This is a genomic window from Bifidobacterium panos (genome assembly GCF_012932445.1).
GTDB lineage: Bacteria > Actinomycetota > Actinomycetes > Actinomycetales > Bifidobacteriaceae > Bifidobacterium > Bifidobacterium panos.
This window is the reverse complement of the sequence record NZ_JAAIIJ010000003.1, coordinates 173014-230684: the sequence shown is the minus strand read 5'-3', so window position 1 is coordinate 230684 and position 57671 is coordinate 173014. Positions and strand designations below refer to the sequence as shown.

The 57671-nt window shown below is 59.4% G+C and carries 39 protein-coding genes, 2 pseudogenes and 2 CRISPR repeat arrays (2 of these 43 only partly in view); of the genes and pseudogenes, 25 read left to right on the top strand and 16 right to left on the bottom strand.

The window, feature by feature from the left end:
- Window positions 1-751, top strand: partial view of an endolysin-like domain-containing protein gene (locus G1C94_RS02080; protein WP_172144161.1) — the 3' portion only. Its footprint begins 20 nt before the window's first position; the window shows 751 of its 771 coding nt (coding positions 21-771); its start codon lies off the left edge, out of view; it ends in the stop codon at window positions 749-751.
- Window positions 744-1115: a phage holin gene (locus G1C94_RS07945; RefSeq protein WP_253902271.1), complete on the top strand. Its 372-nt coding sequence runs from the start codon at window positions 744-746 to the stop codon at window positions 1113-1115. Before G1C94_RS02080 ends, G1C94_RS07945 begins: the two co-directional genes overlap by 8 nt.
- Before the next feature lie 179 nt (window positions 1116-1294).
- On the opposite strand, the gene G1C94_RS02070 is transcribed toward G1C94_RS07945, so the two are convergent.
- Window positions 1295-2743, bottom strand: coding sequence for a tyrosine-type recombinase/integrase (locus G1C94_RS02070; protein WP_172144159.1), 1449 nt, complete (start codon window positions 2741-2743; stop codon window positions 1295-1297).
- Between the two features lie 839 nt (window positions 2744-3582).
- On the opposite strand from G1C94_RS02070, the gene G1C94_RS02065 reads away from it, so the two are divergent.
- Window positions 3583-5760 (top strand): glycoside hydrolase family 127 protein, encoded by a 2178-nt coding sequence (locus G1C94_RS02065; protein WP_172144223.1) that lies wholly within the window; start codon window positions 3583-3585, stop codon window positions 5758-5760.
- Between the two features lie 174 nt (window positions 5761-5934).
- Here G1C94_RS02065 and G1C94_RS02060 read toward each other — a convergent pair whose 3' ends face one another.
- Entirely contained in the window at window positions 5935-7836 is a 1902-nt protein-coding gene (locus G1C94_RS02060; RefSeq protein WP_172144157.1) for a 1-deoxy-D-xylulose-5-phosphate synthase, read from the bottom strand.
- Between the two features lie 397 nt (window positions 7837-8233).
- Between G1C94_RS02060 and purE the strand changes: the two genes are divergently transcribed.
- The 6 genes from purE (at window position 8234) to uriT (ending at window position 15312) form a co-directional block, all read left to right on the top strand.
- Window positions 8234-8731 (top strand): 5-(carboxyamino)imidazole ribonucleotide mutase, encoded by a 498-nt coding sequence (gene purE / locus G1C94_RS02055; protein ID WP_172144155.1) that lies wholly within the window; start codon window positions 8234-8236, stop codon window positions 8729-8731.
- Entirely contained in the window at window positions 8715-9896 is a 1182-nt protein-coding gene (gene purK, locus G1C94_RS02050; protein ID WP_172144153.1) for a 5-(carboxyamino)imidazole ribonucleotide synthase, read from the top strand. The genes purE and purK overlap by 17 nt, the downstream gene beginning before the upstream one ends.
- An 11-nt stretch (window positions 9897-9907) precedes the next feature.
- Complete coding sequence (locus G1C94_RS02045; RefSeq protein WP_172144151.1) at window positions 9908-10318, top strand: Fur family transcriptional regulator; 411 nt, start codon at window positions 9908-9910, stop codon at window positions 10316-10318.
- Window positions 10319-10476: 158 nt separating this feature from the next.
- The gene (locus G1C94_RS02040) at window positions 10477-12507 is read left to right on the top strand and encodes an LTA synthase family protein (protein ID WP_253902270.1); all 2031 of its coding nucleotides are present in this window, start codon (window positions 10477-10479) and stop codon (window positions 12505-12507) included.
- A 393-nt stretch (window positions 12508-12900) separates the two neighbouring features.
- Window positions 12901-13842: a uridine-preferring nucleoside hydrolase UriH gene (gene uriH, locus G1C94_RS02035; protein ID WP_172144147.1), complete on the top strand. Its 942-nt coding sequence runs from the start codon at window positions 12901-12903 to the stop codon at window positions 13840-13842.
- A gap of 54 nt (window positions 13843-13896) precedes the next feature.
- On the top strand, window positions 13897-15312 hold the full coding sequence (uriT, locus tag G1C94_RS02030; RefSeq protein WP_172144145.1) for a uridine transporter UriT: 1416 nt from the start codon (window positions 13897-13899) through the stop codon (window positions 15310-15312).
- Between the two features lie 204 nt (window positions 15313-15516).
- On the opposite strand, the gene purD is transcribed toward uriT, so the two are convergent.
- The 9 genes from purD to G1C94_RS01985 form a co-directional block, all read right to left on the bottom strand.
- Window positions 15517-16785 carry a phosphoribosylamine--glycine ligase gene (gene purD / locus G1C94_RS02025; protein ID WP_172144143.1) on the bottom strand — a complete coding sequence of 423 codons (1269 nt, stop codon included), beginning with the start codon at window positions 16783-16785 and terminating at the stop codon, window positions 15517-15519.
- A 16-nt stretch (window positions 16786-16801) separates the two neighbouring features.
- Complete coding sequence (gene purM / locus G1C94_RS02020) at window positions 16802-17836, bottom strand: phosphoribosylformylglycinamidine cyclo-ligase (RefSeq protein ID WP_172144141.1); 1035 nt, start codon at window positions 17834-17836, stop codon at window positions 16802-16804.
- A 45-nt stretch (window positions 17837-17881) separates the two neighbouring features.
- A complete protein-coding gene (gene purF, locus G1C94_RS02015) occupies window positions 17882-19408 on the bottom strand; it encodes an amidophosphoribosyltransferase (protein WP_172144139.1) in 1527 nt (508 codons plus the stop codon).
- A 233-nt stretch (window positions 19409-19641) separates the two neighbouring features.
- On the bottom strand, window positions 19642-23376 hold the full coding sequence (locus G1C94_RS02010; RefSeq protein ID WP_172144137.1) for a phosphoribosylformylglycinamidine synthase: 3735 nt from the start codon (window positions 23374-23376) through the stop codon (window positions 19642-19644).
- 63 nt (window positions 23377-23439) lie between these two features.
- Window positions 23440-24189 (bottom strand): phosphoribosylaminoimidazolesuccinocarboxamide synthase, encoded by a 750-nt coding sequence (gene purC / locus G1C94_RS02005; protein ID WP_172144135.1) that lies wholly within the window; start codon window positions 24187-24189, stop codon window positions 23440-23442.
- Between the two features lie 165 nt (window positions 24190-24354).
- Entirely contained in the window at window positions 24355-25776 is a 1422-nt protein-coding gene (locus G1C94_RS02000; protein ID WP_253902269.1) for an ATP-binding protein, read from the bottom strand.
- A gap of 148 nt (window positions 25777-25924) precedes the next feature.
- Window positions 25925-27220 carry a formate-dependent phosphoribosylglycinamide formyltransferase gene (purT, locus tag G1C94_RS01995; protein ID WP_172144133.1) on the bottom strand — a complete coding sequence of 432 codons (1296 nt, stop codon included), beginning with the start codon at window positions 27218-27220 and terminating at the stop codon, window positions 25925-25927.
- A gap of 37 nt (window positions 27221-27257) precedes the next feature.
- Window positions 27258-31280 carry an ATP-dependent RNA helicase HrpA gene (gene hrpA / locus G1C94_RS01990; protein WP_172144131.1) on the bottom strand — a complete coding sequence of 1341 codons (4023 nt, stop codon included), beginning with the start codon at window positions 31278-31280 and terminating at the stop codon, window positions 27258-27260.
- A 124-nt stretch (window positions 31281-31404) separates the two neighbouring features.
- Complete coding sequence (locus G1C94_RS01985; RefSeq protein WP_172144219.1) at window positions 31405-32040, bottom strand: class I SAM-dependent methyltransferase; 636 nt, start codon at window positions 32038-32040, stop codon at window positions 31405-31407.
- Between the two features lie 78 nt (window positions 32041-32118).
- On the opposite strand from G1C94_RS01985, the gene hflX reads away from it, so the two are divergent.
- Together hflX and G1C94_RS01975 are read left to right on the top strand one after the other, a co-directional pair.
- Window positions 32119-33714: a GTPase HflX gene (gene hflX / locus G1C94_RS01980; RefSeq protein WP_417852141.1), complete on the top strand. Its 1596-nt coding sequence runs from the start codon at window positions 32119-32121 to the stop codon at window positions 33712-33714.
- Window positions 33715-33923: 209 nt separating this feature from the next.
- Complete coding sequence (locus G1C94_RS01975; protein WP_172144129.1) at window positions 33924-34886, top strand: L-lactate dehydrogenase; 963 nt, start codon at window positions 33924-33926, stop codon at window positions 34884-34886.
- A 56-nt stretch (window positions 34887-34942) separates the two neighbouring features.
- On the opposite strand, the gene G1C94_RS01970 is transcribed toward G1C94_RS01975, so the two are convergent.
- The gene (locus G1C94_RS01970; RefSeq protein WP_172144127.1) at window positions 34943-35875 is read right to left on the bottom strand and encodes a cation diffusion facilitator family transporter; all 933 of its coding nucleotides are present in this window, start codon (window positions 35873-35875) and stop codon (window positions 34943-34945) included.
- A 106-nt stretch (window positions 35876-35981) separates the two neighbouring features.
- Window positions 35982-36716 carry a transcriptional repressor LexA gene (gene lexA / locus G1C94_RS01965; RefSeq protein ID WP_172144125.1) on the bottom strand — a complete coding sequence of 245 codons (735 nt, stop codon included), beginning with the start codon at window positions 36714-36716 and terminating at the stop codon, window positions 35982-35984.
- A 150-nt stretch (window positions 36717-36866) separates the two neighbouring features.
- Between lexA and G1C94_RS01960 the strand changes: the two genes are divergently transcribed.
- The 5 genes from G1C94_RS01960 to G1C94_RS01940 all read left to right on the top strand — a co-directional run bounded on the left by G1C94_RS01960 (window position 36867) and on the right by G1C94_RS01940 (window position 43449).
- Complete coding sequence (locus G1C94_RS01960) at window positions 36867-37184, top strand: LysM peptidoglycan-binding domain-containing protein (protein WP_253902268.1); 318 nt, start codon at window positions 36867-36869, stop codon at window positions 37182-37184.
- A 53-nt stretch (window positions 37185-37237) separates the two neighbouring features.
- Complete coding sequence (nrdR, locus tag G1C94_RS01955) at window positions 37238-37681, top strand: transcriptional regulator NrdR (RefSeq protein ID WP_172144123.1); 444 nt, start codon at window positions 37238-37240, stop codon at window positions 37679-37681.
- A 45-nt stretch (window positions 37682-37726) separates the two neighbouring features.
- Window positions 37727-40297: a DEAD/DEAH box helicase gene (locus tag G1C94_RS01950; protein ID WP_172144121.1), complete on the top strand. Its 2571-nt coding sequence runs from the start codon at window positions 37727-37729 to the stop codon at window positions 40295-40297.
- A gap of 53 nt (window positions 40298-40350) precedes the next feature.
- Window positions 40351-41727: a replication-associated recombination protein A gene (locus tag G1C94_RS01945; protein ID WP_172144119.1), complete on the top strand. Its 1377-nt coding sequence runs from the start codon at window positions 40351-40353 to the stop codon at window positions 41725-41727.
- A gap of 189 nt (window positions 41728-41916) precedes the next feature.
- Window positions 41917-43449, top strand: coding sequence for an MFS transporter (locus tag G1C94_RS01940; RefSeq protein ID WP_172144213.1), 1533 nt, complete (start codon window positions 41917-41919; stop codon window positions 43447-43449).
- 20 nt (window positions 43450-43469) lie between these two features.
- Here the strand turns inward: G1C94_RS01940 and G1C94_RS01935 are convergent, their stop codons facing one another.
- Window positions 43470-43775, bottom strand: a complete 306-nt coding sequence (locus G1C94_RS01935) for a YhbY family RNA-binding protein (protein ID WP_172144117.1) — start codon at window positions 43773-43775, stop codon at window positions 43470-43472.
- Window positions 43776-44201: 426 nt separating this feature from the next.
- Here G1C94_RS01935 and cas3 point away from each other — a divergent pair, with 426 nt between their 5' ends.
- From cas3 to cas2e, 8 genes are all read left to right on the top strand, one after another.
- The gene (gene cas3, locus G1C94_RS01930) at window positions 44202-47309 is read left to right on the top strand and encodes a CRISPR-associated helicase Cas3' (RefSeq protein ID WP_172144115.1); all 3108 of its coding nucleotides are present in this window, start codon (window positions 44202-44204) and stop codon (window positions 47307-47309) included.
- Window positions 47310-47361: 52 nt separating this feature from the next.
- Entirely contained in the window at window positions 47362-47913 is a 552-nt protein-coding gene (locus G1C94_RS01925; RefSeq protein ID WP_172144113.1) for a type I-E CRISPR-associated protein Cse1/CasA, read from the top strand.
- Window positions 47894-48538, top strand: coding sequence for a type I-E CRISPR-associated protein Cse2/CasB (gene casB, locus G1C94_RS01920; protein ID WP_335341198.1), 645 nt, complete (start codon window positions 47894-47896; stop codon window positions 48536-48538). Before G1C94_RS01925 ends, casB begins: the two co-directional genes overlap by 20 nt.
- 31 nt (window positions 48539-48569) lie before the next feature.
- Window positions 48570-49685: a type I-E CRISPR-associated protein Cas7/Cse4/CasC gene (gene cas7e, locus G1C94_RS01915; protein WP_172144109.1), complete on the top strand. Its 1116-nt coding sequence runs from the start codon at window positions 48570-48572 to the stop codon at window positions 49683-49685.
- Window positions 49686-49699: 14 nt separating this feature from the next.
- Window positions 49700-50449 (top strand): type I-E CRISPR-associated protein Cas5/CasD, encoded by a 750-nt coding sequence (gene cas5e, locus G1C94_RS01910; RefSeq protein WP_172144107.1) that lies wholly within the window; start codon window positions 49700-49702, stop codon window positions 50447-50449.
- Between the two features lie 11 nt (window positions 50450-50460).
- The gene (gene cas6e / locus G1C94_RS01905) at window positions 50461-51156 is read left to right on the top strand and encodes a type I-E CRISPR-associated protein Cas6/Cse3/CasE (RefSeq protein WP_172144105.1); all 696 of its coding nucleotides are present in this window, start codon (window positions 50461-50463) and stop codon (window positions 51154-51156) included.
- Window positions 51157-51217: 61 nt separating this feature from the next.
- Entirely contained in the window at window positions 51218-52171 is a 954-nt protein-coding gene (gene cas1e / locus G1C94_RS01900) for a type I-E CRISPR-associated endonuclease Cas1e (protein WP_172144103.1), read from the top strand.
- A complete protein-coding gene (cas2e, locus tag G1C94_RS01895; protein WP_335341197.1) occupies window positions 52168-52527 on the top strand; it encodes a type I-E CRISPR-associated endoribonuclease Cas2e in 360 nt (119 codons plus the stop codon). Before cas1e ends, cas2e begins: the two co-directional genes overlap by 4 nt.
- 55 nt (window positions 52528-52582) lie before the next feature.
- Window positions 52583-53843: direct repeats of the CRISPR family, unit length 29 nt; unit sequence GTGCTCCCCGCGCCCGCGGGGATGATCCC.
- A gap of 68 nt (window positions 53844-53911) precedes the next feature.
- Here the strand turns inward: cas2e and istB are convergent.
- Window positions 53912-54719 (bottom strand): annotated as a pseudogene (gene istB, locus G1C94_RS07900) (IS21-like element helper ATPase IstB).
- A gap of 421 nt (window positions 54720-55140) precedes the next feature.
- A pseudogene (gene istA, locus G1C94_RS01885) lies at window positions 55141-56163 on the bottom strand (IS21 family transposase); the annotation flags it as partial.
- Window positions 56164-56355: 192 nt separating this feature from the next.
- Window positions 56356-57055: a CRISPR direct-repeat array (repeat unit 29 nt; unit sequence GTGCTCCCCGCGCCCGCGGGGATGATCCC).
- A gap of 244 nt (window positions 57056-57299) precedes the next feature.
- On the opposite strand from istA, the gene G1C94_RS01880 reads away from it, so the two are divergent.
- Window positions 57300-57671, top strand: partial view of a HipA domain-containing protein gene (locus tag G1C94_RS01880; protein WP_172144101.1) — the beginning only. The gene runs 564 nt beyond the window's last position; only the first 372 of its 936 coding nucleotides appear in the window; the start codon lies at window positions 57300-57302; the stop codon falls past the right edge of the window.

Sequence of the window (57671 nt, the reverse complement as noted above, 5' to 3'; positions counted from 1 at the left end):
GATCGAACGCATGCGCTACTGGTGCGTGGACGCGAACATGGGATATTCGCAGTACGACAGGTGGGATTTCGATCCATCCGCCGGCAACTGCGACTGCTCCAGCCTCGTCATCCACTGCCTGCAAGAGGCGGGCTTCGACACCGGCGACGCGACCTACACCGGCAATCTGAGCGCGAACCTGACCGCCCGCGGCTGGGCGCGCGTCGCGGCTGACGGCGACCCGCAGGCGGGTGACATCCTGCTCAACGACGCCGATCACGTGGCCGTCTATCTCGGCGGCGGCATGCTGGCTCAGGCGAGCATCAGCGAAAACAATTCGATCGCCGGAAACGCCGGCGACCAAACCGGCTGGGAAACGAACGTCTCAGCCTATTACAACTACCCGTGGGACTGCTACCTCAGGTACGCGGGAGAAAGCGAGGAAAACGATATGACGATTGACGAACTCTATGGCGCGAAGGGCAACGACGGCAGGAACCTGTGGGATGAGGTGATCGAGAACCGCAACCAGATCAACGCCCTGCGCAATGATGTCGCGCACCTTGTGTGGGCGTACAAAAACGCCAACGTGAACGGTGAGCGCGACGCCTACGACCTGCTCACGAAGATGCCGCACGACGTGATGGACTACAAGAACTCCAAAATGAACGGCGACAAGGACGTGTACCAGCTCATCACCGACCTCGGCACGGCGGTGGCCGACCTGACGGCCAAGGTGGACGCGCTAAGCAAAGGAGCAGCCAATGAGTGAGTTGAAGCACGCCGAGGGCACGACCCCCGAAACCGACGAGCAGACTGATGCAAGGCTTGCCACGCTGGCGACCGTCGAAACCGCGACCGCCACGGATGCCGCCACGGATGGCACCGCGACCGCCATGACCACCGATGACACGACCGACGGGCAGATGCCGGACTGGCTCCTGCCCGACAAGGCATATCAGGTGCTCAAGTGGCTCACCCTCACCGTCCTGCCCGCGCTCGCGGTGCTGGTCGGAGCGCTTGGCCCCGTCTGGGGGTTGACGATGACCGACGCTGTTGTGACTACAATTAGTGCTGTCGCACTGTTCTTCGGCGCTGTGATCGGTGTTTCCGCGATCCGCGCTAAAACGGTTTGACCCAGCTGAACACCAAGGCCCCTCGTCCAAGCTTCGTTGACCCAGTGACTGGGTGAGCGTCTTGGGCGAGGGGTCTTTCGTCGTTTTCAAACAGGCGAGACGTGGGCCAGATCGCCCAGCTTGGCTTGGGACAGTCCGGCGCTGGCCCGCATGTGATGCAAAGTCAACATAGTTATGCCTCATTCCTCGGCGTTCTTCTTGTTCCTGCGTTGTCTGTCTCTTTCTCTTTTTTCCAAGCGCTGCGATTCCTTGAGTCTCCTTAACGATTCCTCCGCGTCCTCGATGCTGTGCCCCTCCGCTGACGGCAGCAATCCTCTCGGCATGTCCAACGCCGCCCCGATCAGTCCGGCTGTCTGCTGCTTTTCCTCCATGTCCACCGTGCGATAGATGTTGTCCACTTGGATTGACGTGTGGCCGATTATCTCCTCGACCGCTTTCTGGTCCCCTCCGCCCCGACGCATCAACGTGACGGCGGAGTATCTTGTCTCATGGCCGAAGCGAGTGCTGGGGTCAAGCCCCGCCCGCTCAAGCCACTGCTTGAACTCGGCGGCGTCCTGCTTCGGCGTGACGGGGGAACCGTCCGGGTTTCGGAACAACAGTCCGTAAGGGTTCGGCCAGTCCCTCGTCGCATCGAGATAACGGCGCAACACCTCGGCCAGTTCGGGCACGATGGGCACCATCCTCCCCTTCTTGGATTTCGTGGACTTCAAACACCACCGGTTCACGAGGTGGCGCATCTTGAAACCGTCCGGGACGGCCCATTCGCCTTGCGGGCAGTTGCCGCCGCGCTTCATTCCGCACGGGTACCGGCCTTTCACCGGCTGCCCGCACCCATGCTTCTTCGGGATTTCGGCCAGGCTCCATTCGAGGTCGAACCACGATCCGATGCCGCGGGACTCGTCTTCTCTCGACATAAGGTGCAGGCATTCCAGCGGAGCGCCAAGAATCTCGCCCTGGCGCATTCCGGTGAAGATACGCCACCATTTCCGTGCCGCCAGCCATATCGGATCATCCAACGTCACCAACAGCATCGACTTCAGCTCGGGCACGGAATAGGCCTTGCGCCCGGTTTCCACGAGGCTCATGCCATTCAGTTTCACGCTTTTCACGGGGTTCGACGTGATCGCCTTGTCTTCCACGGCCATGTCGAAGACCTGATTGAGTGCAGTCCAAAGAATGTGTTTATAGCTCAGGCTCTTGCCGCATTCGTTGATGATCGTGCGGATGGTGCTGGGCACGAACGATCTCATCTCCATGTCCATCCACGCATCGCAATATTTCAGGAGCTTCGTTCGGTACCCGTCCAGCGTCCCGCTTGAGACCCGATGGGATGCGTCCTCGAGGAACAATCTGGAATACGTTCGCAGGGTCGGTGACTTGGCCGGGCTGATGGCCTTGCCGGAATTGAGCAGGTCTCGCGCCTCGCGCAGTTTCCTCATGCATTCGCCGCTGGTGTTGCCGACGAACGTCTTGTAGCGGCGTTTGCCGTCAGCGTCAGGGGGAAGTTCCAGACGCACCTTCCAACGTTGCGTGCGCTTGGTGATCCGCTCGCCGTCCTTGTTCACGTAACTGTACGTGTGCCAGAACAGGTACGGTTTCTGTGCGCCCTTCGCCCTTCTCTTCGCCATGTTTCCCGGCCTCCTGTTTGTACCTCATTGTTTGTACCCCAAGGGGTATTTCATGATTTTCGGACTTTGTACCTCATTTGTACCTCATCCTACTACACCCTACCTAGTCATTACGTAGGGTCTACGTAGGCTGTAATCGTTGATATTTAGCCATTCTTCGGAATAACATCCGCTTCACCCCAGTATAAAGCGGAGAACTTCTAATCTCAAGGTCGGGAGTTCGAGTCTCCCCGGGGTCACTGGATATATAACCAATCCCTTGGAAACATTGGCTTCCAGGGGATTGGCCATTTCGTAATCGCTGTGGGCTGGAGAGAGCTCTTATCTCACCAAGTCGCGTGGAGTACTGTTGTCCCAATCAGTAGCCGTCATGTTTTCAATGATCGAGGCATGCCTCAAAACGTCGCTTATGCAAAATGTCATTTTCATTTAGGCTATTTCAGTCGGTTGCGGATGTCGGTGGATACAAAACCGTGCGCAACAATCTGGGAGGTAGCGTCTCAAGAGGATTTCCATATCGCTTGGGCAATCACATTCAAATACCTGTCACGCATACCGCTACAACGCGTTAGGCCGAATCCCAAGCACACATTTCGGCCTATAACCCCCACGGTTCCTATAGGCCCTAAAAGAAAAAACCCAGTGCATCACGGCTCAGTCAAAGACCGTCCGGAGAGGCCCATTGGGGGAATTCGCAAGCTACATTAGTTAGGTATTCCGACAGTAATATAATGTGGGTCGCAGATGCCTTGGCGCACTGATAGCCGCGTAACCCCTAGGAGACGACGAATGCCCCGAAGCAGCAACACAGCCATCCTCTCGACCTTAAGCGCGTCACCATCACCGACGATTTCTGGCGAACCGAGCAGGAACTCGTTCGCACCGAGGTGATTCCCTACCAGTGGCGCGCCCTCAACGATCAGGTGCCCGGTGCGGACGCGAGTTACTGCATGCACAACTTCAAGGCCGCCGCCGCGCAGAACGCCAGCAAGGCGACCCAAGGCAAGCGGTTCGTGCCGCCCACCTACACGTTCCGTGGCTTCAATGCGCTGCCCGAAGATCCCGCTCATCCTGACCCCGACAAGTTCTATGGGTTTGTCTTCCAAGATACAGACTTCTCCAAGTGGATCGAAGCCGTGGGCTATTCGCTCGCCCATCATCCCGACGCCGAACTGGAAGCCACCGCCGATGACGCCATCGACATCGTGTGCGCCGCGCAGCTTGACAATGGGTATCTCGACACCTATTACATCCTCAACGGCATGGATCGCCACTTCACCAACCTCAAGGATCATCACGAGTTGTATTGCCTCGGTCATTTGATCGAGGGAGCGGTGGCCTATTACCAAGGCACCGGCAAGAGCAAGTTGCTGAAGGCCGCCTGTCGCTTCGCCGATTACGTGGCTTGCCGTTTCGGCACTGAGGAAGGCAAGCTTGATGGCTATCCGGGGCATGAAATCGCCGAGATGGCGCTGGTGAAGCTGGCCGAAGTCACCGGGGAGAAGAAGTATTTCGATCTGGCCGTCTACTTCGTGCGTCAGCGCGGCCAGGAACCGTTGTATTTCGAACGCGAGGATCGCGCTCGTGTCGCAGCCGAGGGATGGGGATACCAGCCAAACGCCAACGATCCCAAGCCGTATGCTTACTATCAGGCGCACGAACCGGTCATCAACCAGCATGAGGCTGTGGGTCATGCCGTGCGTGCCGTTTACTTCTATGCCGGCGTCGCGGACGTTGCCCGCCTTACCGACGATCCCGACCTGCTGAGTGCCGTGCGCAAGCTGTGGCGCAACATCGTTGACAAAAAGCTTTATATCACCGGCGGCATTGGTGCCACACGCCACGGCGAGGCATTTTCCTACGACTATGACCTGCCCAACGATCTGGCCTATAGCGAGACCTGCGCCGCCATTGCACTCGCGTTCTTCGCTCGCCGCATGCTTGAAATCGAGCCCAAATCCGAATACGGCGACGTGATGGAGACGGCGCTGTACAACACCGTGCTTTCCGGTATGGCGCTCGACGGCAAGAGCTTCTTTTACGTTAATCCCCTTGAAGTACGCCCCGAAACCGCGCATCACCGCGACGAGAATTTCTCCCATGTCAAGACCGTGCGTCAGAAGTGGTTCGGTTGCGCCTGCTGCCCGCCGAATATCGCCCGCCTCGTCGAATCCGTGCAGGAATATGCCTACACCCTTGCTGACGACGGCAACACGTTGTTCACCCATCTCTATATGAGTGGCAGCGTCGGTTGTGAGCTGGCAGGCGTGCCGGTGACGCTGTCCATGGAGGCTGGTCTTCCGTGGTCTGGTGCTGGCCGTGCTGCGCTCCATTTCTCCTCTGAATCTTGCGACAAACCTGAACAGGGAAGGATCGCGGGCGATGCCGCCACGGCGACTCTTGCCTTCCGTCTTCCCGCTTGGGCCGGTGGCGAGGAGGCAGCGGCGGCAGTGAAAGTGGATGGTGAGGCCGCAAACCGCATAACCCGCGAGATTCACGAAGGCTATCTTTACCTGACCGGCGAATGGCGTGACGGCGACGCCGTCGTCTTCGACTTCCCCATGCCTGTTCACATGGTCGCCACCAACCCACGCGTGTGCGAAAACGTCGGCAAGGTGGCGTTCGTGCGAGGCCCGATCACTTTCGCCGCCGAAGGTCACGACAATGGCGATTTGTTGCAGAATCTGGTCGTGGACACCACCGCCGTCGGTGCGGATTGTTCCGGAGTCAAGGCTGTGCCCTTTGATTTTGTTGCCGGTGCCAAGGGCGTTGATGAACGCGGCACAGGTGAAGTCGAAGCCGTTACCCGTCCCATGGTCAAGCTTGAGGTGCCTGCACTGCGCGTGGCCGTTGAGCGTGAAACAGCGGACGATGCCCCTGCTGATGCCCCGCGCACCCCGCTGTACTCTGCGTACAAGCCGGCCGCTGTCACCTCCGTCACCGCCACGCTCATCCCGTACTTCGCTTGGGCGAATCGTGGCGAATCGGAAATGCGTGTCTGGCTGAATGCGAGATAAAGAGATCTTTGCGCCGCGTCCTTCGTCACTTCGAGCCGGCTGTGCCGCGTCTTTGTCATTTCGAGCGGAGCGAACGCAGTGAGGGTAGTCGAGAAATCTTGTTGGTGGCGTGTTTATCTGCTGGTAAAAAGATTTCTCCGCTCGGCTTCGCCTCGGTCGAAATGACAATCCTGGTTACTGTCGTTTCGAGCGAGCATGTTCCATATATTTCAGTCGGTTGCGGATGGCGGTGGTGATGGCCTCTGGGGTGAGGCTGTAACGGCGGTTCAGATCGTGCAGGGGGACGCGATCGGTGAACTCCTTGGCGGCGCCGAAAGCGAGGGTTTGCGGGGTGCGGCCTTGGGTGTCGAGGTGGTTGGCGTAATAGGTGGCGATTTTCTCGCCCCAGCCGCCTTCGAGCTGGCCGTCCTCCAGTGTGACGATCAGTTGATGGTCGGTGCGCAACGCTTCCAACGTGCTGATGTCCAGCGAGCTGAACTGGCGCGGGTTGATGACGGTTGCGTCGAACGGCAGGCTTTGCGCCACCTGCTCGGCCAGCGGATAGGTGTTGCCAAGGCCGAGAATTGCGGCTTTGGAACCGATGCGGGTGATGTCATATTGCGTCCAGTTCACGGAAGGCTTGGGAAGCGGAAGATGCTCAGCGGACAGCGCGGTTCCGGTTTCGCGTTCCGCCGCGAGAATCGGGTCGCCGGGCATGCGAATCACCACAGGGCCAGGGCGCGTCGAATCGCGTCGCGCTGGATCGGTGGACCACGCGAGCATGCCCAGAAGCTCGCGCCCACTGGTTGGGGCGAGGCAGGTGATGCCGGGAATGTTGCCGAACATGGCGATGTCATAAGCGCCTGAATGCGTGTTGTCCGAGCCTGACAGTCCACCGAGGAACGACAACAGCGTCACCGGTTGCGCATTCAAGGCCATTTCCTGGAACAGCTGGTCGTAGGCGCGTTGGAAGAACGAGGCCGTGGTGGCCACGACGGGCGTGCCACCGGCGCGCGCGATGCCCGCCGCGTAAGCCACGGCGTGCGATTCGGTGATGCCGGTGTCCACATAATGTGCGCCCGCGCGGTCGCGGAACTCGCGTGTGATGCCGTTCGACCCGGGCGTGGCGGGGGAGATGACGACCAGCCCCGGCTCGTCTGTGAAGCGTTGTTCCAACGCGGCCATGGCGAGTTTGCCGTAGTATTTGCGCGGGTCGTCGGGGTTGTTCAGCGCCGAATCGGGTGTTTGCCAATGCGATGCCTCGCAGCGCCCGGCGTGCGGATGGCTGTCCGACAGGTCGCATGGGTCGGCGGTCGTGCCGGTTTTCGCCGCGTCGCAATTCGGCAGACCAAGCCCTTTGGTGGTATGGATATGCACCACCACTGGATGATTGATGTCCTTGACATCTTCGAACGCCGCCGTCAGTGCGTTCACATCGTTGCCATGTTCGACATAGCGGTAATCCAAACCGAACGCATTGAAGATATTGGGCTGCGCTGTGCCACCCGATTCGCGCAAACGTGCGAGCGGCCCGTACATGCCGCCAAAATCGCCGGCAATCGACATTTCGTTGTCGTTGAACACGACGATGAGATTGCCGCCCTGTTCGGCCACGTTGTTCAACCCCTCGAACGCCACGCCGGAACTCAAGGAACCATCACCGATCACCGCCACCACATTGCCCGCAGCCTCCGCGGCATCGCGCGCCTTCGCCAAACCGCACGCCAGCGAGACCGACGTGCCGGTGTGGCCGAGTACGAACTGATCATGCTCACTTTCGTCGGGATTGGTGAAGCCGGTCGTCTCATCGGCTTGGGTCTCGTCAAGATACGAGGTCACGCGGCCGGTGAGCATCTTATGCACATAACTTTGGTGCGACACATCGAACACGATGCGGTCACGCGGGGAATCGAACACGCGATGCAACGCGACGGTGGCCTCCACCAATCCCAGATTGGAGCCGATGTGCCCTCCGTGGCGATGGCCGTAATCAAGCAACGTGGCGCGAATCTCTGCGCACAGTTCGGGCAGTTGCTCGGCGGGCAGTGCCTTCACGTCGTCCGGATCCGTGATGGTGGATAGCAGCCCGTCGCCCATGCCCTCTCCTTAGCGTTCGCATATATCCGTTTCCAAGGGGGCTATCCTACAAGGCCGCGGCCATCCGATACCCACCATCCGCCGAATACTCCCAACATCTCCCAATACGCCGTGCTCCCAGCCAAGCTGAAGTCTGTATGAAATTTCGTGCGCTGAGCAGCCGCCAATGTACGAATTTTCATATAAATCGGCCGGTTTTGGAAATTTCGTGCGCTAAGCAGCCGTCAGTGTACGTTCTTCTCAAAACGACCGTTTTCTTGTGAAATTTCGTACGCTTAAGTGGTTTTCCCAAGTGGGGCGAATGCAATGAGGCTATGCTGCGACACCTGTGAATCGGCGGATGACGTGCGGCAAGGGTAGAGTGAATCCGTATTCTCAATAAGGAAGGCAGATGATAATGAGCGAACGCAAGCCCGAAGTCGCCGTGGTAATGGGTTCCGCCAGCGATTGGGAAACGATGCAACATGCCTGCGAGATGCTGGACCAATTTGATGTGCCCTATCACAAGCAGGTCATCTCGGCTCACCGCACCCCCGAACTGATGGGCGAGTTTGCTCACGAGGCTCGCGGCAACGGTTTCAAGATCATCATCGCCGGTGCCGGGGGAGCAGCTCACCTGCCCGGCATGATCGCCGCGCAGACCACACTGCCCGTCATTGGCGTGCCGGTGCGCTCGCACGCCCTGTCGGGCTGGGATTCGCTGCTGTCCATCGTGCAGATGCCCGGCGGCATTCCGGTGGCCACCACCGCTGTGGGCAACTCCGGTGCCACGAACGCCGGGTTGCTGGCCGTCTCCATCCTGTCGGTCAGCGACGAGCGTCTCGCTAAGGCGTTGCAGGAATATCGCGAATCATTGAAGGAAAAGGTGGCTCAGTCCAATGCCCAGCTTGTCTGAGGAAACCAACGGCGCGCAGTCGATGCTGATGCCCGGCGGCACCATCGGCATCATCGGCGGCGGCCAGCTCGGCCGCATGATGGCGCTGTCCGCGCGATACATGGGCTTCAAAATCGGCGTGCTCGATCCTACGGAAAACTGCCCGACCGCGCAGGTTGCCGACTTCCAGATCACCGCCGAATACGCGGACAAATCCGCTATCCGCGAACTGGCCGAGCGCTGCGACGTGCTCACCTATGAGTTCGAGAACGTGGACGCCGACGCCATCGATGAAGTGCGTGGCCTTGTCGCCGTGCCCCAAGGCACCGACCTGTTGCGCGTCACCCAGCATCGTGTGCGCGAGAAGCAATTCATCAACGAACATGGCACTGACACCGCGCCATGGAAAGCCGTCAACAGCGTCGATGAGCTTGAAGCCGCGCTGAATGAGATCCATTACCCGGCTGTGCTCAAAACCGTTTCCGGCGGCTACGACGGCCACGGGCAGACGGTGTTGCGCGACGAAGGCGACTTGCAGCAGGTGCGCGAACGCGGGGGAATGCCACCCTCCATCCTCGAAGGATTCGTCGATTTCGCGTTTGAGGCTTCGATTCTGGTGTCCGGCAATGGCAAGGATTACGTCACCTTCCCAATCGTGCGCAATGAGCATCGCAATAACATTCTGCACATGACCATCGCCCCGGCTAAGGTCAGCGAGCAGGTTGCCAAGCAGGCGCACGAGCTGGCCGTCCGGCTGGCGCAGGGGTTCGAGCTGGCAGGCACCCTCGCCATCGAACTATTCGTCACCAAAGACGACCGCGTCATCGTCAACGAACTCGCCCCGCGCCCGCACAACTCGGGCCATTACACCATCGAAGCGTGTTCAATCGACCAGTTCGACGCGCATATCCGCGGCATCGCCGGCTGGCCGTGCCCCAAGCCAAAACTGCTTGAGCCGGCCGTCATGGTCAATGTGCTGGGCCAGCATGTCGCGCCCGTGCAGGCGCTGATCGGCGAACACCCCGAATGGAACGTGCACGATTACGGCAAGGCCGAAGCGCGTCACGACCGCAAAATGGGGCACGTCACCGTGCTCACCGACAATCCCGCGCGAACGGTCGAGCAGTTGGAAGCCACCGGCTGCTGGGACGACCTGCGCATGGATCAAACGGACGCGAAGGCGTGAGGAGCGCCTATATGAGCGAACATATCGAACGTCAGACCAAACAGAAAAACGCGATTCGCGCCCAGCTCGCCGCCTGCGACGACTTCATCTCGGCGCAGGAACTGCACCGACAGCTGAAGGACTTGGGCTCAAGAATCGGCTTGGCCACCGTCTACCGCCAGCTCAATGCCTTGGCCGAGGCCGGCGCGGTCGACACCATCCGCCTCGACGGTCAACAACTGTTCCGCCTGTGCGGCGACGACGTGCACCATCATCACATGGTGTGCACTGAGTGTGGACGTACTGTGGAGATCGAATCGCCCGGTGAAAGCTGGTTGCGCGGTCTGGCAAGCAAATACGGCTTCGCCATTGCCAGCCACACTATCGAAGTGTTCGGCCTGTGCCCCGATTGCCGAAAACCAAAAACCCATGAGCGGCAGTAATGTTAAGTAAGATGGTCTGACGTTCCTGCGCATGCACTACAGTGATGGGAATGGGGTGACGGGAACTACACGCAACTACACGCAACTACACGTGGACTTAAGGATTTTCCAAGGCAACATACCGACAATAGACGACCATGACTACTGAAGACAGGCAGATGAATACACAAATTGAAGAAACGAAGGCCGCCAAAGCGCGCAAACCTTTCCCAGGATGGCTGTATGGGGTGCTGTTCGTCCTCTTTGACGCGATTGGCGTGGCCGCGCTCGAATGGGGTGTCACGCTTTCGTCGCGCGTGGAACTTTCCAGCCCCGCAGTCGGCTGGGGCTTCGTCTCGAAAATGTGGACGGATTTGAACTTTGTGGCGGTGTTGAATCTGCTGCTGTGCGGCATTGTGTATCTGGTTGTGCTGATGATCTCCAATCGCTTCTGGGTCGCCACGCCGATTTATCTGGCGTTGACCTTAATCGCCGCCGTCGTCGAGCGATTCAAGGTTTCGATTCGCTATGAGGCCGTGCTCCCCGCCGACCTGACGTTCCTGAAAACCGACGCGGGCAACTTGATGAGCTTCATGCCCGCGGGCGCGCAATGGATCATTCTTTGGGTCTTTGTGATATTCATGCTGTTTGTTGCGCTGTGCGTGTTCCTCAATCGCATTGATGGGCGTCATGGTCTCATGCTGCGCGGTACAGATCAGCAGAGCCACTTGTTGAGCGCCGTCACGCGCCTGCTGCTGGTGTTGGTGCCGGGATTGTTCCTTGCGCTGTATGCGGCTCAGGCGGGCACCGTGGATTCCTGGGCCAACAAATTCTCCAGCGCGATGGGCGACACGCCTTCAATGTGGGATTCCGTCTATGATGCGCAACGCAACGGCCCGCTCGTCTCCTTCATACGTCAACTCAATCCGAAAGTGATGGAAAAGCCGGACAACTATTCCGAAGAGACGATGAAAGAGATTGCCGAGCGCTACGAACAAGCCGCGGAGTCCATCAATACGGAGCGTGACGCGAATCTGAACGATTCGACGGTGATTTATGTGCTGTCCGAATCCTTCTCCGATCCCAGCCGTGTGCCGGGGCTGAAGACCAACAAGGATTCGATGCCGAACATCCGCTCCATCAAAGAGAACACCACTTCGGGGCTGATGCTGTCGTCCGGATATGGCGGCGGCACCGCAAATCTCGAATACATGGGTCTGACGGGGCTCTCGATGGCGAACTTCGATTCTTCGCTGACCAGCCCCTACCAGCAGCTCGTTCCCGGCCAGCATTGGGCGCCCACCATCAACCGCATGTGGGGTGATGCCGAGAACTCCATCGGCTTGCACCCATACGAATCGTCGATGTATTCGCGTGCCACCAACTACAAGAAGTTCGGCTTCTCGCACTTCTATACACTGACGGGCTCCGACGTGATCTCGCATCAGGACAAGCTCGGCACCAGCCCCTACGTTTCCGACGAGGCGGCCTACAAGAGCACGCTGGAACAGGTTCGTTACACCAACGACAACCAGTTCATACAGCTCATCACCATGCAAAACCACATGCCCTACCACAACTGGTATGAGGGCAATGACTTCACCGTCGAATCCACTACAAACCAATCGCTGAGCAACAGTGAGCGGGAATCGATCGAAACGTATCAGAAGGGTGTCTCATATACGGATCAAGCCACCGCCGACTTCCTCGAGCAGCTCGATGAAGTCGACAAGCCCATCACCGTCGTATTCTATGGCGACCATCTGCCCGGTATCTACACCTCGGCCAGCCAGGATCTGAACAACTCGCTCGCCCTGCACCTGACCGATTACTTCATCTGGTCGAACAAGGCGTCGTCCTGCCAAGGCAAGAAGATCGATTCCGCCGACTATTCCTCCCCCAACTTCTTCGTCGCCCAGACGGCCGAACACATGAACGCCAAGGTGTCCCCCTATCTGGCTTTCCTCACCCTCATGCATCAGAAGATCGCCGCCATGGAGCCGCCCGTCGTCAACAAGATCCAAGGCTGGGATCGCATCCCCGAAGGCCAGTCCGTCTACCTCGATTCCTCCGGCAACCCCCTCTCCGCCAGCGACTTCGACTCCGAAACCAAGCAGCTTCTCGCCGATTACAAACTCATTCAATACGACATTACGACGGGCAAGAATTATCTCAAATCCACCTCCTTCATGAACCTCCCAACCAAATGATGGAGTGTCAGCGGCGTTGCTCCTCGGTCGACGTACCTTTGTACGCCTTCCCTCGGTGCGCCTTGCTGACACACGCATCATTTGGTTGGGTCCGGGGTGTTGGTGTGGTGACGTACTTTTGTACGCCTTCGTCTTCTGCGGTGCGGGTGCCGCACGCGTTGTTGGGTTGGGCCGTGTGGGGGCGGTGATGTGACGTACTGTTGTATGCCTTCCCTCGGTGCGCCTTGCTGACACACGCATCATTTGGTTGGGTCCGGGCGCATGTCGGCAACAAGCCAGCCCTGAGTGGGGGTACACTGAAACCCACCGAGCCATTGATTTCGCAACGGTGCGGGAGCTGCTGTCGGGATTCGTTGACACGATGAAATGTTGACCATCAGGGAAGGAAGAACCATGGCAAAGAAGATTATTTTGGATTGCGATCCAGGGCATGACGACGCTGTTGCAATTCTGCTGGCTGTCGGCAATCCGAACATCGATTTGGTCGGCGTGACCACCGTCGGCGGCAATCAGAGCCTCGACAAGGTTACGTACAATGCGCGTGCCGTGCTGGAAAAGGCCCATGCAACCGACATTCCGGTGCACGCCGGATGCGATCGTCCGATCGTTCGCGAGCAGGAAGTCGCCGCATCCATCCACGGTGAAAGCGGGCTCGACGGCGTGGAGTTGCCGGAGCCGACCCGTCCGCTGGATGAGGGCCATGCCGTCAACTGGATCATCGAAACCATCATGAACAACGAGCCGGGAACCATCACCCTTGTGCCGACCGGGCCGCTGACCAACATCGCCATGGCCGTGCGTCTTGAACCGCGCATCGTCGAACGCGTCAAGGAAGTCGTGCTCATGGGCGGCGGATACCACGTCGGCAACTGGAGCGCGGTGGCGGAATTCAACATCAAGGTTGATCCCGAAGCGGCGCACATCGTATTCAATGAACAGTGGCCGGTCACCATGGTCGGGCTCGACCTGACCCATCAGGCACTGTGCACTCCCGCCGTGCAACAACGCATCGAAAGCGTCGGCACCGATCTGGGCATGTTCGTTTCCGGACTGATGGACTTTTTCCGCAAAACCTACCAGGACAACCAGGACTTCATCGATCCGCCGGTTCATGATCCTTGCACTGTGGCATATCTCATCGATCCGGAAGTCGTGCAGACCCGCCGTTGCCCCGTCGACGTTGAAATCAAGGGCGATTTGACTCTTGGCATGACCGTGGCTGACCTGCGCGGTCCGGAACCAAGCGCGCAGGATTGTCATACGCAGGTGGCCACCAAGCTTGATTTCGACAAGTTCTGGGATTTGGTCACCGAAGCCATCAAGACCATTGGATGAAGCAGAGAATTCTGAAGAATAACTTAAGGGAAAATAAGTTAAGGAACGATAGAGATGTCTGAAACTCAAAACGATAAGATGCTCGATACGGGCGGTAAGTCCATAGTCGCGTTGATGGCGGCGCTGGCGGCGGCCATTTTCGCTTTCCAGCTGAATGCTTCGATGCTTTCGCCGGCGTTGACGACGATGCGCATCGAACTGAACACCACCGATTCGCAGATCGGCCTCACCCAGACCGTGTTCTTCACGGCCTGCGCGGTGTTCTCCCTGTTCCTGCCTCGCTTGGGTGATTTGATCGGCCGCAAGAAGGTGTTGCTGGGCATTCTCTCGCTGACTGCCGTGGGATGCGTGGTCTCCGCGCTTGCGGTCAACGTGCCGATGCTGATGATTGGCCGCGTTATTCAGGGTGTTGCCGGCCCGATCGTGCCGATGACTCTGATCATGCTGCATGCCAAGGTTACCGAAGACAAGAAATACGCCAAGCTGATGGCAATCCTGACTTCCGTCAACGGCGGTATCGGCGGAGTCGACGCCATTCTTGGCGGTTGGCTTGCCGGTACTTTCGGCTTCCGCTCCGTCTTCTGGGTTATGGTCGGCGTGGCTGTGGTGGCCATCGTACTCGTGTTCGTTTACGCTGAGGAATCCACTGCGTCCGAAACCCCGAAGATGGATTGGGCTGGAGTGGTTTCCCTCGCCGCCGCATTCCTTGCCGCGTATCTGGCCATCACCGAGATTCAGAAACTCGCTTCCGCCAATTGGGCTCTCGTTGCGGTCGAACTGGTTGTTGCCGCCGTGCTGTTCGCCGTCTTCTGGAATATCGAGAAGCGCCAGAAGGCCCCGATGGTCACCACCCATTACCTCAAGCAACGTCGCACTTGGGGTCTGTTGCTGACCACCCTGCTTACCATGACCGGCGTGTTTGCCATTATGAACGGCATTGTGCCGGCTCTTGCGCAGGATGCCGAGGTTGGTGCCGGCATGAGCGCTTCCGTGGTTTCCTTTGCCACTCTGACCCCGTATGCTCTGGTTGGTTTGGTGTTCGGCCCGATTGCGGGTGTGCTTGCTTCCCAGTTCGGATACCGCGCGGTTCTGCGCACTGGTTTGGTTGTTTCCGCGGTCGGCGTGGTCTTTGGCATCTATGTGTGCCATGTTCCGAGCATCTGGGCTCTTGTGGTCGTCTCTCTGGTTCTTGGCGTTGCTTACGCCGGCACCGCCAATATCATGCTCAACGGTCTGGGCATCGTGCTTTCTCCGGAAGACAATCCGGGCTATCTGCCCGGCCTGAACGCCGGCGCTTTCAATCTGGGTGCCGGTCTGAGCTATGCGGTGCTGTACGCCATGCAGAACGCGTTCGGTGCTTCCGGTGGCGCAACCAACGGCTACGTTGGCGCGATGATCGGTGGCGTGGTGTTGCTGGCCCTTGCGTTCTGCGCATCCCTGCTCATTCCGAAGCCGGGGGAGCAACAGTAAAGCTTCGCTTCGGTTATGCGAATACAATGGACCCGCGGTTGATGAACTGCGGGTCCATTTGTATATTTACGTCGACTTCAGGAGCAACGCCGCTAACACATCCTTTGGTTGAAAGGTGTAGCAATGTGTGTGGTAACAAGGCGCACCGAACGAAGGCGTACGAGGGTACGTCGAGTGAGGAGCAACGCGGCTAACACACCATTGCTACGCCTTCAACGCTTTTGAGGCGATGTCGTGACGATAAAACATTCCGGTGGTATCGAGCTTGTCGAGGATTTCGTAAACCTTGTTCTGCGCATCCTTGATGCTCGGCGCGCTGGTTTCGACGAGAAGCACGCGGCCGGAGCTTGCCACGAGCCCGTTTTCGCCGCTGGCCACGCCGGCATAGTACACGTGCGAATCCTCGTCGACCGGAATCTCGGGGATTCGCGCACCCTTGACGACATTAACGGGGTATCCTTCGGCCGCGAGCACTACGCCGAGGGTGGCGTTGTCGTTGTCCCAAGTGAATTCCGGGGTTTCGCCGTTGAGGGTTGCGTTGATGCCGGCACCCAGATCGGAGGTGAGCTTGGGCAGCACCACTTCGGTTTCCGGGTCTCCGAACCGGGCGTTGAACTCGATGACCTTCGGGCCGTCTGCGGTGGCGATCAGACCCGCGTACAGAATGCCGGTGAATGGCGTGCCCTCGGCGGCCATGGCCTCAACGGTGGGGCGCACAATGGTTTCGATGGCACGCTCAATCACGTCCCGGCCGATTTGCGGCACCGGGCTGTATGCGCCCATGCCGCCGGTGTTCGGCCCCTCGTCGTTGTCGTAGGCGCGCTTGTGGTCCTGCGAGATGGGCATGGGCCAGAAGCGCGTGCCATCCACGAAGCTCATCAACGAAAATTCTTGGCCTTCGAGGAATTCCTCGATGACGACCTTTGCGCCGGCCGTTCCGAAACGGTGGTCGATGAAGATGTCGTCAAGCGCGGCGTTCGCCGTCTCGATATCCATGGCGACGGTGACGCCCTTGCCGGCCGCCAAGCCGTCGGCTTTGATGACAATCGGTGCGCCGTGTTCTGCCACATACGCCTTCGCCGGTTCAAGCTGATCGAACGTGCGATATTCGGCGGTGGGGATGCAATGACGGGCCATGAGCCGCTTGGCGAAGTCCTTGGAACCTTCGATCTGGGCGGCGGCCTTATTCGGGCCGAACGCCTTGATGCCTGCCGCGGCGAAATCGTCCACGAGACCTTCGATCAGCGGCACCTCGGGGCCGACGAACACCCAGTCGTAGTCATTGCGCTTCACGAACTCGATGAGCGCCGCATGATTCGACTGGTTGATTGCACTCACGCGGATGCCGTCGAGCGCCATGCCCGGATTGCCCGGGGCGACGGTCACCTCATCGACGCTCGCGCTCCGTTGCAAGGCATGCGCAATGGCGTGCTCGCGCGCCCCCGAACCGATAACCAGAACCTTCTGACCCATATCGTCTCCTTATGCGTTACGCGAGTTCCACGTCGTTGCCGTTGTTCTTCACGATGGTGCCGATCCTGTAGGCGGTTTCGCCGTTGCCGGCTAGCAGCTGCATCGTTTCGTCCGCACGCGCCGCATCGACGGCCAACACCATGCCGATACCCATATTGAAGATGTTGAACATCTCCATATGGTCGATTGCGCCGGCCTGCTCGATTACGTCGAAAATCGGCGTAACAGGCCAGGAACCCAGCTCGATGTGGGCCGCCAGACCATCGGGAATCATGCGCGGGATATTCTCGATGAAGCCGCCGCCGGTGATGTGCGCCACACCCTTGACCACGCCGGCCTTGAACAGGGGAGCGAGCGCTTTCACGTAGATCTTGGTGGGGGTGAGCAGCACGTCGCCCAGCGTGGCGTCGCCGAGCGCCTCAAGCCGCGTATCCACGGTGTAGCCGGCGTCGACGAACAGCGCCTTGCGCACCAGCGAAAAACCATTGGAATGCACGCCGGTGGACGGCAAGCCAATCAGCACGTCGCCCTGTGTGATGCCCGAGCCATCCACGATGGCGGACTTTTCGGCCGCACCCACCGCGAACCCGGCCAGATCGTATTCGTCCTCGTCATACATGCCCGGCATTTCGGCGGTTTCCCCGCCAATCAGACCGGCCCCGGCTTGCACGCACCCATCGGCCACGCCGGAAACCACCTGTTCCAGCAATGCCGGATCGTTCTTGCCGCACGCGATGTAATCCAGGAAAAACAACGGCTGGGCCCCCTGAGCCGCAATGTCATTGACGCACATGGCCACGCAATCGATGCCGATGGTATTGTGTTTGCCCGCCATCTTCGCCACCATCAGCTTGGTGCCCACGCCGTCGGTGCCGGAAATCAGCACCGGCTCGCGGTAGCCGAGCGAAGCGAGATCGAACAGCCCCCCGAAGCCGCCGATGCCGCCAAGCACTCCCGGGCGGCTCGTGCGCGCCACATGGGACTTGATGCGCTTGACGACTTCGTAACCGGCTTCGACGTTCACGCCGGCGTTCTCGTATGCTTTGGGCATGGTGGCCTTCCTGTTGGTGGGATTGGTTCGGTTGGCTTTCTTAAGCTATTGGTCTTGCGGCTGCTCACTTTGCGGCGGCCCCGCATGGTATTCGTTGCCTTCATATTTGCTTTTGTACAGCGCGAATTCAGGCAGTCTCACGCGGTCTTCGGGGGTGAGCGACTTCAGGAAAGCACTTTCGTAATCGTCGAGCGCGGTGGGGTAGTCACCATTAAAATATGCGACGCACAGGCCGCCATACGGGGCTTTCGCACCCAAGCCGATGGACTCGATCAGACCGTCCAGCGAGAGGAATGCAAGCGAATCAGCGCCGATGAAGTCACGGATTTCATCGACGGACTTCTTCGCGGCAATGAGTTCTTTGGTGGTCGAAATGTCGATGCCGTAGAAGCATGGGTATTTCAGTGGTGGCGAGCTGATGCGCATATGTACCTCGGCCGCGCCCGCCTCTTTGAGCAGTTGCACGATGCGTTTGGACGTGGTGCCGCGCACGATGGAATCGTCGATGACGACCACGCGCTTGCCTTTGACCACGCCGCGCACGGCGGACAGCTTCATGCGCACGCCCTGTTCACGCAATTCCTGCGTGGGCTGGATGAACGTGCGCGCCACATATTGGTTCTTGATCAAACCCATTTCGTTCGGCAAGCCGGAGGCCTCGGCGTAACCGGAGGCGGCCGACAGAGAGGAGTTCGGCACGCCAATTACCATATCGGCGTCGACCGGCGATTCGACGGCTAGGCGCGCACCCATGCGCTTGCGGGCGGAATGCACGTTGACGCCGTAGATATCGGAATCGGGGCGGGCGAAATAGATGAACTCCATCGAGCAGATGGCCAGCTGCGTCTGGTTGGTGTATTGCGTGATCTTGTAGCCGTGGTCGTCCACCACCACGATTTCGCCGGGGCGAATGTTGCGCACCAGCTCGGCACCCACGATGTCCAACGCGCAGGTTTCGGAGGCGAGCACGTAGGCGCCGTTCTTCATCTTGCCCAGCGACAGCGGGCGAAAACCGTTCGGATCGAGGGCACCGATCATCGCGTCGGTGGTCATGATGAGATAGGCGAAGCCGCCGTGCACGGTGTTGAGCGCTTCCTTGAGCTTGTCCATAAAGGTGCGCTGGGACGAGCGGCGAAGCAGGTGCATGAGCACTTCGGTGTCGGAATTCGAGTGGAAGATCGCGCCCCCATCTTCCAATTGACGCCGCAGGGATGGGCAGTTGGTGAGATTGCCGTTGTGGCACAGCGCCATGTCTCCGTCATGGAAACGGAATATGAATGGTTGAATGTTGTCGCTGCCGCCGGAGCCGGCCGTGGCGTAACGCACATGGCCGATGGCGCGGTCGCCGGCAAGCCGCTGGATTTCGCGCTCGTCGTTGAACACTTGGGTGAGCAGGCCCTTGCCGCGATGCCCGGTGAGCTGGCCGTTGTCGTTCGCGACGATGCCCGCGCCCTCTTGGCCGCGATGTTGCAGGGCATGAAGGCCGAAGTAGGTAAGTCGGGCTGCGTCGGGGTGCCCCCAGACGCCGAAGATGCCGCATTCCTCGTGAATGTCTTCAAGCTCAGCGGACAAACCAGAACTCCTTTACGCGCAACTGGTTTCTACGTCTCAACCCTACCAATCAGGGGCAACAATACCGGGCCGGGCGATTATCCCCTCAGGCCAGTGCCGTGCGGATCGGTTTTTGTCATTTCGAGCGGAGCGAACGCAGTGAGCGCAGTCGAGAAATCTTGTTGGTGGCGTTCTTATCCCGCCGACAAGATTTCTCCACTCGCTGACGTTCGGTCGAAATGACAAAGGACTCGTCAGGCGGCGAAGTAGCTGACGCCGGCGGCGAACAGGGGCTGGTCGTGCTCGCCGGGGACGTTGACGAAGGTGCCGTTGCTGTAGCGCTCGGAGTGACCCATCTTGCCGAATATGCGGCCATCGGGGCTGGTGATGCCTTCGATGGCGAGCAGTGAGCCGTTCGGATTCACGTCCAGATCCATGCCGGGCGCACCGTGTTCGTCCACGTACTGCGTGGCGATTTGACCGTTCGCTTTAAGCTGGGCCAGCACGTCGTCGGAGGCGACGAAACGACCCTCGCCGTGGGAGATGGCGATGGTGTGCTCGTCACCGACCTGCGTTTGCGCGAGCCACGGAGACAGGTTCGAAGCCACGCGGGTGCGCACAAGTCTGCTTTGGTGGCGTCCGATGGTGTTGAACGTCAGCGTCGGGCATTCGTCGTTCATTGGCACGATGTCACCGTAGGGCACCAAGCCGAGCTTGATAAGCGCCTGGAAACCGTTGCAAATGCCGAGCATCAGGCCGTCGCGGTTCTGCAATAGGTCGCGCACGGCCTCGGTGACGGCCGGGGCGCGGAAGAACGCGGTGATGAACTTGGCTGAGCCGTCCGGCTCGTCACCACCCGAGAAACCACCCGGAATCATGACGATCTGGCTGTTCTTGATTTCCTTGGCCAGCGCCTCGGTGGATTCGGCCACGGCGGCGGGCGTGAGGTTATTCACGATGAGTGTGCTCACATCCGCGCCCGCGCGCTCGAAAGCGGCGGCGGAATCGTATTCGCAGTTATTGCCCGGGAACACGGGGATGACGACATGCGGCTTGGCCACGCCGGTGCCGGTGTAGACGGTTTTCTTCGGAGCGTCGAATGAGATGATTTCGACGTTTCTGTCTGTGCTGTCAGCTGTGGAACGATAGGGGAATACGGATTCAATGCCGCCTTCCCATGCCTCCTGCAGCTCGGCCAAGTCCAGCGTCTCGCCCGCGGCTACGAACTGATAATCCGAAGTCGTCTCGCCGACCTCGTTGACCTCAACCAGATTGGACACGGCAGGAACCTTGGCATTGTCCGCAAGCTCGATGATGAACGAGCCATACGCCGTAGCGAACAGATCGTCGGCTGTAATGTTGTCGGCCAGCGTGATCCCCAACTGATTGCCCACGCACATCTTGAACAGGGCTTCGGCACTGGCGCCGTAACCCGGTGTGGACACTGCCAATGCGTCACCGAAATCGGTGAGTTCTTCAACCGTGCGGAACGCCTCAAGCAGGCCGCGCTTATCCGGTGTCAAACCATCCGCCTCATAACGCGGCGCGATGCGAATCACACGATGTCCGGCACCCTTGAACTCGGGGGACGTGGCGCGTCTCATATCGCCCACTGCCACGGCAAAGGAAATCAAGGTAGGCGGCACGTCGAGCTGTTCGAACGTGCCGGACATGGAATCCTTGCCGCCGATGGCCCCTGCGCCCAAATCAACTTGAGCCATCAGCGCACCCAGCACGGCGGCCATCGGTTTGCCCCAACGTTCCGGCTCGTCGCGCAGCTTCTCGAAGTACTCCTGGAAACTTAAGTACGCCTTCTCATGCTCGAAGCCGGCTGCCACCAGTTTGGCGAGCGACTCGACCACCGACAGATACGCGCCGGTGAACTGGTTCTTCTCCATGATGTACGGGTTGAATCCCCAAGCCATCGCCGAAGCGGTGGTGGTCTCGCCGAACACCGGCAGCTTGGCGACCATGGCTTCGACCGGGGTGAGCTGCGTGCGCCCGCCGAACGGCATCAGCACCGTACCCGCACCGATGGTGGAGTCGAAACGTTCCGAAAGCCCCTTGTTCGAGGCCACATTCAGGTCGGTGAGCATGGCATGCATGCGTTCGCCCAGCGTGCCTTTGGGCCACGGGATGACATAGGTCTGTTGCGCGACGACATGCGCCCGCTGGTGTTTCGGCGCACCGTTGGAGGCCAGGAACTCGCGAGACAGATCAACGATGGCCTCGCCGTTCCACACCATCGTCATGCGCGGCTCCTCGGTGACGGTGGCGATGACGTTCGCTTCGAGATTTTCCTCCCGTGCGTAGCCGAGGAACTCGTCCACGTCTTCGGCGGCCACGTCCACGGCCATGCGCTCCTGGGATTCGGAAATCGCCAGCTCGGTGCCGTCAAGTCCTTCGTATTTCTTGGACACCTGATTGAGGTCGACGTGCAGTCCGTCGGCCAGCTCGCCCACGGCCACGGACACGCCGCCCGCGCCGAAGTCGTTGCAGCGCTTGATCAGCCGACAGGCATCACCGCGGCGGAACAGACGTTGCAATTTGCGCTCGACGGGGGCGTTGCCTTTCTGCACCTCGGCCCCATCGAGTTCGAGCGATTCGACGTTGTGTGCCTTGGAAGCGCCCGTTGCGCCGCCGATGCCGTCGCGTCCGGTGCGCCCACCGAGCAGGACGATCTTGTCTGTCGGCGCCGGCGTTTCGCGACGCACGTGATCTGCGGGGGTGGCGGCCACCACCGCGCCCACCTCCATGCGCTTGGCCACATAGCCCGGGTGGTAGATTTCGTTCACCTGACCGGTCGCCAAGCCAATCTGGTTGCCATATGAGGAATAACCGGCCGCGGCCGTGGTGACGATCTTGCGCTGGGGGAGCTTGCCCTTAAGTGTGTCGGCAACCGGCACAGTCGGGTCGCCCGCGCCGGTGACGCGCATCGCCTGATACACATAGGAGCGGCCGGACAGCGGATCGCGGATGCAGCCGCCGATGCAGGTGGCTGCGCCGCCGAACGGCTCGATTTCGGTGGGATGGTTGTGCGTCTCGTTCTTGAACAGGAACAGCCAGTCCTGCATCTCGCCGTCCACATCCACCTTCACCTTGACGGTGCAGGCGTTGATTTCCTCGCTTTCGTCAAGGCCTGTCAACACGCCGTTCTTCTTGAGCCATTTCGCGCCGATGGTGCCCATATCCATCAGGCACACCGGCTTGCCGTCGCGGCCCAGCTCGTGGCGCATCTGTAGGTACTTGTCGAAAGCCGCCTTTACCGCCGCGTCGTCAATCTGCACATCGTCAAGTTCGGTGCCGAATGTGGTGTGACGGCAGTGGTCGGACCAGTAGGTGTCGATTACTTTGATTTCGGTGATGGTCGGGTCGCGCTGCTCTTCCGTGAAATAGTCGCGGCAGAATTGCAGATCCGCCAGGTCCATCGCCAGTCCGCGCGTCTCGATGAAGCGCTTAAGCGCCGTGTCGTCCATCGAGCGGAAACCCTCGATGACCTCCACCTTGCCGGGCTGTGGCACTCGGGTTTTCAGCGTTTCCCTGGGGCTCAGCGAGGCCTCGCGCGCCTCCACCGGGTTGATGACGTAATGCTTGATGGCCTCAACGTCGGCCTCGCTCAACGCCCCCTCAAGCGCGTAGAACTTTGCGGAACGCACGGTGGGCCGCTCGCCTTGGGAGATGAGCTGGATGCACTCGCTGGCAGAATCGGCGCGCTGATCGAACTGGCCGGGCAGGAACTCCACCGCGAACACAGGCGCCTCACCGAAATCAGGCAGATCGGTGTATACATTGTCGACCGGCGGCTCGCTGAACACGGTCCCGGTGGCCTGCTCGAACAGTTCGGCGCCGATGCCCTCCACATCATAGCGGTTGACGATGCGCACGCCCGTCAGAGACTTGATGCCCAGAATCGTCTTCAGCTCGTTGGCGAGCTGGCGCGCCTCGATATCAAAACCGGCTTTTTTCTCCACATACACGCGATAGACCACGTCTGGCTCCTTCGTGTCACTGAGTTTCTGCTGACGTAAGGTGATTGGCGAACGGCGAAAACGTTATTCGACGCAAACGCCTTCGGCCTCGGCAAGCGCGGCGAGACGGCGCTCGATTTCCTCGTAGGCCGGGATGATGTCGCCCAAGTCGCGGCGGAACAGATCCTTGTCGAGATGCTCTACTTTGCCGGACTTGTCGCGCTGATCCCACAGACGGCAGGAATCCGGGGTGATCTCGTCGGCCAGTAGCAGCGTGCCGTCGCTGGTTCGACCCATCTCGATTTTGAAATCGACGAGCTTGACGTCGATCTTAGAGAAGATGTCAATCAGCGCCTCGTTGATGCGACGCGCAAGCGGGGCGATCTCGGCCAGATCCTCGCGGGTGCACACGTCAAGCACCACCAGATCGTCGTCATTGACGAACGGATCGTGCAGATCGTCGTTCTTCAGGAAGTATTCGAGCACCGGTTCCTTGAACTCGAGGCCCTCCTCGACGCCGAGACGCGAGCAGAAATGGCCGGCTGCCGTGTTGCGCAACACGATTTCCAACGGGAACATAGTCATCTTGCGCACCAGCTGCGCCGTGTCATCCACGCGCTTGACGAGGTGGCTGTCGATGCCGCGAGCCTTCAGCAGGGAGAAGATCAGGGTGGTGATGAGGTTGTTCAGACGGCCTTTGCCTTCAAAATCCTCTTTTTTCTCACCGTCGCCGGCGGTGGCGGAATTCTTGTATTCGACCCAGAGCACCTCCGGATCGTCGGTAGCGAACAGTTGCTTGGCTTTGCCCTCGTAGAGCTTTTCCAACTTCTCCATTACTCGCCTTTCCCTATGAATCACAAGGAGGTAGATAGTCAGGTGAACTTGCCGCTTACAACATAACAACCGCGCGCTACATTGTGCCGTCTGCAGGCTTTCTATTCGTCTTGCGCAACCGGGCACCCCATGTGCGATTTTGCGGGGTGTGTTCCGTCGGACGCTTCAGCGTTCGGGGTTGTCGAGCAGCGGCGCCGTTCCCTCGTCGTAAGCCTTGAGCAGGTCCCTGAGCAGGAATGCGGTGAAATGTGGCATGGTGAACACATGGTTGCTGCTGCCGATGTTGCCGGCGGAAAGTTTGATGCCGAACCTGATATCCGGATATGCGCCGGATCCTATAAGCGTCCGCATGGATTTTGTCTTTCCTCCGCGAGCTTTTGCTTCGACCGGCACGAGATGGTTTCTGGTGCGCACGAAAAAATCCTCCTCCAAGGTGGAGTTGTCTTTTTTGAAGTAATACAGGCCATATCCCGACTTCGACAGTGCCTCGGCCACAATGCTCTCATACAGCGCGCCTTTGTATATTCCAAGATTGCGGTTTGCGCGCAGGTCGTCGCTTGCCTCGTCGTCGAGCATGGAGACGAACAGGCCACTGTCTGCGAAATATATCTTGAATTTGTTTTCGTCGTAGTTGCCTTTGAGCGGCAGTTGCGGAAATTGCAGGCACCGACAGATGAGCGTCATTCCCGAGGATTCGAGCCATTCCACACAGCCGCGGTAGTCTTTGAATCTTGCGCCGCTGGCAACCTTGCTGATTTGGAACTTCTTGTTTTCCTTGGATAGTTGCACGGGGATGTGGTTGAACACGTTGAGAATGCGCGCCTGATCCATACCGTCCGCGTATTTGCGGATGTCCTCGCTGTAATCCAGCACCAGTTGGCGTTGCAGTTGCAAGGTTCCCTCGAATGTGTTTTTGGCGGTGAATGTGGACACCACTTCGGGCATGCCTCCGAGCGTGCAGTAATCCAGAAACAGCGAGCCGAACACGTCCATTTGGGTGCGGGAGAACGGCCGGGCTTCGCACAGACAGCTGAGCATATCTTCCCTGGTATCTTCTCCATATCCTCTGGCCCAGAGAAATTCCTCGAAGTCGAGCGAATGCATGTTGTAATCGCTTTTATAGCCCACGCTGTTGCTTTCGATGGCATTGTAATTCACGCCAAGCATCGATCCGCTGCAAATCACATCGAACCGTCCGTCCAACTTGAGGAACTTCAATGCAGTGGCGATGTCGGGATGGTCCTGCAGCTCATCGAAGAAGATTAGCGTGCGGCCAGGCTCGAAGCGTTTGGATGGGTCGATCAGGGAAATGTTGCGGATGATCGACGCAGCGTCGTATCCGTCTGCCGTGATGGACTTATATTTGGGTTCCTCTGCGAAATTGATTTCCACGAGATTGTCGTAATGCCGTTCGGCGAATCTGCGGATAGTCGCGGTTTTGCCTACTTGGCGAGGCCCTTTGACGATGAGGGGTTTACGGTCTGCGTCGGCCAACCATCGGTCAAGATAATCGTCGGCTTTGCGTTTGAGATAGGCCGTCATGGTTCCCTCCAAGGAATTGCGATATTTTGCTTGCTGTGAGTTCATTATAGAGGGCTATATCCTCTTTTATGAGGGTATTTCTGCTGATTCACCACATTTTATGAGGGTATTTCTGCTGATTCGTCACATTTCATGAGCGTATGGAATGGTCCGAAGAATGTGCGCACCGTTGGATGTCGTTATATTGTGCCGGCTAGAGAACGTCGATGCGCAGTTTGTCGGCAACGCGGGCGGCTTTGGCGCGGGCTTCGGGCTCGGTGGGGGCGATGGCGAGGGCTACGGCCATGCGGCGGTGGCCGTGCACTTCGGGTTTGGCGAAGATACGCAGGTCAGTGCCCGGTTCGGCCAAGGCCGCGGCGACATTGGAGAATACGGCTTCGCCCTCGCCTTCGACCACGATGGCGTGACTGGCGGCTGCCGAACCTTCGGGAATGCACAGCGCCACATGCTCCTTGGTGACAGGCAACCCCATAATGGCACGGGCGTGCAGCGCGAACTCGCTCAAACGCTGTGAAATCATCGTCACCATGCCGGTGTCGTGCGGGCGCGGGGAGACCTCGTTGAACAGCATCGAACCATCGGTGAGCACGAACAGTTCCACGCCGAACACACCCCAGCCGGTTTCGCCGGATTGCTTGGCGAGATCGACCAATCCTTGAACCACGGCTGTGGCAATGCGCTGCGCCTCGGCGGTTTCGGGGTCGGCGGTGTTCTGAGGTTGGTTGGACTGCCAACTTTCGCGATAATCACCTGATTCCTGCCGCTGCCCGATGGGCGCGCAGGCGACGATGCCAGCCGACGAACTCACCGTCAGCACCGTCAGCTCGTGGTCGAGCGGAGCCAGCGCCTCGACGATCACCCGGGATACATCACCTTCACCAGCCGCGCGTCGCCCCTCCTGCGCCTCACGCCAAGCCGCGTCGATGGCTTGCGGAGAGCGCACCACCGATTGGCCGTGGCCGGACGAACTCATCACCGGCTTGACCACGCACGGATAGCCCACCTCGCTCGCCCCCGCGCGCAGTTCCTCCAGCGAACCGGCGAAACGATATGTGGTGGTCGGCAATCCAAGTGTTTCATGAGCGAGCACGCGCAGGCGCTCGCGATCCATGCAGATGCCCGCGATCGAGGCACTCGGCACCACCTGCATTCCGCTTGCCGCGGCCTGACTCAACACTTCGGTGGCAATGGCCTCCACTTCAGGCACGATGATGTCGGGCTCAACTTCGGCAAGTAGCGCCTTGAGTTCGGCCGAATTCGCCATATCCAGCACTCGCGCCTCGTGCGCCACCTGTTGTGCCGGTGCCCCCGCATACGAATCGGCGGCGCACACCCATGCGCCCAACCTCATGAGCTCGATGGCGACTTCCTTGCCCAGTTCGCCCGCGCCGAGAAACAGCACGCGGGTGGCGCGCTTGCCTAATGGCGTGCCGAGCGGACGGCCATATGTGGAGTCATATATGGATGCGCAAGGGTTGGTATCGCTCATGTGTCACATTGTGACACTGGCACCCGATGATCCGCGCCTAGGCAAGAGCTTTGCGAATGCGATTGAGGCTCGCGGGCTTGGGCGTACCGAGTTCCTGCGCCCACAGTCTCACATAAAACTCCTCCAGCATCCAGCGGGCTTCAACCGCCTTGCCCATCGATTCCTCATGACGCGGCCCGGCCGGTTCGGACTTGGCGGCTGCCATCGCCTTGTCCACAACTTGCTTGGCTTCGTCGGCCTGCCATGCCCAGCGCACGTCACGATTCTTGTCGTTCTTCGCCTTGGACAGCCGCATGAGATCCGCGTGCAGATAGCGTTCGATTGACTTCAACGCCGCAGGGTCGGCGGCACCGATGAACCCGGGGAACACCAGCGTGGCGATATGTTCGCGAATCGACTGCAATACCGACAGCATGGGCAGGTCGGCCTTGCCGCTCACCGCCTTGTCGACTTCGGCATAACGCTTGAGCAACGCAATCACGTCTCGCGACACCTGATACACCGTGTCCTCGTAAATCTCGCGCACGTCGAGCACCGCGTTCGCCAGTGCCTCGTCGTCGGGCAGTTGAGCCACGTCGGGCAACAGCCGTTTGACGGCGGCCAATTGCAAGTCCTCGACCAGCTCCTTGGTGGACCGGTATGGTGCCGAAGCCAGCATCAGCGCCTCGCCGCCAAGCCAGCGCGAGGAAATGCGTTCGGATTCCAGTCGCAACTGGTCGAGAGCACCGCGCCACAGCATCGACGCGCGCGATTCGCTGGTCGCGCCCGAGCGGTGCAGCAGATTCGCCTGCTGGACGATATTGCCCTGATCTGCCGCACGGTCGGCCTGCTGCTTGACCATTCGGCGTGCTGACTCCTCGGCTTGTGCGGCGAACTGGCGCTGCAGGGCCTTCAAATCCTTCGACTTGCCGAGCACCTTCACCGCGTTTCTGCCATGCCGCCGCCCATGCCCGCCGCCTGAAACCGGCTGCTCCACAGCGAAAGTCATCCGCAGATATGGCGACAGGCGTTCGGTGAGCTCATCTCCCAGCACCTCCGGGTGAATCTGCGCGCCCACGGTCTCAATGGCCGCCTGGGTGAAGGCATGCGCCAAATCGGGGTAGTCGAGCCCTGCCTCGGTGCCCGGCAACTGTGCATAATGCCCGTCGATCCACATGCGGATGGCGCGCGCCGTGTCGGGAGCGGGCACGAACTGCACGCGCAGTTGCTTGGGCAACGCCTTGATCATGGCCAGAATCAGCTCGTCCAACAATCCCGGCACATTCCACGTGAACTGCTCGGGCGTGATGCGCGAGAGCGCCTTGAGCGGCACATGCGCCGTCACGCCGTCATCGGGATTGCGCGGGTCGTAGATATACGACAACCTCAAATCGATGGGCTGGCCGTCGGTGCCGAGGGTGTGCCAACGGTCGGGATAATCGTCGAGACTTAACGATTCGGTCGTCTTCAGCCGCTCCACCTGCACAGGGTCGAAGTCCAGCAGATGCGGATTCTCGCCATGCGCGTCCTTCCACCATTTCGCCAGCCCCGCCAGCGAGGTGACATGGGCGGGGATCACCGAGTTGTAGAAATCGAACAGATCCTCGTCGCTGATGGTCTGGCTGATTTGTCTCGTGCGGTTCGCATCGTCCGCCGCATCCTCAAGCACGGCAAGGTTCTTCGCAACGAAGTCGTCATAGCTGAACCGCTGTTGGATATCGCCTTCGACCAGCCCCTGACGAATCAGGAAATCACGCGCCTCGCCAGGGTTGATGCGCCCCCACAATATCGTGCGATCCGCCACAATCGGCAAGCCATACAGCAGCACTTTCGCGCTGGCTACGGCGGCTCCGCGCGAAGCCGACCAGTGCGGCTCGGCATAGGTGGTGCGAGTGAGCGAGCCGGCCAGCGGCTCAGCCCAAGCCGGGTCGATGGCCGCGCAATAGCGTGCCCACAGGCGCGAAGTTTCCACCAATTCGGTGCTCATCACCCAGCTCGGTGTGGACTTGGCCACGGCGGAGGCGGGAAACAGCGCGAAATGCGTGCCGCGCGCCCCCTGATAATCGTTCTTCGCCATTTTCTGCGCGCGTTTGATCGCCTTGGCTTTCGCCGCGCCCTTCAACCCCGCGAAGTCGCTGGCTTTGGGCTCGCGCACCACCTGCATGCCCATCATCGACAGCAATCCGGCGAGCATCGACTTGTGAATGCCCTCCGCGTCCCACGAACAGCACAGGCTGTGCGCCGCCTGCTGGTTCAGCGGCAGTTGGCGAATTTCCAATCCAGCGCGCGAGGCGGGCAGGGGGTCGCCCACCTTGAACTTCAGCTCCTTGCACATCTGGCGTAACTGCGCGACCAGATCCTTCCACTGGCGCATGCGAAGCCAACTGAAATACTCGGCTTTGCAGATGCGGCGCAACGCATTGTTGCTGGGCTCGCCGTCCGCTTGGAACACGCGATCCCAGATGTTCAGCGCCGTCAGGAAATCGCTGGTCGGGTCGGCATAGCGATTATGAATGCGGTCGGCCTCCTCGCGCTTGTCGTCCGGGCGCTCGCGTGGATCCTGCAAACTCAAGAAAGCCACCACCACAAGCACGGCGGCCAGCGTGTTCGGGGAAGTGGAACGCGCGGCCTCGATTACCATGCGCCCCAAACGCACGTCAATGGGAATACGCGCCAACTGGCGGCCGATATGCGTCAGCGTCGTCTCGCCGGATTTACGCGAAACGGCTTTGAGCTCGGTCAGCTCGTTGAAACCGTCGGACACCGCCTTCATGTCGGGCGGGTCGATGAAGCCGAAATTCGTCACGTCTTCGGCGGTGTGCGCTACGCCGACGCTGAGCATGTGCAACACCACCGCACCCAGCGAGGTGCGCAGGATTTCCGGCTCGGTGAAGCGCGGGCGCGTCTCATAATCCTCACGGGAATACAGACGAATCGCAATGCCGTCCGCCACGCGCCCGCATCGGCCGGAACGCTGGTCGGCACTCGCCTGGCTGATCGGCTCGATGGGTAGGCGCTGCACCTTCGCCGTCTTGGAATAACGCGAGATGCGCGCGGTTCCAGGGTCGATCACATAGCGGATGCCCGGCACCGTCAGCGAGGTCTCGGCCACATTCGTGGCAATCACGATGCGCTGGTGTGCGTGCGATTCAAATACCTTATGCTGCTCGGCGGCGGACAGCCTGGCGAACAGCGGCATGATCTCGATGGCGTCGGCCCGGCGCATATCCGAAGCTCGCGGCCCGAAATAGCGGCGTAGCGCCGTTTCAAACTCATGGATGTCACGCTCGCCGGAAGCGAAGACGAGAATGTCACGCTCGCCTCGCTCGTGAGCTGAATGGATGATCAGCTCGGCACAGGCGCGCGCCACCGCAGTGGGCATATCGATGCCGCCATCGTCGTCGCCGTATTCATCGCTGCCGGGGTCAAAGCCGCGCGCGAAACCGGGGACGTCATGCATCAACGCAGGCGCGGCACCCAGCGGCTCGTACACCACCTGCACCGGGTAGGTGCGCCCGGACACCTCGATCACCGGCACTTTCGCATGCAACGCCTGTTCAAAGTGTTCGCGGAACTTCATCGAATCTATGGTGGCTGAAGTGATGATGAGCTTCAGATCGCGCCGTTTGGGAAGCAGAGCCGTCAGGTAGCCGAGCAGAAAATCGATGTTCAGACTGCGCTCGTGCGCCTCGTCGATGATGATGGTGTCATATGCGCTTAATCTCGGATCGCGTTGTATCTGCGCGAGCAGAATGCCGTCGGTAACGACCTTCAGACGCGTGGATTTTGAGGTATTGTCCGTGAAACGCACCTGATAGCCGATTTCGTCGCCCAGGCGCACTCCCATTTCGGAGGCGATGCGTTCGGCCACCGTGCGCGCGGCGATACGGCGCGGCTGCGTATGCACGATTTGGCGGCCGTGCGAGCCGCGGCCAAGCTCAAGCAGGATTTTCGGCAGCTGCGTGGTTTTGCCCGAGCCGGTCTGCCCGGAAACGATCACCACCTGGCTGGAACGCACGGCTTCGGCTATGGCTTCGCGACTCCCCGACACCGGCAGTTCGGGTGGATATTCGAATTTCATAACCTTGCCTCTATTGATGATTTACTTCCCGCTGGTGTCAGGTGCCACGCAAAGCGTGACGGAAGGGCGACCCCAAAGCCGGACAATTCCCAAAGATAATCAGCTCCGTATGGCGACCCGAACCTTATCCCTCGCGCAAAACCTCAATAATACGAAACCCTTTGGAACTGGCCATCTTGCCCACGCTGAATCCCGCCCCCAACGCCTCGGTCAGCCAGCCGGTCAGCGAATCCGCCCCAAGGTTCTTCTGCACCACCAGATACGCCGCGCCACCCGGAGCCAAGCGCGGCAGCCAAGCCATCAACAGCGTGTGCAATGCCTCCTTGCCGATGCGAATCGGCGGGTTCGACCAGATGAGATCGAAGGCGAGATCGTCCTCCATCTGCCGACCATCCACCACGCGCCCATCCATATCGGTGCGCGCGGTGCGCACGTTGCCGCAACCATTGCGCTCGGCATTCACGCCCGTCAGCTCCAATGCGCGCTCATTGACATCAACCGCCCATACGTCGGCTTCGGGGGCGGCGAATGCCAGCGACAGCGCAATCGGCCCCCAGCCGCACCCCAAATCAAGGAACGCGCCGCTTTCGGGCGGTTCGGGAGCATGTTTAAGCAGCACGGAAGTGCCCAAATCGAGGCGCGAAGCGCAGAACACGCCGTTGGACACCTCCACCTCGGCCTCGCGCCCGCGCAACGTCACACGCAAGGTGCGGCGCACGTCTTGAGAAGCAGGTTCGGCTGAAAAATACTGTTCCGCCATGACTGGCCCGTCACCCTTTCCCGCGTGCGCGCTTCTTGTCTTTTGCATCCGACAGATGCCTTCATGTCACCTCACCTGATGATAATAGGGAAGCGAACATACCAACCAATCGATCAATCGACCAATCGGCAAGAGGTGCCATTGAGCCATAACTTGAGTCACAACCCGAGCCATAATTTGAGCCATAGCGACGAAACCACATTCCCTCGCCAGAGCGATGGCGAGCCGGATGTTTTGGCCGAATCCTCCGAAGTGTTGCTGGGCGAGGGCACTCACGGTGCGCATTTCGACGCATCGGGCGATGAGGAATGGGCCGAGCGCGAATCGCGCAATCAGCTCAAGCATGTCGCCGGTTTGGGTGAGTTGCAGGATGTCACCGAGGTCGAATACCGCAAGGTGCGCCTTGAACGCGTGGTGCTGGTGGGAGTGTGGTCGAGCGCGCTCACCACCCAAGCCAAAGCGGAAGAGTCGCTGCGCGAGCTTGCCGCGCTCGCCGAAACCGCCGGTGCCCAAGTGTGCGATGGGCTGTTGCAACACCGCTTGAAGCCTGATGCCGCCACCTATGTCGGCTCCGGCAAAGCCCGCGAAATCGCCGATATCGTGGCGCGTGAAGAGGCCGACACCATCGTGGTGGACGACGATTTGCCGCCCAGCCAGCGCCGCGGCTTGGAAGACGCCGCCAAAGTGAAGGTGGTGGACCGCACCGCCGTGATTCTCGACATCTTCGCCCAGCACGCCACTTCGCGCGAAGGCAAGGCACAGGTGGAACTCGCGCAATTGGAATACATGCTGCCCCGCTTGCGCGGCTGGGGTGGGTCGCTGTCGCGTCAGGCGGGTGGCCAGGCCGCCGGCGTCAACGGCGGCATCGGTTCGAGAGGCCCCGGCGAAACGCAGATCGAACTCGACCGTCGCGTGATTCGCACGCGCATCGCCCGCCTGAAGAAGCAGATTCGCCAGATGGCCCCTGCCCGCGAAGTCAAGCGCGGTTCGCGCCGGCGCTATGGGTTGCCCACCATCGCCGTGGTGGGATACACCAACGCGGGCAAGTCGTCGCTGACCAACCGGCTCACCGGCTCAACCGAACTGGTGGAGAACGCGCTGTTCGCCACGCTGGACACCGCCGTGCGCCGCACGCGCTCCGAGGACGGGCGTCTGTACGCCTATGTGGACACCGTCGGCTTCGTGCGCCGTCTGCCCACGCAGCTTGTCGAGGCGTTCAAATCCACGCTGGAAGAGGTCGGTCAGGCCGATGTGATTCTGCATGTGGTCGACGGCTCGCACCCCGATCCGTTCTCGCAGATCGATGCGGTGAACGATGTGCTGGCCGACATCGATGGGGCGGCTTCGATTCCCCGCATTCTCGCGTTCAACAAGGCCGATTGTTGCGATGCGGCCACATTGGGGCGTCTCGCCGCGCTCGAGCCCGACGCCCATATCGTTTCCGCCTATTCCGGGCAAGGGGTGGATGGGTTGCGTGCGGCGGTGGAATCGCTGTTGCCCACACCCGGCGTGCATGTTCAGGCGTTGTTGCCATACACCGCCGGCTCGCTGCTGTCTCGCATCCGCGAATACGGGCATGTGACTGATGTGCAGTGGCTGGATGAGGGGGTTGAAGTCGTGGCGGATGTGGACGACCGTCTCGCCGCACAAGTGGTCGACGCGGCGATCGACTAGTTTTTCTCTTGTTGATCCAATTGGTTGAAATTGGCTTGATACAGCCGATTGTGGGTATTGCTCACGCTCGCATAACGATGGGAATACGGCCTTTTTATGCTGTCGGAACAAGTGCCGCGAAGTCAGAGTGTGTGAGTACAGTGAAGGCGAGATTTGATTAGTGATGCTTGATTGCATAAAGCATCTGATCTAAGAGAGGTTCATCAGATATGGCAGAAACAGTCGCAAAGCCCACAAAGCTTGCTGTTATTGGTGCCGGTGCCGTTGGTTCCACCCTTGCTTTCGCGGCCGCCCAGCGTGGCATTGCCCGCGAAATTGTGTTGGAGGATATCGCCAAGGAACGTGTCGAGGCTGAAGTGCTCGACATGCAGCATGGCTCCAGCTTCTATCCGACCGTGTCCATCGATGGCTCCGACGACCCGGAAATCTGCCGCGATGCCGATATCATCGTCATCACCGCCGGCCCCCGTCAGAAGCCCGGCCAAACCCGCCTCGAACTCGTCGGCGCCACCATCAAGATTCTTCAGGCGATCATTCCCGGCTTGGTCAAGGTCGCCCCCAACGCCATCTTCATGCTCATCACCAACCCGGTCGATATCGCCACCCATGTGGCGCAGAAGATCTCCGGCCTGCCGGAGAATCAGGTCTTCGGCTCGGGCACCAACCTCGATTCCGCTCGTTTGCGCTTCCTTATTGCGCAGCAGACCGGTGTCAACGTCAAGAACGTGCACGCCTACATCGCCGGTGAACATGGCGATTCCGAGGTGCCGCTGTGGGCTTCCGCCACCATCGGCGGTGTCCCCATGTGCGACTGGGCCCCGCTGCCCGGCCACGATCCGTTGGATGCCGATATGCGCGAGCGGATTCACGAGGAGGTCAAGAACGCCGCCTACAAGATCATCAACGGCAAGGGCGCGACCAACTACGCCATCGGCATGTCCGGCGTGGACATCATTGAGGCCATCCTCAAGGATTCCAACCGCATTCTGCCCGTCAGCTCCATGCTCAAAGACTTCCATGGCATCTCCGACGTGTGCATGTCGGTGCCCACCCTCATCAACCGTCAGGGTGTCAACACCGCCATCAACACCCCGGTGTCCGACCGCGAGCTTGCGGCTCTGAAGCGTTCCGCCGAAACGTTGCGCGAGACCGCCGCCCAGTTCGGTTTCTGATAAGCGTTCTGATACTGCACAAGGCAGCGGAGTGTTTTGCTTCGTTGCCTTGTTTTTTATTCATGCAGGTCGTCGTCTGAGGGGGATCGGTAGCCTTCCGGTTCGAGCTGAAACGTGGTGTGCGGCACGGAGACGGGGAAGTGCTTGCGCAGGCAATCCTGCAATTGGCTCAAGATGTCCGCGGCCTGTTCCATGGTCAGCCCGCGCTCCACCACCACATGCGCCATGAGGATCGGCATGCCGGTGGAAACGGTGCTGGCGTGCAGATCATGCACCGCCAGAACGTGCGGCACGCCTTCAAGATGCCGCCGCACCTCATCGAGCTTCAATCCTTCCGGGACTTCTTCAAGCAACACGCGCACGGCGTGATGCAACAGCTTGATCGCGCGCGGAATCATCAGCAAAGCGATCAGTCCACCGGCGATGGCGTCGAATTGATCCCAGCCGGTCGAAATCATCACCAACGCGGAGGCCACTACGGCCAGAGAGCCGAGCGCGTCGTTCATCACCTCAAGGAAGGCCGCCTTCATATTCATGTTGTCGCCGCGCTGGGAGGCGAGAATCGCAATCGAGACGATGTTGGCCGTCAAGCCCAATATGCCGACGAACAGCAGTAGCCTCACGTCTCCGATTTCGGCTGGCGAACCGCCGAACAGGCGCATCCCGGCCTCGAACAACGCGTAGATGCCGACCAGTAATAGCACCACGGCACCGCCCGCGGCTGTGATTACCTCCAGACGTGCCCAGCCCCAGGTGCGTTTTTCGCTCGGTTTCTCACGCATCAGCATCGCCGTGATGGTGGAGGCGATGAGCACCGACATATCGGTGAGCATGTGGCCGGCATCCACCAGCAACGCCAGCGAGCCGGTGACGATGGCCGCGACGACTTCGACGAGGAACACCGTCGAAGTCACGCACAATGTGGCGGCAAGCCGCTTCTGGTGCCCCGCACCCTGCGCCGCAACTGGGGAGGAATGATCGTGCGCCATGTGGCCTCCTTATTTTAAGAATTGAGATTGTTTCTCAATACCATTTATGGGCTGATACGACGAAACCCCGGCACATTGGCCGGGGTTTGACTCCGCTGGGGTAAGGCTACAGCTTGCGCAGGACGGTGACGACTTTGCCCATGATGGTGGCATAGGTGCCGTCGATGGGGGAATAGGCGGGATTGTGCGGCATGAGCCACACGTGCCCGTTCTCCTTGCGGAAGGTTTTGACCGTGGCTTCGTCGTCAAGCAGGGCCGCCACAATGTCGCCGTTGACGGCGGTGTGCTGTTCTCGCACCACGACGAAATCGCCGTCGCAAATCGCGGCGTCGATCATCGAATCGCCATGCACTTCAAGCATGAACAGATTGCCGCCGGTTCCGGTGAGGCGTTCGGGCAGGCGCATGACATCGTCCACATGCTGTTCGGCGGTGATGGGGGTTCCTGCTGCGATGCGCCCGACCAGGGGGACGTCGCGCGATTGGGCCACCGATTCACTTTCCTGGGCTTGGGAAAGCGGGATGATGCGTGTGCCGATGGTCTCCTGGGTGTGCGCCGGGGCTTCCTCGCCTTTGCTCTGTGAGAACGGGTCGTTGAGAATCTCCACGGCTCGACCTTTGTTGGCGTTGAGGCGGATGAAGCCCTTATCGGCAAGTGTTTGCAGTTGGTGCTTCACCGACGACGGGCTTTTCAGCCCTGCCGCTTCGCCGATTTCACGGAATGAGGGGACGAACCCGCGCTCGTTCTGGTATGTGGTGATTGCCTCAAGCACCTGACGCTGGCGGTCGGTGAGTTCCTCGACTGCTGCGGTGCCCTTTGGTTTGAGGGGGACAGTGCTCATGGGCTTTCCTTTCGTCGTCTTGTTGAATCATAACGTGAATCTCATGTGAAATCAAACATTTGTTCGACGCGGCGAGTTGCATTGCTCGAACATCTGTGCAACAATCAGAACAGATGTTCGATAGAACAGACGTTCGAAGAAGGATGGTTGATGATGAAGAATGTATTTGCTGCCGAATGTGTGTGGCACAGGTCCGGTGCGATGCGTGTGCTGGTCGTGGCGGTCGTCTCCGCCGTCGCTTGGGCCGGCTTGTCGATGTTTGCCCCGTCTCGTGCGGACTCGGCGACATTGCCGGGCGAAGTGATGAGTTATACGGTCAGGCCGGGGGACACGCTGTGGTCATACGCCGAATCCATCACGCCGCGGGGCGGTGATGTGTCTCAGACGGTTGATGAGCTGATGAATCTGAATAATCTCGATTCATCGGCATTGACGGCCGGGCAACGCATCATCGTGCCGGCGGAATGACGCAAAACGACGGTGTGGTGCGAAATCCGGCCATTGCAGGTATGGTTAGGGGCATGCATTGTCCGTACTGCCGCTATGCCGATACCAAGGTCATCGAAACTCGTGTGAGCGAAGATAGCTATTCCATTCGCCGGCGCCGTCTGTGTCTGCATTGCAATCAGCGGTTCACCACGTTGGAGACCACCACATTGCTGGTGGAGAAGCGTTCCGGCAGTTTGGAACCGTTCAACCGTGACAAGGTGATTTCCGGTGTGCGCAAGGCCTGCCAGGGCCGGCCCGTCGATGAAGACGATCTCAAACTGCTTGGTCAACGCGTCGAAGAGGGTTTGCGTTCCACGGGCCAGGCCCAGGTCACGTCCGATGAAGTCGGCAAGGCCATTCTGGAGCCGTTGCGCGATTTGGATGAAGTGGCATACCTGCGTTTCGCAAGTGTGTATCAGGGGTTTGAGAATTTGGACGATTTCCAGTGTGCAATCAATGAATTGCGCGAGCAGTGAGGGCGTGCGTTCCCCGCTCGGATCAGCAGATCTAAGGTAGGCAATATGAGCGACGAGAAGGCATACGGATCATTAGGGCGTCTGGCTCCTGATTGGTGGGGCGAAGCCGTTGAGCGTAATCTCACGGCGGACGACATCTATGAACGCTTCTTCGATTGGGCGACGAGTGTCAAAGGCATCGAACCTTGGCCGCATCAGGAAGAGGCCATCATGGATCTGCTCGCCGGTGACCATGTCATCTTGAACACCCCCACTGGCTCGGGCAAGTCCTTGGTGGCATTGGGACTGCATTTCACCGCGCTGTGTACGGGCAGACGTTCGTATTACACCGCTCCGATCAAGGCGTTGGTCAGCGAGAAATTCTTCGATTTGGTCGAGGTGTTCGGCAGGGACAATGTGGGCATGATCACCGGCGACAGCCACATCAACGCCGATGCGCCCATCATCTGCTGTACCGCCGAGATTCTCGCCAACCAGGCTTTGCGTGAAGGAAGCCAAGCGGATGTGGGCATGGTTGCGATGGACGAGTTCCATTATTATGGTGACGCCGAGCGCGGGTGGGCTTGGCAGGTGCCATTGCTCACCTTGCCGCAAACGCAATTCCTGTTGATGAGCGCCACCCTTGGCAATGTGGATGCCATAGCCGATAAGCTCTCCGAACTGAGCCGCGTTGCCGATGTGGATGTCATTGCCGATGCTCCAAGGCCTGTGCCGTTGAGCTATGAGTACACGCTCGACCCATTGGAGAAAACCGTCGAACTTGCGTTTCGTGAGGGTTCCACTCCCATTTACGTCGTCCATTTCTCGCAGGATGCCGCACTGGAAACTGCGCAGGGGCTGTCTTCCGCAGGTGTGTCGAGCAAAGAGCAGCGCGCGGCCATTACCGAAGCCATCAAGGGTGTCAAGTTCACCACTGCATTTGGCAAGATCTTGCAACGCTTGTTGCGAACCGGCGTGGGCGTTCACCATGCCGGCATGTTGCCCCGGTATCGTCGCTTGGTCGAACAGCTCGCACAGCAGGGGCTGCTGTCGGTGATTTGCGGCACCGATACGCTCGGTGTCGGCATCAACGTGCCGATTCATTCCGTGGTGCTGACGGCTCTGACGAAGTTCGACGGCAACAAGATGCGGCGGCTCAAGGCTCGCGAGTTCCACCAAATCGCCGGGCGCGCCGGGCGCATGGGATTCGACACCGAGGGGCTGGTAATAGCCGAAGCCCCCGAGTTTGAAATCGAGAACCAGAAGGCCATAGCCAAAGCCGGGGGAGACCCGAAAAAACTCAAGAAGGTCAAGCGCAAGAAGGCTCCCGAAGGCTTTGTCACATGGAACCAAGGCACTTTCGACAAGCTGATCGACGCTGAACCCGAAACGTTGACGCCGCATCTGAAAATCACACATTCCATGGTGCTCAACGAGGTGGAGCAGGGCGGCGACGCCCGCGCCCGCATCGACAAGCTCATCGACGATTCCGCGCAGACACCCGAGCAAAAGGAACGTCTGCACCAGCGCGCTGACGAGATATTCCAAACCCTGTTCGATACGCAGGTCATCGAGACGCGAATCGATGCGGACGGCAATGCGGACTATCTGATGACTCTTGACATGCCCGACGATTTCGCGCTCGACCAGCCATTGTCGCCTTTCCTGTTGGCTGCGCTGGAACTGCTCGACCCGGCGTCCAGCACTTACGCACTCGACGTGATTTCGATGGTGGAGGCCACGCTCGAAGACCCGCGCCAGGTATTGCGCGCCCAGGAACGCGCGGCGAAAGACGAGGCCATGGCCGACATGAAAGCGGACGGGCTTGACTACGACGAGCGCATGGACAGACTCGCCGAAATCACGTATCCGAAACCTCTGGAAGACATGCTTGATGCCGCTTTCACCCAATATCGACGCGATGTGCCATGGGCAAACGATTATTGGCTCAGCCCCAAATCCGTAGTGCGCGACATGGTTCAGACCGCTTCCGACTTCACCGGCTACATCGCCAGATACAACATCGCCCGCTGTGAAGGCACGCTGTTGCGCTATCTGTCGGATGCCTACCGCTCACTGGCACGCACCGTGCCCGCCGAAAAACGCGATGAACGGCTTGAGGACATCATCGCCTGGCTGCGCGTGCTTGTGCGCTCGATTGATTCCAGCTTGGTCGACGAATGGGAAAACGCGGGCGATCAGACGGATGCCTCGCAAGCTGCGGCTTCGCTCGCCGCGCCGGGTGCCAAAGAGAGAGTGGTTGAGGATCGCCGCGGTCTGACGGTGCTGGTGCGCAACGCCCTGTTCCGCCGCGTGCAACTCATGGATCTTGACAGGCCCGAGGAACTGGGTGCGCTCGACAAGGACTGGGGCTACGGCGTGCACGAGTGGGAGGATGTGCTCGACGACTATTACGACGATCACGAATACGTGGGCACCGACGCTGAGGCGCGTTCGGCCAATCTGTTCATGCTGGACGATTCGCACGAACGGGACGAGCACACTTGGAAGGTGCGTCAGATCATTGACGATTCGGACGGTGACCACAACTGGGCCATCGAAGGCATTGTCGACTTGGACGCCACGCAGGACAGCGGTGAAGTCGTCTTCCATACGTATGAAGTGACCAATGCATGAATCGCGTATGCGCCGCTCATCCATACCAACACGAAAGATTAGGATTGTGAAATATGAGTGAGCAGGATTTGTTTGGTGCAACGGATGCGCCGCAGGATGTGACGCGGCCGTTGGCCGTGCGCATGCGCCCGCACACCATTGACGAGGTGATCGGCCAGTCGCACGTGCTGGGGGAGGGATCTCCGCTGCGCCGTCTCGCCAATCCCGCCTCCAAGGGATCGCTCACCGCACCCAGCTCGATTATTCTGTTCGGACCTCCCGGCGTGGGCAAGACCACGCTCGCCACCATCGTCGCACGCCAATCGGGGCGCGTGTTCGAGGAACTTTCCGCCGTCACATCGGGCGTCAAGGACGTGCGCGACGTGCTGGAACGTGCGCACGAACGCCTCGTCACCCAAGGCAAGGAAACGGTGTTGTTCATCGACGAGGTGCATCGCTTCTCCAAGTCCCAGCAGGATGCGCTATTGCCTGCCGTCGAGAACCGTGACGTCACCTTCATCGGCGCCACCACCGAAAACCCGAGCTTCTCCGTCATCAAGCCGCTGCTGTCCCGTTCCGTGGTGGTCAAGCTCGAATCCCTCGAACCCAGCCAGCTCAAGGAACTGGTCACCCGTGCACTGGACAGTCCGAACGGTCTCAAGGGCGAGGTGAAGGCCAGCGACGAGGCCATTGGCGAAATCGTGCGCATGGCCGGGGGAGACGCGCGCAAGAGCCTGACCATCCTGGAGGCGGCGGCGGGTGCCGTCACCGGCGATCAGGCACGCAAAAAAGGCGCGAGAAAGCCCATCATCACCCCCGATGTCGTCTCCAAGGTGATGGACACCGCCACGGTGCGCTACGACAAGGATGGCGACGACCATTACGACGTCATCTCCGCGTTCATCAAGTCGATGCGTGGCTCCGACCCGGATGCGGCCATTCATTATCTGGCGCGTATGCTGCGTGCCGGCGAGGATCCGCGTTTTATCGCACGTCGCATCATGATTGCGGCAGCGGAGGAAGTGGGCATGGCCGCCCCGCAGATTCTGCAGGTCACCGTGGCCGCAGCTCAAGCCGTGGCGCTGATTGGCATGCCCGAGGCGCGCATCATTCTGGCCGAGGCAACCATCGCCGTGGCCACCGCGCCCAAGTCCAACGCCAGTTACAAAGCCATCAACGATGCCCTCGCCGACGTGGACGCCGGCCATATCGGAGCCGTGCCGTTGCACTTGAGAAACGCCCCCACCAAACTGATGAAGGAATGGGGCAATCACGAGGGCTACAAATACGCGCACGACTATCCCGGTGCCGTCGCCTCCCAGCAATACATGCCCGACGAACTTGAAGGTCGCGAATACTATCACCCCAACGACCGCGGCTACGAGCACGAAGTCGCCCAGCGCTTGGAGCGCATCCGCCCCATCCTCCACCAAGATGACCCGCGCGCGTAAAGTCGCATGATTCCGCGCTTGTCCAGCTCGACGCGCTAGACTGCAGGATGGCTATCAACGGAGCACTCGTCATGTTTGATACATGTCTTAAAACATGTTCAGACAGGGAGTGCAGGGACACATACGCCGGTTGGCAAACCTTTATTCCACGACCATCCACTGACGAGGACAACGGAGCGTATGCGCATCATGGAACGTGAGACCATGCACCAGCAAACCGAAACAGACGAAAGCGTGGCACAACTGTCAGCCAATCCAGTCAATCCGGCCAATGCAGCCAATACAGACCCGGAGCAGATCAGCGGCAAACTCATCGGCGCGATTGTGGCCGTCGGCTCGCTGGCCTTCATCGGCATTCTCACCGAAACGGTGATGACCGTGCTGTTCCCCGCCCTGATGCGCGAGTTCCACGTCGACACCGCCACCGTGCAATGGATCACCACCATCTACCTGCTGTCGGTGGCCGCCACCATGCCGGTCAGCTCGTTTCTCAAGCGCCGCTTCCGGCTCAAAGCGCTGTTCCTCGCGGCGGTGGCGCTCGCCGTCATCGGTTCGCTGATCATGATTGTCGCGCAAGCCTTCCCGCTGCTGCTTGTGGCACGCGTCATCCAAGGCGTCGGCTCCGGCATTGCCACGCCGCTGATGATCAACATCATTCTGGAGCAGTCGCCGCGCACGAAAATCGGAAGGCTGATGGGCGTGGGCTCCCTGGTGATCACCGTGGCGCCGGCTATCGGGCCGACCGTCGGCGGCGCGGTGACGAGCATTTTGCCATGGCGCGCCATTTTCGTTATTGCGGTGCCATTGGTGCTGATTGCGGCGGTGATTGGCTGCCGGTGCATCGAGCAGAAGGTGCCCACCCAGCCGGCGTATCTCAGCCCATTGCAGCTGACGTCCATCGTCGCCGCGCTGGTGGGTCTGGTGTTGGCTCTGAATCAGGGCGGCGTGGCTATCAGCGCCCTAGTCGCCGGGGGGAATGCGACGCAATCGGGGATTATCGCCATTGCCAGTTTGGTGATTGGTCTGGGCGCGCTCGCCTTGTTCGCGTTGATGTCTCGCAGGGCGTTTTCCCCGTTGCTGCGTTTGGGTATTTTGAAAGATCCGGCTGTGCTGCTGCATGCGCTGGCGTATCTGTTGCTGCCGCTGGTCGCCATCGGTTACGGCTATGTGATCACCAATGTGGCGCAACTGTCTTTGGGGGCCTCCGCGTTCGTGGCGGGTGCGCTGGTGTTGCCTGGTGCGTTGGTGGGTGCGGTGTGCGCGCCGTTTGGCGGTTGGTGCTATGACAAGTTCGGCGCGAGAAAGCCGATACTGATTCCGCTGGGCATCTGCATTCTGGGGCCGGTGCTGATGCTGGTGTTCTCGATGCGTCTGACCCCGGCGATGCTGGCCGGCTTCTATTTCATCTTCGGCCTCTTCTATGCCATCGGCAACGCGAATGTGATGACCAGCGGCCTGTCCGAAGTACCGGGCGAGTTCAGGCCGGACGGCAACGCGATTTTCAACACCTGCCTGCAATTCGGCGGCGCGGCCGGCACTGCGCTGTTCTCCACGATTCTGGCCGTCGCCCAAGCGGGCTCCGGTGCCGAGGGCACGCCCGCTTTCGCCCATGCCACAGCCGTGGGCGGCGCTTGGACGTTCGCCACCATGACCGTCATCTGTCTGATCGGCTGGAGCTGCTTGGCCCTGGCCCTGCGTATTCGGGCCAAGCGAAACGCTTGAATGAGCCCGCTTGACGCCCCCTATTCCCTGACCAGCCGAATGTGCTCGACGTCATCGCGCTGCGAGCGGCGATAGAGCACGAAACGGTTGCCGATGGTCTGCACCACGTCCGCGCCCAGCTCTTCGGCGAGTTGAGCCGCAGCCTCTTTGGCTGTCAACCCCGACCCATCCTGCACGGCGCATTTGATGAGTTCGTGCTTTTCGATGGTCTCGTCGGCCTGTTTGATGGCCGCCTCGGTCAGGTCGTTTTTGCCGACGTAGAACAGAGGCTTCAGCGAGTTCGCCAACCCGCGCAACTGCTTGGTCTGCTTCTTGGTCAGTGTCATATTCGCCCCTCTGTTGTCCGTTTCGTAAATGCCGTCCCCAGCATAACCCAACCCGTGCCGGCACCCCATTCCGTGATCAACCAGACGACACTTTGTCCATTTGGTCACAGCCGAACCCCATCCCGTGACGAACCAGACATCATTACGTCCGTTCGGTATTGGGGCAGATTTCCCCATGACCAACCAGACGTCATTACGTCCGTTTGGTATTGGTCGGACCCTAGTTCGTGACGAACCGGACAGTATTACGTCCGATTGGTATTGGGATGGGCTGTTCTCGTTACGGATCGGACACTGTGTTGTCTGTTTGGTCACGCAACAGTTTCTTCGCGATAGCCCTCTTCGTGACGAACCAGACGGTACATTGAATGGGAAGGCGCTATATTGCTGATAGACATGCGGCATTGGCGGTGAAAGGCATAAACAATGAATGATGAGCTGAATCTATCCGCTGAAGCTCGTTCCCTGTGGGGAAAGACAAACCGTAAAGATGAGAGCGAATGGCTGCCTCTGTACGTGCATATGGCTGATTCTGCGGCTATAGCGGAGCGGATTTGGCAACATTGGTTACCGGAAGGCACTCAGAATGTTATCGCCCGGGATGTTGGGAACGACAAGGAACTGGCGAAGAAGGTCTCCGTATTTCTTGCTGGAGTGCATGATATCGGCAAGGCCACACCGATATTCCAATCCAAGCCTATCTGTTTTGATCCTTCAGGCAATGGGCTGAACTTGGCATGGAAGCCGAGAAAAGTGGGCTTAATGGTGGATGATTTCAGGAATACCAACCGTCCCAGCCATCCAATTGCAGGACAGACCATCCTTGAGGCTTTTCTTGAAGATGGCAATGGGTGGGATAATGATGCCGCCCGGTCGTATGCCAGCGTGGTCGGTGGCCATCATGGCACGCCTCCCACAAACGGAAAAGTGTGGGACGCAACTGAGGTTGAAGGGGACAGGACTGGTGTCAACAATGTCAAATGGGCGGATACACAACATGAGTTAATCGAGTTCGCATTACGGCGTGCCGATCTTCATAACGATGCCTTGCGCTCACTGGGCCAGCATCTGTTGAGTGCCGAATCGGCTGTGCTATTGACAGGGCTGACCATTATGGCGGATTGGATAGCTAGCAATAGTGACATCGATATGTTCCCGCTGGTGCCCTTGATCCCCAGTCAGATTGAGAAAGATGATTCGGATTGTGCTGATCCCACAGCGGATCGGAACGGATGTGATATCGCGACTTGGTCGGGGCTTGACAAGCGCGCACGACGGGCTTGGCAAAACCTTGATTTGCCTGCCGCATGGAAACCATTGCGACTTCATGGGGACTACCGCGATTTTTTCCGGTCGCGTTTTTCCCTTCCCGAAGGAGCACAACCGCGGCCGGTGCAATTGGAGGCGATTCGTGCCGCCGACACCGTTGAATCTCCGGGACTGATGGTGATTGAAGCGCCGATGGGTGAAGGGAAAACTGAGGCGGCTCTTGCGGCCGCGGAGATACTGGCTCGTCGAACTGGTCGCGGTGGGGTGTGTGTCGCTTTACCCACGATGGCAACAACGGATGCAATGTTTGGCCGTGTCCATGAGTGGCTGGAATCTTTGCCACAACAGGATGCTGAATCGGAGAAGTCAATCTGGCTGGCGCACGGCAAAGCCCAACTGAACGATGAGTTTCGGGGAATCATTTCCGCGTCTCATGGACATTTCTCTTCGATGGATGACGATTCATCTGAAACCCGCAATCCGAATCCATTCAAGAAAATAACCTCTGAGGTCGTTGTTTCTGATTGGTTGTGGGGGCGTAAGAAAGGATTGCTCGCAAACTTTCTGATTTGCACGGTAGATCAGGTGCTTATGGGTGCGTTGCAGATGAAACACGTCGTGCTCAGGCAGCTTGCCCTCGCGAACAAGGTGGTCATCATCGATGAATGCCATGCCTACGACTCATATATGAGGGAGTATCTTAATCGTATTTTGGAGTGGCTGGGTGGCAGTGGCACTCCGGTCATATTGCTCTCGGCCACCTTGCCGGAGCAACAGCGGTCGGCAATGATCGAAGCTTATCAGCTTGGGCAATCCGCGGCTTTGCCGAAAGAGAAATCCAAGCCCATCAAATTGGATGTTCGGACGCGGGGAATAAAACCTGGAATGGGGTGCCGCCCTGACTTAGTCAAGACAGAAGTGAGCAATTACAATGACGCGAATGGCTATCCGCTGATTACGTACACCGACGGTGCTCATGTGCGGAGCGTCGATATCAATCCGTCCGGCAGAAGCATGGAAGTTCGTTGTCAGGTTATTGCTGATGCGGATGAGAGCTTGATCGGTGTGGTGGATAATCTCCTGCAAGATGGCGGCTGTATCGGCATAGTCTGCAATACGGTTCACCGCGCGCAATCGACCGCATCGTTGATGGAACGGCATTTTGGCAGTGACACTGTGCGGCTCACGCATTCGCGATTCATCGATATCGACCGAATGGACAACGAGCAGGAGTTGCGAGAGCTCTTGGGTAAGAACAGCACCACGCGGAACGGTAAAAGGCCGGATCGGTTAATCGTCGTCGGAACTCAGGTGTTGGAGCAGTCTCTGGACATAGACTTCGATGCTCTTGTCACTGACATCGCTCCGGTCGATTTGGTGATGCAACGTTTGGGGCGTGTGCACAGGCACCGCCGTGGGGACGGCGAGTGTGACAGGCCGCGGGGGCTGAGGCGGGCGACTTGCTATATCCGTGGCGTCGATTTCTGGGATGATGATGGCGTTCCTCATTTCGCCAAGGGGCTGACTGCAGTCTATGACGAGGCGTCGTTGCTGGAATCCCTTGCGGTTTTGGGATTGACGGTTCCTGCCGCGCAATCGTTGCAGGAGTTGCCGTCGGATATCGCCAGAACGGTGAGGGATGCCTATGGGGACAAGAGATTAGCCTTCGTTCCCGAAGGTTGGAGGACGCAGTATCTCAAAGCCAGCGAGATTCGTATGCAACGGCAGAAGGAGAAAGAGAACCGCGCTCACGGCTATCTCATGAGATCTTTGAAGGAAATGAACAGCAATCGACAGTCGCTTACGGAGTGGTTCTCGGATCGCAAAGTGGTTAATCCGAATGATGACGAAGGGTCGCGTGCGGTGCGTGACACGCAGGAGACGGTTGAGGTCATGCTGCTGGTGAAGGACTCCGGGCAAATGCGCCTGTTGCCATGGGTGTCGGATGGGCGCGGTGTGCCTGGGGGAGAGTCGATTCCCTCGAGGCTGGTTCCGGAGGAGCCGCTCGCAAAGGTGATGGCGCAATCCACGGTTCGTTTGCCTGCGAGTCTATGCGTTTCCGACAAGCTGGACGAGCTTATCGCCCAGCTTGAAGATGGATGTGCCGATGAGGCGGAGCCATGGCAGGAATCCCCTTGGCTTGCAGGTAAATTGGCACTGTTTCTGGCTGACGTCGATGGAAATGGAACCTGTTTTGAGACCACGCTTTGTGGGCAGAAGCTGGTTTATTCCAAGGCCAGTGGGCTGGAATTGGTTCGCAACTGACTGTGTTCAAGCGTTTGCCCCTTATAATTGTCTTGGACATAGCGAACATCTGATGAATGCCGTGACCATTCATGTGCAAGGCATGACGTATGGCACTCAGAACAGTGTGTTTGAAACGGGAATAGATGATTCGCTATGTCTTCCCATCGCAATGCTGCGACATGACAGTAAGGCCGTCGGCCATGTGATGGAAGTGGTGTCCTGCGCCGAGGATGCCGTAAATGCTTTGGCGGAATATGTTGTGAATCTGCAGATTGCGGCTGGAAGCCAGGCCTCAAAAGCGAGCGTTCAAGCTTACAAAAATACGGTGCGAGAAGCGGCGTACGCGCGACTGGACTTGCTGTTCAGGAATCGTCTGGCCGGATTCGCCGAAGACAAGGATGTCACTGCGTACAGCAATGCGTGGAAGAATGAAATCCATCGCATCCTGCTCACAATAAGTGATGAATATGCAGGCCAATCGCAGGTGTCGGCCTTCCAGGAACATGAGTCCAAAGGCATGGTCATGAGCGCGGCGCGAGCATTGAGCATGTTCCGGGGAAGGCTCAATTCAGTATTGGGTTCGCTGCCAACTGAAGCGCGGAATGCGCAGAGGGGAGAGTAAGGTGTTGAATCGTAGGGGAAAGGCCAAGGCAATTGGCCGATTCGTATGTAAGCGGGTTCTGGAAATACAGAATCAATACACCCGTAATGGCGGTACTGCGCAAGGACGCGCCAGAGTGGCCATGTTGAGGCGAGGGCTCGGACAGCGCTCGTCGACATGGATGGACATCGGAGAGGATGTGTTCTCGGATTGGCCGCAGGAATTAGGCGCACCTGGCGATGATATTGAAGCCGTGCGCGCAGTGCAGACAGCTTTGAATCTTTATGCGGTGCATCAGCAGTCGAAAGACTATGGCGTTGCGCAATTGCCGGACGATCAGGGTGAATGGGCTACCTTCGGTCGCTCGTGCAGATTGATATGCCCTAAGTTGGAGGATGCCAATGGGGTCAAGCGCAGGTTGAATTCCGTTCAGGCAGCAACTGACTTTGACGGGGCGGTGCGTGGTATGCGTGCTCTGGTCATGCTGATGCGAAGTGCGAAAAGCAAAGCGGGGGATAGTCGGATTCGTCTCAACTACTATTCTCTGGCGCAGGATCTGTATCTTATGCAGTTCGACGAATTCCGTGATGAAATTTTCCAACGCTGGGCCAGTGATTATTTCAGAAAAATAGCCGATGAAAAATAGAAAGCATTTTATTTAGAAGGAGAACCACACTATGTTCGTAGACATTTACGCCATCCAATCCGTTCCGCCGAGCAACATCAATCGCGATGACACCGGCAGTCCAAAGACCGCACTGTACGGAGGTGTGTTGCGTGCACGTGTCTCCAGCCAGGCATGGAAACGTGCAATGCGCGAGACCTTCAAAAAAAGCGTTGATGCCGGTCAACTGGGGGTACGCACCAAGAATGCGGTTTCTTTGATCGGTGATGCGATTATCAAAAAGAAGCCTGAACTCGCCGAAAAGGCCGAAGAACTTGCAGTACAAATACTGAAAACAACTGGTGTGAAAACCAAGGAATCTGATCGTGCTGGTGAAGATAAAGGGCAGCAGGTCACCGAATATCTGGTTTTCATTGCCAACAAGGAGATTGACAAGCTGGCTGACCTGGCGGTGGAGTCGGAAGAAGGGCAATACAGTGAATCGGTCTTGAAGAAAAAAGTCAATGAAGCGTTTCAAGGCAGTCAAGCCATTGATATTGCGCTTTTCGGACGCATGCTGGCCGATGCCCCCGAGCTCAATACCGACGCCGCCGCACAAGTTGCCCACGCGATTTCGGTCAACCAGATCACGCCGGAATACGACTATTTCACTGCAGTTGACGAATGCGCTTCGAGTGATAATGCCGGTGCCGCAATGCTGGATACCGTGGGCTTCAACTCCTCGACGCTGTATCGATATGCAACGGTGAATATCGACTCTCTGCACGAACAGTTGCAGGACAAAGAAGCCACTGTGCGCGCGGTGTCAGCTTTCGTTGATGCCTTCCTGCGCTCCATGCCGACCGGCAAGCAGAACACGTTTGCCAATCGCACCTTGCCTGAATCTTGCGTGGTGGTAATCAGAGATTCCCAGCCCATCAATGTTCCGCAGGCTTTCGAGCAGCCAATCAAGCCGAGCTCCGACGCTTCCATCTCGCGGCAGGCGACCGCTGCGCTGGCCAAGAAACTGGCCCAGGTGCAACAGATGTATGGCGAACAGCCGGTTGCCGCATGGAACGCAGTGATGGATGAGCCTGTTAGTGACTTTGATGGTTGGAGCGAACGGGTCAATATTCCCGAACTCGAAGAGCAGCTGAGTGAGAAGCTCGATGAGCTTATTGCGGATTAAACAGGAGAATTCGTATGAGCGTATTGCTGTTACAGTTGGCGGGTCCCCTGCAGTCGTGGGGTGATTCGTCTAGGTTCATCCGGCGGGAGACAAAGCGAGAACCTACAAAGAGCGGCGTGATTGGAATGCTGGCGTCGGCTCAGGGAAGGGCCCGCGAAGAGTCGATTGAAGACTTGCTCAAGCTGTCTTTCGGAGTGCGTGTCGAGCAGGAAGGGCGGCTATTGTGCGATCTGCAAACGGAGAAATCCCTGACCCGCACAAAAACAGGGAAATTCGAGAAGGTAATGCCGCTGACCAACCGCTATTATCTTGCCGACGCTCGTTTCTTGGTTGCGCTAGGTGCTGATGTCTCTTTGCTGGAATCCTTGGATCAGGCTTTGCGGTCACCTCGATGGCCGTTGTATCTGGGGCGACGGTCTTGCCCCCCTGAATTTCCGATTAGTTTGGGAGTTCATGAGGAATATGAGAACGTGCGGCAAGCCCTGGAGAGGGAGCGATGGCACGCCTCGGGTTGGTACAGGAAACGTTACCATTTCCCGGATTTGAATATTGCCTGTGACTCCGATGAAGGCGAAACCGCTTCAAGTCAAGCGGATATTCCCTTGTCCTTTAGCCAGAACGGCAGGAAATATGCTGGACGTGCCGTCCACCGGTATCAGATTGCCAATCCAGATAAGCCTTTGAATGATGAGGATGGCCATAACGGGCGGAGTGACATGCCGCCGTTGTTTACAGGTGAAGACGATCCTCTTGGTTTTGCGTAAGGAATACGAAGATGTTCATTTCCAGAATTCCGCTGAACATGGCGAGACTCAGCGCCAAGCAGTTGTTGGATTCCCCATATCGCATGCATGCGGCTGTCGAGAGCGCGTTTCCTCCGGGAAGTGTGCGCGAGAGCGGCGAGGGGCGTATTCTGTGGCGCGTTGATTTATCGGAGAGTGACCACAGCGTTTGGCTGTATGTGGTCAGCCCGGAGAAACCGGACTTCACGCATATTGTGGAACAGGCCGGCTGGCCCTTACGGGCAGAATGGGAGACTAAGGATTACTCACCGTTGCTTGACCGTGTGGCCAAGGGGCAGCAGTGGCGGTTCCGCCTAAGGGCAAACCCTGTTCGTAAGGCGCGCACTGATGAAGGGAAATGCTCAAGAGCCAACAGCGACAAGATTATCGGGAAAATCCAGGGGCATATTACGGTGGCTCATCAACTGCAATGGCTGTTGGATCGTGCTGAGAAGAACGGGTTCAAAATCCTGACGGCTGACGGCGAGCCGGATGTCGTAGTCAAACAGCGTCATCGGGAGAGCTTCAAACGCGGTGGCGGTACAGTGACCTTGACGACGGCGGTATTTGAAGGGGGCCTTGAAGTGACGGATGCTGATTTGTTCAGGCGCGCGTTATGTTGCGGCATTGGCAGGGCCAAGGGCTTCGGCTGCGGTTTGCTCACAGTCGCGCCGGTAAGAAACAAGTGATTGTGCTGAGAGGTTGCGCCGTTGGCTTGGCTAATGGCTTTTTAATGGAGGTTGTCGCTGAATGCGTGCTGGTTTAGGAACTCCGCCTCCGGAACTCAACGAATTGGTTCGAGCCGAAGACCGTCTCTCGTTTGTTTACTTCGAGCATTGTCTTATTAACCGTGCCGATAATGCCATCACCGTTATCGACGATACGGGGACGATCCATGTGCCCGCGGCCTCACTCAGTGTGCTTATGCTCGGTCCCGGTACGAATATCACGCATCAAGCGATGACGGTAATCGGAGAAAACGGCGCGACTGTAATTTGGGTAGGTGAGCGTGGCGTACGTATGTACGCGTTCGGCAAACCGCTTACCCATTCGTCGCTATTGTTGCAACGACAGGCATCGTTGGTGTCCAATACTCGCAAAAGGCTCGCCGTTGCGCGGCAGATGTATCAAATGCGCTTTCCCGGCGAAGATGTCAGCGGACTGACTATGCAGCAGCTCCGTGGGCGCGAGGGGGCACGTGTTCGGCGAGTATATAGGGAGTGCTCTGCGCGTACTGGTGTCGATTGGGATAAACGCACCTATGATCATGATGATTTTGACTTCGGCTCTGAAATCAATAAGGCCTTATCGGCTGCGCATACCTGTCTGTATGGCTTGGTTCACGCCGCGATTGTTGCCTTGGGCTGTTCCCCGGGGCTGGGCTTTGTGCACGTCGGTCATGAACGATCGTTCGTGTATGATATTGCGGATTTGTATAAAGCTGAGCTTTCAATACCTGTCGCTTTTGAGACCGCGGCGATGATGCCGGATGATATTGGTTCTGCGACGAGACATCGTATGCGGGACGCAGTGTATGACTTGTCGTTGATGAAAAGAATGGTCGTCGATATACGCTCACTGCTTGGTGCTGATGGGTTGGCGGATGAAGTTTTCGAACAAGACCATGTGGGGTTGTGGGATGACCACAAAGGTGAGGTGGCTGCCGGCATTGCTTACGGAATCGACGAGGAAGATGGGGCATGATGATTGTCATTGTGTTGACGGCGTGCCCGGTTGGATTAAGAGGAGATCTAACGCGTTGGCTATTGGAAATATCTCCTGGTGTGTTTGTGGGACGCATAAGTGCACGAGTACGAGAGCGCCTTTGGGAACGCATCACTGATTTATGCAAAAACGGTCGTGCGATTATGGTCTATTCGGCACGTAACGAGCAACATCTGGCCTTTAGAGTTCATCAGTCAGATTGGGTGCCGACGGATTGTGACGGTTTGGAACTGATAAAGAGGCCTGCCGCTGAGGGCGGTTCCGGCAATCGGAATAGGCGACGTGGGTGGAGTAATGCCAGTAAGTATCGTCGCGTCAAGCGGTATGCAAAGTGAATGAAAATGAAAGTCGTGCCCGATGTAAGCCTTGGAAATTGTATACTTTGGAAGTGTGCTCCCCGCGCCCGCGGGGATGATCCCCACCGACCACACAGATAGAGCGCGATGGATTGGTGCTCCCCGCGCCCGCGGGGATGATCCCTCATGCCTGATGCCACCCGGTATTACACCCGGGTGCTCCCCGCGCCCGCGGGGATGATCCACGCGATTAAGACACCACCACTCAACCTCGTTCGTGCTCCCCGCGCCCGCGGGGATGATCCCGTTCTCGCCTCCAGCACTTATCTCAATCCCACGTGCTCCCCGCGCCCGCGGGGATGATCCCCGGCGATGTGACTCCCGACATGTTCGGCGTGCGTGCTCCCCGCGCCCGCGGGGATGATCCCATGGATGTGGCCAAGGCGCAGGCGAGGATTATGTGCTCCCCGCGCCCGCGGGGATGATCCCATACCAAGCGATTCCATCCGGCCGTTCCATCTGTGCTCCCCGCGCCCGCGGGGATGATCCCCTCCACTCTGGGAATTCCGCGCCGACTCGCGAGTGCTCCCCGCGCCCGCGGGGATGATCCCAAGGACAACGACGGCGACGGTGTGGTGGACGAGTGCTCCCCGCGCCCGCGGGGATGATCCCGATGGTTATCACGGCGCGAGGTTATGGGAAGAGTGCTCCCCGCGCCCGCGGGGATGATCCCATATCAAACTCGTAAACGCGATTAAGACACCAGTGCTCCCCGCGCCCGCGGGGATGATCCCTGCAAGTTATGGATGAAAATGGTGATTTTGTGGTGCTCCCCGCGCCCGCGGGGATGATCCCTGGAAGCTGAACACTTTGGCCGTGTCGGGGCCGTGCTCCCCGCGCCCGCGGGGATGATCCCGCGCCGAGCGTGAGGTGTTCACCGTCGAACGCGTGCTCCCCGCGCCCGCGGGGATGATCCCATGTCGAACTCGTACACCTGATTGATGCACCAGTGCTCCCCGCGCCCGCGGGGATGATCCCCCGCTTGTACTGGGTATCGTTATAGGCTCTCCGTGCTCCCCGCGCCCGCGGGGATGATCCCCACAGATGCCCCCACGGCGAGTGTGGTTAATGGTGCTCCCCGCGCCCGCGGGGATGATCCCAGACGCGCCGGACTTGCAAACCGGGTACAACGGTGCTCCCCGCGCCCGCGGGGATGATCCCTCGGGAAAATGAGTGTTAAGGTAATCGCACATGCGGCGACGACAGTGCTCCCCGCGCCCGCGGGGATGATCCCTGGCTGGAAATGCCGTTGATTGTGCCGGAAATGTGCTCCCTGCGCCCGCGGGGATGATCCCGCGATGTTCTGGATGGATGTATTTAGTCAAGTTGGTGTTTCGTGAATAGTCACGAAGTTTTTTCGGTTTTAGTCAGGGAGCGTTCCGGCCTGTTCCTGTGTTTTCTCCTTGGGTTCGGGCAGGTGTTCCGCGGTGGTTCTGCCGAACATGAGCGCCTCGCTGACGCGGCGGCTTTGCCCGGTGAACTCCAGCAGTCGCCCGTGGTGCACGATTCTGTCGATGATCGCGGCCGCGAGTTTGTCGTCCGCGAAGACCGTGCCCCATTTGCCGAACTCGATGTTCGTGGTGAACACGATGCTCCTCCTTTCGTAGCTACCCGCGATGATCTGGTAGAGCAGGCGCGCCCCGTCGATGTCGAACGGCACGTAGCCGAATTCGTCCAGGATGATCAGGTCGGCCCTGCCGATGTCCCTGAGCATCGGGTCGAGGCTCCCGTCGCGTTTGGCCTTGCCGAGCTGGAGCACGAGCTCGGCGGTCTGGTGGAACCGCACGCTCATGCCTCTTTCCACGGCCCTCATGCCGAGCCCGATCGCGAGGTGGGTCTTGCCCCTGCCGGTCTTGCCGTAGAACACCAGGTCCTGCGCGCGCGGCACGAAATCCAGGCCCGCCCAGCTCGTCGCGCGTGTAGCCGTCGGGCAGCCTCACGTTCGTGAAGTCGTAGCCGTCCAGGCCCTTGACGACGGGGAACCTGGCCCGGCGCGGGAACGGTTCGCGTTTCGAGCGTTCCCTGTTGGCCAGTTCCGTGTCGAACAGCCTGGACACGGCCTCGGCCTGCCGCGGCGTGGCCCAGCCCGAGAAATCGTCCATCGTGGCTCTGGAGATGAACAGGCTCCGGGCCTTCGCGTAGAGTCCGACGTCGTTCCTCGCGGCCATCATTGCGCCCTTTCGTGTCCGTGGCGGTGAACGCGATGTCATATTCGCCCGGGTTGGGCTCCTCGTCGTCGTATTCGATGCGTTCCACGCCCTGCGCGAGCCTGGCGGCGAGGAGCGCGACGCCGGACCTGCCCACCCCGCCGGTCGATTCGAGCGTGGCGAGCATCGCCTCGACCGCGTTGGCCCAGCCGGATTCCCGGTCCACGTGTTTGAGGGTCTGCAGCGCCCCGCGCCGTTCCCTCTCGTCCTGCCGGTCGAGCCATTCGCGCAGCGGGTCGGGCAGCATGTCGCGCACGAGGCTGTTGGGCCACGCGCCCGGCCTGTTGCACAGCAGCGCCAGCTGCATGGATGGGTCCTCGCTGCTGGTGCTGGCCTGCCCGTACGCCCTGGGATGCGTGGCCAGGCGGGTTCCCCGCGCGTCGAGGATCTCGACCTCGAGGGCGCGCAGGCCGACGAGCACGTCGCGCCGCGCGTTCGACGCGTCCGTGGAATAGCGGTGCCTGCCCTCGAGCGTGACCATGCCGTACTTGTCGGTCCTCATGCGTTTCCACGTGACCGCGTCGAAGCGTTTCCCGGGCAGGGGCAGCAGGGCCGCGCGGTCCTCGGCGAACAGGCCGAGCTCCTCCCCGTCCCTGGCGTAATGCGGTTTCATGCCGAGCCCCAGGCACCGGTCGGGCAGTTTGGCGTTGAAGTTCTCCAGGCTCCACACGCTCGGCCTGGGCACGAACAGCTTGCGGCGGATCATGCCGACCTTCGCCTCGACCGCGCCCTTCTCATGGCCGGAATGCGGATTGCACAGGGAACTGTCGAACCCGTAGTGCGCCTGGAACGCCTGGAACAGGCGCGCCATGCGCGTCCCGTCCCCGCGCGTCCTGCGGCCCACGCCCGCGGCGTTGTCGAACACGATGCGCCCGGGCACGCCACCGAGCCATTCGAACAGGTCCTGCAGCGCCCGGCACGTGCATTCCGCGTTCTCGCCGGGCATGAGCTGGGCCAGGCCGACGTTCGAGTACGGGAAGTCCAGCACGAAATGGTGCATCCGCTGGACCGCGCCCCTGACGAGCACGTCGACCTCGCCGAAATCGGCCTGCGCCTCGCCCGGATGCCACGCCAGGTCCATGAACGCATCACCGGGCTCCGTGGCGGACTCGCGCCTGAGCCTGGCCACGGCCCGCGTCACGCCCGACAGCGACACCCCGGCGCCGTGCTCGTCGCGCAGACGCTCCCAGACCCGGGTCGCGGTATGCCGCTGCTTGCGCCAACTGCCGCGGTCCTCGGCGAGCCACTGCTCGATCAGGGGCAGGTACGGGTCGATCACCGAGCCGCGCCGCCTTCCGACGGGCGGTTTCTCGGACAGGTCGTCCATTCTGAGGTATTTGCGCACCGTGGGTTCGCTCACGCGCTGCTTGCGCGCTATCGACGCTATGGATTCGCCGTTCCCTCTCATACGGCGAATAGACTGTATCTGGGACATGCTGATCATTTGCCTTTCCGGCCCTTTCCACTGGAGATATGAAGCACCATCCAGTTAAGGCCTGTAGGTGGTCGGCATGCTCCCTGCCTAAACCCGAAAAATTTTCGTGACTAAAAACATAACTTCCCATTGAACACAAACATGGATGGAACCGCCATAGTCGATGTGCTCCCCGCGCCCGCGGGGATGATCCCTTTTCGATTGCCGTATTGACTTCGGCCAGAGCGTGCTCCCCGCGCCCGCGGGGATGATCCCGACTTGACGTCCATCCGAGCCCGGGTGAACGTGTGCTCCCCGCGCCCGCGGGGATGATCCCACCGTTGCCGCCGAGTTTCTCGTAGACCCGGTGTGCTCCCCGCGCCCGCGGGGATGATCCCTGGACGAGATAGCAATGGAGGACTATCTTGAAGTGCTCCCCGCGCCCGCAGGGATGATCCCCACGCCAATATCGGCAGCCTTTTCGACCCGGTGTGCTCCCCGCGCCCGCGGGGATGATCCCCCGTGCCGTCGGCCTGCACCTCCTCGACGACGGTGCTCCCCGCGCCCGCGGGGATGATCCCAGGCTGGCGTGAAACCCAACGCGATGGCCATCGTGCTCCCCGCGCCCGCGGGGATGATCCCTGCTCATGGTCAGCTGGTACTTGTTCTTGATGGTGCTCCCCGCGCCCGCGGGGATGATCCCTGTGCCGAGCAGGAGAAGAATAGGCAGGGTGGGTGCTCCCCGCGCCCGCGGGGATGATCCCGTTTCGACGGTATTCCCGTCCTTGACCTGCTCATGTTCCCTGCGCCCGCGGGGATGATCCGGCCGACGAAGAAGCCCGAGCGCAAGCCGAAGCGTGCTCCCCGCACTCGCGGGGATGATTCCACAAGATAACCGAAGTTTAGCCCGGAAAGGCCGTTGTTCTCGAAGTCCCCGATATGGCTAATCGTCCGCCGGCGATCCGTGGCAGGGGCAGGATTCTGCCGACTCGATGAACATGGTCGCGCAGGAGACATCGACCGGCGGGATCATGTGAAATGTCGTTGATAAGACGGCATCGGCTCTCGGTGAGATTATCGGAAATCACTGGAAGCGGATAACCCCAAGCGTGTAGGTTAGGATATCGGGTATGAGCGCATTGATTAATTTCGAGGTTTGTCCCAAGTCCGGCCGGTTCTATGCCGGCAACGCCGGGCGTAAGGTCGGCATCGAATGGCGTGAGTCCGACTGGCTGTTGAAATTCCCCGCTTCCACCGGCAAATTACAAGGCTCCGTCCCTTCGTACACGACTGCCCCGTTGAGTGAGTATCTTGGATCGCATGTGTATGAGATGCTTGGCATCCCGGTTCATGAAACGGTTCTCGGTGTGCGCGACGGCAAGGTCGTCTGTGCTTGCAAGGACTTTTCCACTGGCGGCAAGTATCTGATTGAATTTCATGACTTGAAGAACTCCCTATCCGATGACGAGCCGGGATTCACCGAATCCGCATCTACGGGGGCG

Bases quoted from the DNA above. Each gene is read 5' to 3' on its own strand.
- G1C94_RS07945 (WP_253902271.1), top strand. From the start codon at position 744: ATGAGTGAGTTGAAGCACGCCGAGGGCACGACCCCCGAAACCGACGAG.
- G1C94_RS02070 (WP_172144159.1), bottom strand. From the start codon at position 2,743: ATGGCGAAGAGAAGGGCGAAGGGCGCACAGAAACCGTACCTGTTCTGG.
- G1C94_RS02060 (WP_172144157.1), bottom strand. From the start codon at position 7,836: ATGGGCGACGGGCTGCTATCCACCATCACGGATCCGGACGACGTGAAG.
- purE (WP_172144155.1), top strand. From the start codon at position 8,234: ATGAGCGAACGCAAGCCCGAAGTCGCCGTGGTAATGGGTTCCGCCAGC.
- purK (WP_172144153.1), top strand. From the start codon at position 8,715: ATGCCCAGCTTGTCTGAGGAAACCAACGGCGCGCAGTCGATGCTGATG.
- G1C94_RS02045 (WP_172144151.1), top strand. From the start codon at position 9,908: ATGAGCGAACATATCGAACGTCAGACCAAACAGAAAAACGCGATTCGC.
- G1C94_RS02040 (WP_253902270.1), top strand. From the start codon at position 10,477: ATGAATACACAAATTGAAGAAACGAAGGCCGCCAAAGCGCGCAAACCT.
- uriH (WP_172144147.1), top strand. From the start codon at position 12,901: ATGGCAAAGAAGATTATTTTGGATTGCGATCCAGGGCATGACGACGCT.
- uriT (WP_172144145.1), top strand. From the start codon at position 13,897: ATGTCTGAAACTCAAAACGATAAGATGCTCGATACGGGCGGTAAGTCC.
- purD (WP_172144143.1), bottom strand. From the start codon at position 16,785: ATGGGTCAGAAGGTTCTGGTTATCGGTTCGGGGGCGCGCGAGCACGCC.
- purM (WP_172144141.1), bottom strand. From the start codon at position 17,836: ATGCCCAAAGCATACGAGAACGCCGGCGTGAACGTCGAAGCCGGTTAC.
- purC (WP_172144135.1), bottom strand. From the start codon at position 24,189: ATGGAGAAGTTGGAAAAGCTCTACGAGGGCAAAGCCAAGCAACTGTTC.
- G1C94_RS02000 (WP_253902269.1), bottom strand. From the start codon at position 25,776: ATGAACTCACAGCAAGCAAAATATCGCAATTCCTTGGAGGGAACCATG.
- purT (WP_172144133.1), bottom strand. From the start codon at position 27,220: ATGAGCGATACCAACCCTTGCGCATCCATATATGACTCCACATATGGC.
- hrpA (WP_172144131.1), bottom strand. From the start codon at position 31,280: ATGAAATTCGAATATCCACCCGAACTGCCGGTGTCGGGGAGTCGCGAA.
- G1C94_RS01985 (WP_172144219.1), bottom strand. From the start codon at position 32,040: ATGGCGGAACAGTATTTTTCAGCCGAACCTGCTTCTCAAGACGTGCGC.
- hflX (WP_417852141.1), top strand. From the start codon at position 32,119: ATGATAATAGGGAAGCGAACATACCAACCAATCGATCAATCGACCAAT.
- G1C94_RS01975 (WP_172144129.1), top strand. From the start codon at position 33,924: ATGGCAGAAACAGTCGCAAAGCCCACAAAGCTTGCTGTTATTGGTGCC.
- G1C94_RS01970 (WP_172144127.1), bottom strand. From the start codon at position 35,875: ATGGCGCACGATCATTCCTCCCCAGTTGCGGCGCAGGGTGCGGGGCAC.
- lexA (WP_172144125.1), bottom strand. From the start codon at position 36,716: ATGAGCACTGTCCCCCTCAAACCAAAGGGCACCGCAGCAGTCGAGGAA.
- G1C94_RS01960 (WP_253902268.1), top strand. From the start codon at position 36,867: ATGATGAAGAATGTATTTGCTGCCGAATGTGTGTGGCACAGGTCCGGT.
- nrdR (WP_172144123.1), top strand. From the start codon at position 37,238: ATGCATTGTCCGTACTGCCGCTATGCCGATACCAAGGTCATCGAAACT.
- G1C94_RS01950 (WP_172144121.1), top strand. From the start codon at position 37,727: ATGAGCGACGAGAAGGCATACGGATCATTAGGGCGTCTGGCTCCTGAT.
- G1C94_RS01945 (WP_172144119.1), top strand. From the start codon at position 40,351: ATGAGTGAGCAGGATTTGTTTGGTGCAACGGATGCGCCGCAGGATGTG.
- G1C94_RS01940 (WP_172144213.1), top strand. From the start codon at position 41,917: ATGGAACGTGAGACCATGCACCAGCAAACCGAAACAGACGAAAGCGTG.
- G1C94_RS01935 (WP_172144117.1), bottom strand. From the start codon at position 43,775: ATGACACTGACCAAGAAGCAGACCAAGCAGTTGCGCGGGTTGGCGAAC.
- cas3 (WP_172144115.1), top strand. From the start codon at position 44,202: ATGAATGATGAGCTGAATCTATCCGCTGAAGCTCGTTCCCTGTGGGGA.
- G1C94_RS01925 (WP_172144113.1), top strand. From the start codon at position 47,362: ATGAATGCCGTGACCATTCATGTGCAAGGCATGACGTATGGCACTCAG.
- casB (WP_335341198.1), top strand. From the start codon at position 47,894: ATGCGCAGAGGGGAGAGTAAGGTGTTGAATCGTAGGGGAAAGGCCAAG.
- cas7e (WP_172144109.1), top strand. From the start codon at position 48,570: ATGTTCGTAGACATTTACGCCATCCAATCCGTTCCGCCGAGCAACATC.
- cas5e (WP_172144107.1), top strand. From the start codon at position 49,700: ATGAGCGTATTGCTGTTACAGTTGGCGGGTCCCCTGCAGTCGTGGGGT.
- cas6e (WP_172144105.1), top strand. From the start codon at position 50,461: ATGTTCATTTCCAGAATTCCGCTGAACATGGCGAGACTCAGCGCCAAG.
- cas1e (WP_172144103.1), top strand. From the start codon at position 51,218: ATGCGTGCTGGTTTAGGAACTCCGCCTCCGGAACTCAACGAATTGGTT.
- cas2e (WP_335341197.1), top strand. From the start codon at position 52,168: ATGATGATTGTCATTGTGTTGACGGCGTGCCCGGTTGGATTAAGAGGA.